The organism is Pseudoduganella flava, assembly GCF_007830495.1.
Taxonomy (GTDB): domain Bacteria; phylum Pseudomonadota; class Gammaproteobacteria; order Burkholderiales; family Burkholderiaceae_D; genus Rugamonas; species Rugamonas flava.
This window is the reverse complement of the sequence record NZ_VLKW01000017.1, coordinates 1-57,079: the sequence shown is the minus strand read 5'-3', so window position 1 is coordinate 57,079 and position 57,079 is coordinate 1. Positions and strand designations below refer to the sequence as shown.

The window sequence follows — 57,079 nt, the reverse complement described above, 5'->3', positions numbered from 1 at the left end:
CGCTGCTGCAGTCCGGTGACGCGGATGCGGTGCTGTGCGGCGTGCGCGGCAATTTCGACCGCCACCTGGAGCAGGTGCGCGACATCATTGGCCTGGCGCCGGATGCCGAGGTGATGGCGACGATGAACGCGCTGGTGCTGGAAAAGCACACGCTGTTCGTCGCCGACACGCACGTCAACGACGAGCCGGACGCCCGCCAGCTGGCCGCGATCGCGCAACTGGCGGCCCGCGAAGTGCGCAACTTCGGTCTCGAGCCGAAAGTGGCGTTGCTGTCGCATTCGACGGCCGGCGCATCCGAACGCCCGTCCGCCCGCAAGATGCGCGAGGCGCATGCGCTGCTCACGCAGGCGGCGCCGGACCTTCCGGTGCTCGGCGAGGTGCAGGGCGACGTGGCGCTGATGGGCGACCCGCGTGGCCTTGCGGCCGGCGGCTTCGCAGGTGAAGCGAACGTGCTGGTGATGCCGTCGCTGGACGCGGCCAATATCGCGTTCAACCTGTTGAAGGTCACCGGCGGCAAGGGCGTAACGGTCGGCCCCGTGCTGCTGGGTGCCGCGAAGCCCGTGCACGTGCTGGGCCCGGGCGCGACGGTACGCCGCATCGTCAACATGACGGCGGTGGCCGTCGCCGAAGCGATCCGCTGATCAGGGCGGCGGGGTGTCGTCCCCGCCGAGCGCCAGGTCCGCCGGCCGCGTATCCCAGCGCAGCCGGCGGTGCCGCACGGCATCCGCATCCACCTCGCGCACGACCTGCTCGATCTGCCGGCCCAGGTCCGATTGGGGCCGGCCGTGCAGCTCCTCGAACACGTTGAGGGCCTTGGCCAGCCCATAGCCATACTTCTCGACGAGCAGCGCCGCCAGCGCACGCGTCTCGGCGCCCCGCGCCACATCCTTCAAGCGGCTGCCCGCATAGCGCCGTAGCTCGGCCAGCAGGCGTTCGTTCAGCTCATCCATCAGCGCTCCTTCAACGTGTGTGCAACCCAGATGCAAACCCTGGGGTCAGACCCGCCGGGTCTGACCCCTGCCTTTGCCGTTGGGGTGAAAGCAATACGCCAGGCTGAGTAATTAACCCGGTGTCGGACTCCATTGTAGAAAATGGTGTCTGACACCGGTTTCCTGTTCACGTTCAGCGGTGCTGCATCGGCTCGCCGTCCATGCTACCTTGCGCGTTTTGGCGACGAGGAGTTTCCAGTGCGGGCATGCCTGTTTCTCGCGGCGGCTGTGTTCTGTGCCGCCGCTGCGCAAGCGCAATCGACCTCCACTTATCGCAATCCGCTGCCGGTGCGCCTGCCCGGCGGCGCGCCGGCGCAGAACTGTGCCGATCCTGCCGTGCTGCGCGATCCGCGGGCGGCCACGCCCACCTGGTACCTCTACTGCACCACCGATCCCGTCAGCCATGCCGAGCGCGAGCCGGGCGAGCAGGGCGGCTGGAAGTTCCGGCTGATGCCGATCTACCGCTCGCAAGACCTGGTGCACTGGGACTACGTCGCCGACGCTTTTGCCGACCGCCCGCCGCCGGCCGCGCCGAAGGCCGGCCTGTGGGCACCCGAACCGCACTACCACGACGGCCGCTACTGGCTGTACTACACGATCACGGACGTCGTCGACGTGGCCAGCCCGGAACCCGGCTGCGACAACGACAGCGCGATCGGCGTCGCGGTGGCCGACAGCCCGGCCGGCCCGTGGCGCGCCAGCCCGAAACCGGTCGTGCCGCCGCGCCGGGTCGACGGCGCGACGAGCGGCTGCAAGTTCGACTGGACGTTCGACCCGGACGTCGTCACCGATACCGACGGCACCCGCTACCTGTACTACGGCAGCTATGGCGGCGGCATCTTCGTGCAACGGCTGGCGGCCGACGGCCTGTCCGTCGAAGGAGAGCCGCGCCAGGTCGGCACCAGCTGGCGCTACGAGGGCGCCGAGGTCGTGCGGCATGACGGCATGTGGTACCTGTTCGCTTCCGCCACCGACTGCTGCGCCGGCCCGCTGACGGGTTACGCGCTGCACGTCGGCCGTGCGGTCTCGCCGCTGGGCCCTTTCCTCGACCGGCACGGCGAAGACATGGCGGCTGTGCGGGCCGGTGGCACGCCCGTGCTGCCGCAGAACGGCAACCGCTGGACGGGGCCGGGCCACAACACGGTGTTCCAGGACGCGGCCGGCCAGTGGTGGACCATGTACCACGCCATCGACCTGAACGAACCGTTCTTCGCGCCGGGCCTGACGCGCCGCGTCGCGCTGCTGGACCGCGTCGACTGGGTGGGCGGCTGGCCCATCGTGGCGGGCGGCGGCGGCCCGTCGGACGAGCTGCTGCCCGCGCCCGCCGCCACCGCCGATGCGCCGGCGCGCCCGCCCGTGCGCGTGCACGGCAGCGGCGCGGACCTGCACCTGCTCTGGCGCGACGACTTCGCCAAGCCGCCGGCCCCGCCGTGGCGCTGGATCCGCGACCCCGGCACGTGGCAGGCGGGGGCACGCGGTCTGGCCTGGAGCACCCAGCCGGGCGACCTGCACGTCGACACCAACAGCGCGCCGCTGCTGGCCCGGCCGCTGCCGGCCGGCGACGTGCGCATCGAAACGCGCGTGCGGCTGGACGCGCCGGACGACTGCTGCGCCAGCAATGCGCAGGCCGGCCTCGTCGCGCTGGGCGACGACGACAACTACGTGAAGCTCGTCGTGCTGGCCGGGCGTGGGCTGCACCAGGTGGAGTTCGCGAAGGAGCAGAAGCCCGTCCCCGCCGGCTATCCCCGCTACGGCAACACGGTGGCGGGCACGCCGGCCGGGGCGGACGGCTGGACGTGGCTGCGGCTGGACGTGCGCCGCGCCGGCGGCCTCGAACGGTGGACTGCCTGGTCCAGCCAGGACGGCCGCGACTGGGTCGGCGGCGGCACGTGGACGCACCAGCTGGGCGCTGGCGCGCGGCTGGCGCTGGCGGCGATGGGCGGCGGCGGCCGCGCCGCCACGTTCGGGCCCGTGACCGTGAGCCGGCTGGGGCCGGCCTTCGGCGCCGCCCCGGGGCTCCAGGCCGGCGCCAGGCGTGCCCGCGATGCGACATCGGCGCGGCCGTAAGCTCAACCGTGGCGCGTGCCGGCGCCCAAACACCTTATGATATGGAGAGAGGTTATGAGAGCGCTTCCCAAGGAGGACGAAACCGTGGATCACCCCCGGCCGCAGCTGCGGCGCCCACAATGGCTGAACCTGGACGGACCGTGGCAGGCGATGTTGGACGACAAGGCCGTCCATCACGACCCCGCGTCCGTGCCGTTCGACCGGACGATCATCGTGCCGTTCCCGCCCGAGGCGGCGGCGAGCGGCTTGCATGACACGGGCTTTCGCCGGCGCGTGTGGTACCGCCGGGTGGTGGGGCTGGACGACAACCTGCTGCCGTCGTCGGACGAGCGGCTGTTCCTGCACTTCGGCGCCGTCAACCACCGCGCCCGCGTGTGGATCAACGGCCACTTCGCGATCGAGCACAAGGGCGGCCACGGGCCGTTCTCGATCGACGTCACGCGCTACCTCGTCGGCCGCAGCATGGAAATCATCGTGCAGGCCGAGGACGATCCGCACGACATGCACAAGGTGCGCGGCAAGATGGACTGGGAACTGGAGCCCCATTCGATCTGGTACCCGCGCACCACCGGCATCTGGCGCACCGTATGGATGGAGAAGGTGGCGCGCGCCCACGTGTCGCGGCTGCGCTGGACGGCCGACGTGTTCACGTGGCAGATCCGGCTCGACGCGGACGTGTCGCATGCGCCGCCCGGCAGCACCGTCAACGTCGTGATGCGCCTGGGCGAGCAAGTGCTCGTCAACGACCGCTGCATGCTGACGGGCGAGCGGCTGTCGCGCCTGTTCCAGCTGCCCGACCCCGGTATCGACGACGCGCGGGCGCACTGGATGTGGAGCCCGGAAAGCCCGCAACTGATCGATGCCGAGATCACGCTGCACGCGGGGGATGGCCTCGTGATGGACCACGTCGTCAGCTATACGGCGCTGCGCACGGTGTCGGTGGACGGCGACCGCTTCCTGCTGAACAGCCGGCCGTATTACCTGCGCATGGTGCTGGACCAGGGCTACTGGCCGGACAGCCTGATGGTGGCGTCGGCCGAGCAGCTGCGCCAGGACGTGCTGCTGATCAAACGGCTGGGCTTCAACGGCGTGCGCAAGCACCAGAAGTCGGAAGACCCGCGCTGGCTGTACTGGTGCGACGTGCTGGGCCTGTGCGTGTGGGCCGAGATGCCGTCCGCCTACGGCTTCTCCAGCGAGACGGTGCATGGCGTGATGGAGGAGTGGAAGGAACTGGTCGAGCGCGACATCTCGCACCCGTCCATCGTCGCATGGGTGCCCACCAACGAATCGTGGGGCGTGCCGGAGCTGATGCACGACCGCCGCCAGGTCGACTTCGTGCGCGCGATGTACCACATGACGCGGGCGCTGGACGGCACGCGGCCCGTCGTCGGCAACGACGGCTGGGAGATGCCGTGCGGCGACTTCGTCAACATCCACGACTACCACGCCGACCCGGAAGAGCTGTATGCCCGCTACGGTACCCGCGAAGGCTTGAAGTACACGTTCGAGCACGTGCGCCCGGCGCGCCGGCGGCTCGTCATCGACGGCTTCGACGGCATGGGCAAGCCGCTGTTCCTGTCCGAGTTCGGCGGCATCGCCTGCATGGACGAGAAGGACCCGAAAGGCTGGGGCTACTCGGTGGCGCGTGACGGCGAGGAGCTGCTGGAACGCTACCGCAAGCTGATGGCGGCGATCCACCGCTGCCGGCCGCTGTCCGGCTTTTGCTACACGCAGCTGACGGACACGTTCCACGAACGGAATGGCCTGTTGACGGAAGACCGCGTGCCGAAGGCGCCGATCGCCGCGCTGGCCGAGGCCACGCGCGGGCCGGACGCCCGGCTGCACGACTGGTACACCGACCCGCTGGGTCACAGCGAACTATGGCGCGGCAAGCGGGCCCCGGAACTGGCGCCGGCCGCACCCGGTACGGACCTGGCCCCGGCCAATGCGGAAACGGCCCACGTGGCAGCCGGCCCCGAGGACCAGCCGGGCCAGGCCGCGCCGGAGCCCGGCATGCGGCTGCCAACCGAAGCCACCTGACCCGATGCCGCGCGCGCTGGCCCCGTCCCTGCGCCTGTGCCTGTGCACCGCGCTGCTGTGCTGCCTGGCCGGCGCGGCGTGGGCGGACGTGCAGGTGGTGCGCATGTGGACCCTGCTGTCCGGCGGCGACGGCGCCCGCATGCGCGCGCTGATCGACGAGTTCAACGCGTCGCAGAACGAGGTGCGCGTCGAGAGCACGACCTTGCGCTGGGGCGAACCGTTCTACACGAAGCTGATCACTGCCACCGTCGTCGGCGCCGGCCCGGACCTGGCGACGATCCACCTGTCCCGCTTGCCGAACCTGGCCGGCGGCGGCGTGCTGCGGCCCTTGAGCACAGACGAGCTGCGTGCAGTCGGCCTGGCCGGCGCCGACTTCCTGCCGCGCCAATGGGCCAAGTCGCAGTACGGCGGCCACGCCTACGCGGTGCCGCTCGACCTGCACCCGCTGGTCCTGTACTACAACAAGGACCTCGTCGGCCGGGCCGGGCTGCTCAATGGCGATGGAAAGCTGAAGCCGATCGAGGGTATCGATGCGCTGACGGCCGCGTTCCGCGCCGTCAAGGAACACACCGGCAAGACGGGGTTGGCGATGGAGGCGGCGCAGAGCACGTATGCGATCTGGCGCCTGTGGCTGTCGCTGCTGGCGCAGCAGGGCTATCCCGTCGTGGCCAACGGCCAGTTCGCGTATGGCCCCGCGGGTGCCCGCACCCTGGACGCGATCGCGCAGTGGTTCCGCGCCGGCTATGCGACGACCGGCATGGACTACCCGGCATCGACGAGCCAGTTCATGGGCGGCAATGCGGGGTTCATGATCAACGGCGTGTGGGAAGTGCCGGAACTGGTGCGCGGCACCAAGGCCGGCACGATCGGCTTCCGCTACGGCATCGTGCCGCTGCCCCGGCTGTACGGCAATGCCAGCGCGTGGGCCGATTCGCACGGCTTCGCACTGCCGGCCAATGCGGGCAAGCCGGCATCGCCCGACAAGGCGCGCGCCGTGCTGCGTTTCGTCGCGTATGTGAGCCGTCATTCGCTCGGCTGGGCCGAAGGCGGCCATATCCCGGCGTATCGCCCCGTCGCCGAATCGGCCGAAGCGAAAGCGCTGATGCCGAACGCCGAATATGCGGAAGCGGCGCAGCACGTCGTCTACGATCCGGACGGCTGGTACATGGGCGCGGCCGGGCCGCTGGAAGCGATCGCGTCAAAATTCCTGCCGGCGCCGCTGTCCGGCCAGCTGACGGCCGACGACGCGGTGCGCCGCTTCGAGACGGAGGCGCGCCGGCTGCTGAAGAAACGTCCGCCGCGCTACTAGGGGAACCACGATGCGCCGCCGTTCCGAAGCCCTGCCTGCCATCTTGCTGCTGCTGCCGTTCACGGCCGCGTTCCTGCTGTTCTTCGTCGTCCCCACGCTGCAGACCTTCTACCTGTCGCTGACGGAGAGCAGCCTGACGCGCACCAGCGCCTTTGTCGGCCTGGCGAACTACGCGACCCTGGTGCAAGACCCGTCGTACTGGTCTTCGCTCGGCAACACGTTTTATTTCGCGCTGCTGACAGTGGTGCCGCTGACTGTGCTGGGCCTCGTGATGGCGCTGCTGGTCGACCACTTCAGCCGCGCCGGCGCGTGGCTGCAAGGTGCGTTCTTCCTTCCGTACGTGCTGCCGATTTCCGTGATGACGTTGATCGCCGAATGGACGATGAACCCGTCCGCGGGCCTCGTCAAACACCTGCTGGGCTTCTCGCGCGCGTGGTTCGCCGACCTGCACTGGGCGATGCCGACGGTGGCGATCTTCACCGTCTGGTGGACCGTGGGCTTCAACATGCTGATGTTCCTGGCCGGCCTGCGCAACATCCCCCGCGAGCTGTACGAGGCGGCCGCGCTGGACGGCGCACGCGGCTTCGCCACGTTCCGCCACATTACATGGCCGGCCCTGAAGCCCGTGACGGTGACGGCGCTCGTGCTGCAGCTGATCGCGTCGCTGAAGGTGTTCGGGCAAACCTACCTGCTGACCACCGGCGGGCCGTTCAATACGACGCGCGTCACGCTGCATTACATGTACGAGACGGCGTTTACGCAGAGCGATGCGGGGTATGCGGCGGCCGTGGCGATGGCGTTCATGGCGGTTGTCGTGGCGTTGTCGCTGGTCCAGGCGTGGCTGGTGAAGGCATTCAAGGTGGGGGCAAAGTGAGCGAGCAGATGCGCATGCTTGAAACCCAAAAACAAACCCTGGGGTCAGACCCGGCGGGTCTGACCCCGGCATTTGCTGTGGGGTTAATAGCTTGAGCGGCGCTTTCGAAAAACACCATGAAAACCACCACCCCCATCCACTGGACCATCATCGCCATCCTTAGTGCGCTGGCCCTGGCCGCGCTGTGGATCACCCCGCTGCTGTGGGCACTGTCCACGTCGCTGCGGCCGGAGTACGAAACGATCTCGCCCGTCCTGCACTACCTGCCGCAAACGTGGACCGTCGAGGCCTTCACGAAGGTGCTCGGGGCGGGCAATGTGCCGCGCTGGCTGTTCAACAGCGCGCTGGTGGCGCTGCTGGTCACCTGCGTCACGATGACGATCAGCCTGATGGCCGCGTACGCGTTCTCGCAGCTGCGCTTCAAGGGCCGCGACCTGCTGTTCGGCGTGGCGATGCTGGCGCTGCTGCTGCCGTTCGAAGCGCTGCTGGTGCCGCTGTTTCGCACGATGCACCACCTGGGCCTTGTCAACACGTATGCGGGCATCGTGCTGCCGCAGGTCGTGTCGCCCGTCGTCATCTATGTGTTCCGCCAGTTCTTCGACGCGGTGCCGGCCGACTTTCGCGAAGCGGCGGTGCTGGATGGCGCGTCGCCGCTGCGTGTGCTGTGGAGCGTGTACCTGCCCATGTCCGGCAATATCGTGTGGGCGATGGCGATCGTCACGTTCATCGCCGCGTGGAACAACTTCCTGTGGCCGTTCATCATCATCACGTCGAACGAGATGATGACGATCACGCTGGGCCTGACGCAAACCTACGACGCGTTCGGCGTGCGCTATGCGCAGCTGATGGCGGCCGCGCTGCTGGGCGCGTTCCCCGTCGCGCTGGCGTACATCGTGTTCCAGCGTCGCGTCACGCAGGGGCTGCTGGCCGCCACCGGCTTGAAAGGCTAGGGGCCCACGCACAGGCCGTCGATGTAGAAATCCAGGTGGCGATGGGCCAGCGCCCGCTCTTCCTTGGGCGGCAGCCCCACCGCCAGCGGCCGGGCAAAGCGGATCAGCGCGAACACGATGTCGCGCTCGGAGAGGTCGCTGCGCACATGGCCTTCCCGCACCGCCCGTTGCACCATGCTGGTCAATAGCGCACCCGCGCGCGCCCGCAAGTCGTGCCAATCACGGTTCTCCAGCAGCGGGTGGACGATGTTCACGACGCCGATGCCATTGTCCAGCGCCGCATGCATGTACCGGCGCAGCGCCCCCGCCGCATCCGGCACGGTGTCCAGCAGCGTCTCGCCGGCGGCGATGCTGCGCTCCAGCACGTGTCGCGCAGCCGCGTGCAGCAGCGACTGCTGATCTGGAAAGTGGCGATACAGCGTGCCGATGCCGACGCCGGCCCGTGCCGCGATCGTGTCGCGCGCGGGCTCGCCGCCCACTTCGAGGATCAGGTCGATCGCGACCTCGATCAGCCGCTGCCGGTTTTTCAGTGCATCCGCGCGCATGGTTTCGCCAGGTTGACATGTGGACTAAACGGAGTATATTCCTCCGCTTAGCAAAGTCAATAGCGGGGGCTCCATGCACACCATCATTCCTCTCGGCGAACTCGATCACAGCCACGTCGCGCTGGCGGGCGGCAAGGCGGCCAACCTTGGCGAGCTGGCCAGGATTTCCGGGATTGCCGTGCCGCCGGGATTCTGCGTCACCACCGCTGCGTTCACTGCGCATGTCGTCAGTGCGCCCGCCATCGCGGCCGCCGTGGACGAGCTGGCGCGGGGCACGCAGGGCAGGGCCGAGGTGGATGCCGCACTGTGCGCGCGCATCCGTTCGCTCATCGATGAGGTGCCAATATTGGATGAACTCTCGGGTGCCATTGCACAATGCGTGGCCGAAGCCGGGGAGGGCGCAGCCTGGGCGGTGCGCTCCAGCGCGAACGCGGAGGACATGCCGGCGGCGTCGTTCGCCGGCCAGCACGACTCGTACCTCGATCTGCGCGGCCCTGCCGCCGTGCTCGCGGCGCTACGCAGTTGCTGGGCATCGCTGTTCACGGACCGCGCTGTCGCCTACCGCCAGCGCAACGGCATCGATCACCGCGCCACGCGCATGGCCGTGATCGTGCAGCGCATGGTGCCGGCCGAGGTATCGGGCGTACTGTTCACGGCCGATCCGGTGACAGGGGACCGGACGGTCGTCGCGATCGAAGCGTGTGCGGGGACCGGCGAGGCACTGGCCGCCGGTACGGTGGTGCCGGAAAGCGTCACGTTGAAGGATGGCCGGGTCGCCGCCAGGACGGGGGGCGAGCGCCCGCTGCTGGACGACGAACAGGCACGTACGCTGGCCGCGCTCGGGCGGACCATCCAAGCCCACTTCGGCGGCCCGCAGGACGTCGAATGGTGCCTGGCGGGCGGCCGCTTCCAGATCGTGCAGAGCCGTCCGATCACCACGCTATTCCCCGTCCCGCGGCGGGACGACGGGCAGCGCCATATCTACCTGTCGGTCGGGCACCAGCAGATGATGACCGATGCGATGAAGCCGCTGGGCCTGTCGTTCTGGCAGCTGCTGGCGGCCCGGCCGATGTTCGAGGCGGGCAGCCGGCTGTTCGTCGACATCACCGCCCAGCTGGCGTCGCCGGCCAGCCGGACGGCGCTGCTCCGCATGCTCAGCCGCGATCCATTGATCGCCAGCGCCGTGCAGACGCTGCTCGAACGGGGCTTCATCGCAACGCTGCCTGAGACGGGGGCAGGGGCAGGGGCCGCCGTGCCCGCGCCAAGCGCCGCCGCGCCCGCGGACGCGCCCGACCCGGCGATTGTCCATGACCTCATCAGGGAAAGCGAGGAAGCGCTGGCCCAAACGCGGCAAGGGCTCGCCGGCAAGTCCGGCACTGCACTCTTCGATTTCGTCGCCGGCGACATGGCGGCACTGAAGCGGCAGCTGACCGACCCCGCCAGCACGCGTGCGCTGATGACCGGCATCGAAGCGCTGTGGTGGCTGGACGATCGCCTCACCGCGTGGCTCGGCGAACCCGGTGTCGCCGGCATCCTGTCGCAATCGGTCGAGCACAACATCACGTCGCAAATGGGGCTGGACCTGCTCAACGTGGCCGATGCGATCCGGCCGCATCCGGCCGTGGTGGCGTTCCTGCGGCGGCGGGACGACGGCGTGCCCCTCGCGGAGCTCGTCCACGTCGAAGGCGGCGCCGCGGCGCTGGCTGCGCTCGACGGCTACCTGTGCAAGTACGGCATGCGCTGCGCCGGCGAGATCGACGTGACGCGGCCCCGCTGGCGCGAACGGCCGGCCACGCTCGTGCCGGTGATCCTGGACTATGTGGACCGCTTTGAGCCGGGCGAAGCGGCACGGCGCTTCCAGGCGGGGCTGGCGCGGGCCAGGGCTGCCGAGCGGGATGTGCTGGCACGGCTGCGTGCGCGCCCCGACGGCGCGGCCACGGCGGCGCAGGCCGGCGCGGCGATCGGGCGGCTGCGCGCCTTCATCGGTTATCGCGAATACCCGAAGTACGCATGGATGTGCCGCATCGACCTGCACAAACAGGCGCTGCGGGCCGAGGCGGAAGGGCTGGTCCGCGCCGGTGTCATCGACCGGCTCGACGATATCGATTTCCTGCGCTTCGACGAGCTGCGCGAGGTCGTGCGCACGGGGCAGGCCGACCGGGGCGTCATCGCCGCGCGGCGTGCCGGGTTCGCGGCGCACGAGCGGCTGGTGCCGCCCCGCGTGCTGACGTCCGATGGCGAATGCCTGTTCGGTGCGCTGGAGCGCCCCGGTCTGCCGGCCGATGCGCTGGCCGGGGTGGCGGTGTCGGCCGGCGTCGTCGAAGGCCGCGCCCGGGTCGTCACGGACATCGCGACGGCGGATCTCGCGCCCGGCGACATCCTCGTGACGGCCTATACGGACCCGAGCTGGACGCCGCTGTTCCTGGCGGTGGCCGGGCTCGTCACGGAGGCGGGCGGCCAGATGAGCCATGGCGCCGTCGTCGCCCGCGAATACGGCCTGCCCGCCATCGTCGCCGTGCGGGATGCGACCCGGCTGATCCAGGACGGCCAGCGCATCCGGGTCGACGGCACGCATGGCGTCGTCACACTGCTCGCCGCGGCGCCGCCCACTCACTGACCTATCCCCCGACATGGTGGGCCAGCGACGCCGCGCCGGCCGCTCCGCCCGCCATCGTACCTGCGCCAGCGTGGCATCGAAGCAACCGGGCGGGCGTATCGCGTTGGCGTCCGCTCCCGCTTGTGTCTATTATCGCAACAGCTCTCCAGGCGGAGCCGCACGCCTGGCCTAACAATGACTCACATCGCTCACATCGGAGACGAACCATGAGTTCAACGCAGATCAGGCCCGCGGTCGCCGCGGCCTTGTGCCTGCTGGCCGCAGGGTCGGCGCAGGCACAGCAAGCCACGCCACCGGCCAGCACCGAGCAACCGCCGCAAGGCAGCGCCACCGAGGCATCCGTGCAGGGCGGGCCGATCGCCACCGTCGAAGTGACGGGCATCCGGCGCAGCATCCGTTCCGCCGAACAGATCAAGCGCGACGCCGCCCAGGTCGTCGATTCGATCAATGCCGAGGACATCGGCAAATTCCCCGACCGCGCGGCAGGCGACGCGCTGCAGCGGATCGCCGGCGTGCAGGTGGGCCGCGACCGCGGCGAGACGTCGACCGTGACGATCCGCGGCCTGCCCGATGTCGTCACGACGTTCGAGGGCAACGAGATCTTCACCGGCCGCGGCCGCAGGCTGCAGTACCAGGACCTGCCGGTGCAATCCGTGTCCGGCCTCGACGTGTACAAGTCCGCGACGGCGAACCAGATGGAAGGCGGCATCGCCGGCGCCGTCAACATCCGCCTGCGCGCACCGTTCGACACGAAGGGCCGCACGATCTCCGGCTACCTGGAAGACCGCCGCCCGAAAATCAACGGCAGCGACGCGGCCAGGAGCCGCAACAATCCCGGCGGCGGCATCCTGCTGTCGGACCGCTGGAACACGAGTGCCGGCGAGATGGGCCTGCTGTTCGACGCCGCCTACCAGAAGGATCACTGGGGCTATCCGGTGCAGTGGGTGGACCGGCCCGACCGGCTTTTCTCGGTGGGCCAGGACGGCACGGCGATCCGCCTGAACGACGACCAGCCGGTGGCGCCGCTGCGCCCCGGCGACCGGCTCGGCAGCCTGCCGCACGTGGGCGGCATCTACAACGGCGGCGACCGCGAACGCTTTTCCGCGCACGGCGCTTACCAGTGGAAGATCAATCCGAAGCTGGAGTTCTCGACCCAGTACGTGGGCACCGGCTACCGCGACCGGCACGAGGTCGACTACATCCTGGCGATCGTCGGCTGGACGCCGCGGCTGAACAACGTGACGCTGGGCGACCGCGGCTGCGACACGCCGGAAGGGCAGATCTGCCCGATCCTGTCGGCCAATGCGCCGGCTGCGCAATTCGGCGGGCCGTATGACTGGGACCCGTACATGGCCACCAGCGCATGGGGCGTGAAGGAGCACACCAATACGCACTACCTGAACTTCGGCCTGGCGTATCGCGACGGGCCGTGGAACGTGACGTCGAACCTCGCGTTCACGCGCTCGAAGTTCGTCAACGACACGGTGATCGTCGACCAGCAGGTCCCCGGCGCATCCGTGAACGTGTACACGTACGGCGCGGACGGCCACGGCGGCTATAACTCCGTGACGACGCCCGGCAATGCGACGCCGCTGCGCGATCCGCGGGCCTTCGTGCTGCGCGGGCTCGTGCAGAACTGGGAAGAATCGGAAGGCAAGCAGGCGCAGTGGCGCACGGATGCGACGTACAAGCTGGGGCAGGGCTTCCTGCGCGCCGTGAACGTGGGCCTGCGGCTGTCGTCGCGCGACACCAGTTACCACTCGGCCGAAGGGCACAGCGACGTCGACCCGGCGGCGCGGCCGAACCCCGTCGATGCATTCGGTCCCGGCTTCGAAAGCCTGAGCCCCGGCGTCGACCGGCTCGGCGGCCAGTACCTGGTGCCGTCGCGCGACTTCCTGATCGACCAGGCCGACCGCGTGCGCGCCGTGTATGGCGCCGCGCCCGGACGCGTGCCGGACGATCCGCTGCGTCGCTTCGACCAGCGTGAAAAGTCCGCGACCGTGTACCTGAACGGGCGCTGGCAGACGACGCTGGGCGGCATCGACGTTTCCGGCGATGCGGGCGTGCGCGTCATCCACGTCAAGCGCAAGCTGGAAGGTACCAGCCGGATCGGCGACACGCTGACGCCGATCGACATCTCCACGTCCGAGAACAACTACCTGCCGAACCTGTCGGCGCTGGTGGCCTGGCGCGACAACCTGCAGTCGCACCTGTCGGTCGGCAAGACGCTGACGCGGCCGGAGTTCAACCGCCTCAATCCCGCGCTGTCGCTGATCCCGCCGACGGTGAACGCGCCGGGCACGGGCAGCGCCGGCAACCCGAACCTGGCCCCGACCAGGTCGGTGAACAAGGATGCGACGCTGGAGTACTACTTCCCCGGCAACGGCTATGCGCAGGTCGCGCTGTTCCACCGCGATATCAGCGGCTACCTGCAGAACTTCACGCAGGACGAGATCATCGGCGGCCAGCGCTACCGCGTGACGCGGCCGCAGAATTCCGGCGACGGCACGTTGAAGGGAGCGGAATTCAGCATCCAGAAATTCTTCGACTTCCTGCCCGGCTTGTGGAGCGGCTTCGGCGCGCAGTTCAACTACACGTGGATCAGCGGCGACAACGAAACGCGGCTCGACCCGAACTCGCCCGTGCTGACGAAGACGCGGCTGATCGACGTGGCGAAGAAAAGCCACAATATCGCGCTGCTGTACGAGAAATACGGCGTGACGGGCCGCCTGGCCGCCACGCGGCGTGGCGACTACGTCGAACAGATCGCCGAGCTGCGCTTCCTGCAGGACCGCTTCGTCAAGGCCAGCACGTATGTGGACCTGTCGCTGTCGTACGAGCTGACGAAGAACCTGACCGTGCAGTTCGATGCGATCAACCTGACGAAGGAAAAGTACGAGAGCTACCTGTCCGACCCGTCGCGGCCGCGGGATATCCGGTATACGCCGACCACGTATGGGGTGGCGTTGCGGTTCAAGTTGTGAATAGCTTAGCGCCAAGCGTTATTAGCGGGCCGGCGGCGCAAAAGACTAACCCCAACCGCAAACCCTGGGGTCAGACCCGGCGGGTCTGACCCCGGCATCTGCCTCGGGTTTTGTTCGAATGCCCGACCGAATTCCGCCCGCGATATCGAGGAACCGCATGACCAGCACCCATCACAGCACCTACACCAACCCCGTCCACCCGCAAACCTTCGCCGACCCGTTCGTGCTGCGCCACCAAGGCTTCTACTACGCCTACGGCACCGCACCCGGCAACGCCGACGGCCGCGCCTTCCCCGTGCTGCGCTCTCCCGACCTCGTGCAGTGGGAACCGCTGGGCCACGCGCTGGTGCCGTCCGGCGGCCATGACTTCTGGGCGCCGGAAGTCGCGTACAAGGACGGCACGTTCCACATGTACTACTCGGCGCAGGGCATCGAAGGGCGCGACCACCAGCTGCGCGTGGCGACGAGCACGGACCCGGCTGGCCCGTTCGTCGACGTCACGCCCGGCGTGGCCGGCGCGCTCGTGCCCGACCAGCCGTTCTCGATCGACGCGCACCCGTTCTGCGACGACGACGGCCAGTGGTACCTGTTCTATTGCGTGGATTTCCTGGAGCTGGAAGACGATCACCGGGTCGGTACCGGCATCGTTGTCGACCGCCTGCTGGAGATGAAGCGGCTGGAAGGCAAGCCGCGCATGGTACACCGGCCGCACGAGGACTGGCACCTGTTCCTGAAGTCGCGCACGATGTACGGCAATGTGTACGACTGGCATACGGTGGAGGGTGCGGCCGTGCTCAAACACGATGGCCTCTATTACTGCTTCTACAGCGGCGGGGCGTGGGAACGGGAGAACTATGGCGTCAGCTGGGTCGTCGCCGACCATCCGCTGGGGCCATACCGCCGGCCCGAAGAAGGCGGCAGGGCGCTGTTGATGCATACGCTGGAAGGACAGCTGATCGGTCCCGGCCACAATTCGTTCGTACAGTCGCCAAGCGGCGACGAGACGTGGATCGTGTACCACGCATGGGGGCCAGACCGGGCCGGGCGGCGCATGTGCATTGACCGGCTGCGCTGGGAAGGCGGCAAGCCGGTCACGGATGGGCCGACGTGCACGCCGCAGGCAGCGCCGGCATGATCATCTGCCGGCGCGAGGTTCGCGCGGCGCTCAGAAGTCCCGGCGTTCGCCCGGGCACGCCAGCACGCGCTTGATCGTCGCCTGCTTGATGCGCTTACGGGTCAGGAACATGTGGGCATCCTTCAGGCCCGTCGACTGCTGCAGCATCAGCGCGCGGTTGATGATCAGCTCGGTCTCGATATCGGTGCGGGAATAGGCGCGGCGGACTTTGTACATCTTGTCTCTCCTTCGGTGGTGGCGTGTTGCCGAGTTTCCTTGGTGACTCTTGCTCTGACGCCTCCATCGTATGCGGGCAAGGGGGGCGCTACCGTGCGCCAGTTCACGCAGCGCGCTAGCCGATGAGCCAAAAAGCAACATCAGGTTTTGATCTCGCGCATGTCGCAACCCAGAAGCGACTGTGATAATGGTTTCAATTTGATATCGCACAAAGCGCTGGAGGTTGGAATGGATTTGGAAAACAAGGCAGCGATACTGGTTCGCCGTACCGCGGCCACGGGGCTGGACGACGTGCCGCAGGTGGCGGCCGGCATCCGGGCACCGGCGGCATGACGCGCATCGCCGTGATGACGGGCGGCGGCGATGCGCCCGGCCTGAACGCCGCGCTGCGCGCCGTCGCACTGGCCGCCTACGGGCGAGGCTGGGAATGCGTGGGCCTGCGCGCGTCGTTCAACGGCCTGCTCGAGCGCGCCGGCACGGACGGCCTGCTGCCGCTGCCGCCGGACGCCGTGCAGGGCATCCTCGACACGGGCGGCACGATGCTCGGCACGACGAACCACGGCGACCCGTTCCGCTGGCCCGGCCCGGACGGTACCGTGGACCGCTCCGACGACGTGCTGGCCGCCTGCGCACGCCTGGGCATCGCCGCGCTAGTGATGATCGGCGGCGACGGCACGATGCGCATTGCCGCCGGCCTGTCACGCAAGGGCCTGCGCGTCGTCGGCGTGCCGAAGACGATCGACGGCGACGTGCAGGGTGCCGGCAGCACGTTGGGATTCGCGTCGGCGGTGGCGTATGCGACGGAAGCGATCGACCGGCTGCACTGCAGCGCGCAAAGCCACGAGCGGGCGATGGTCGTCGAAGTGATGGGCCGTTACGCCGGCTGGATCGCGCTGCACGCGGGGCTGGCCGGTGGCGCCCATGCGATCCTGCTGCCCGAGATTCCGTTCGACCTGGAGGCCGTAGCGCGGCTGCTGGCCGAGCGCGACGCCCGCAACCGCCCGCACGACGTGGTGGTGGTGGCCGAAGGCGCGCATGCGCTGCGCGGCTCAGTATTCGTCGCCGACCCGGTCGTACCGGGCCGCAGCGAGCGTCTCGGCGGCGTCGGCGCGCACGTCGCGCGGCAGCTGGAACTCCTGACGGGCAAGGAAAGCCGCGCCGTCGTGCTGGGCCACCTGCTGCGCGGCGGCAGCCCGGTGGCGGCGGACCGGATCGCCGCGCTGCGGATGGGCGAAGCGGCCGTGCGTGCGCTGGCCGAGGGGCGGCATGGCGTGATGATGACGTTACACGGCGATGTGCCGGGCGAGATGCCGCTGGTGGAGGTCAGGACGTGGCAGGTGCCGGCGGATCATCCGCTATTGGCGACCGCGCGGGCGTTGGGAGTATGTTTGGGGGAATAGGGGCAGACCCGGCGGGTCTGACCCTAGCCTTTGCCCTTTGGGTTTACAACGCCGCCGTGCGGATCATCTGAAAGCACCCCCAAAAATCTACTGCTAGGGTCAGACCCGCCGGGTCTGACCCTTTACTACGCCGCCCGCGGCAACGCCGGCCCGAACAACGCCTCGACCATCGGATCGCGCTTGATCGTCGGCGGTTTCTGCCGCAGCGGGCCCGGTGCGTCGTCGCACAGGCGGTGGATGCGGTGGCCGTCGGGGCTGATCAGCACGGCGATGCGGCCGCCGGGGAGGGGAACGAAGGCGGGCTTCCTGAGACGTAGCATTTTCATCGTGTGACTCCATGGGTAAGGGGGGCGGATGCGTGGACGGCGCGCGGGCGGCCGGCGCGGCCGACCCGAAGGCCGCGCACCAGGTTCGCGAACCATGCCAGGCACGACACGCACAACAGCGCGCCGGCCGGGCGGGCCAGCAGTGCCGGCCACGCACACGCCGCAACCAGCAGCAGCAAGGCGCCGGCGTGCAGCAGGTATTGGGCGCGCGCCTGCGCGTCCGGGATGATGCGGTGGATCGGCGGCAGGTCCTTGGGCGCCGGCAGCGTGCCGTCCACGGTGCCGTGGCGCAGGTGGTACCAGGACAGGAACGGCACGATCTTGTACAGCATGCCGTTGATCGTCGACAGCGCGAAGCCGGCCACCAGCAGCACGCCGCGGGCCACGTCCACGCGCGGGTCGGGCGGCAGCAGGCCAAGCAGCAGGGCGCCCAGCAGCGACGCCATCGCGGTGCGCCAGAACAGTGTCGGCGCATCGGCCTTCGGGCGCTTGCGGCGCGCCAGCAGGCGCAAGGTGACGAGCGCGAAGGCGGCATAGCCCGCACCCAGCAGGCCCAGGGCGGCGAGGCGGAACGGCTCGGCGACGCCGGCCGACAGCGATGCAGCGACCAGCAGCAGGAACAGCGCGGTGGCGAAGCCGCCCGTCAGCCAGCGCGGATACGGCTCCGTGACGAGGAACATCGGCACGACCTGGAACGCCACCCCGATCACCAACAGCGCGACCCAGCCAAGCAAACCCCAGGACGCATGCAGGTCCGTCACGCGCAAGAGCGGCAGCGTGACAGCCTGCGGCCACGCATAGCCGGCGGCCAGCAGCACGCCCAGCACGACGGTGACGACGAGCGCCGCGAGGGCAAGCCGGATCGCGGCCAGCGATGCATCCGCACCGCTCGGGTACTGCTGCCACAGGCCCACGGTGCAGCAGCCGACCAGCACGAGGAAGGCGCAGGCGAGCGGCATGACGGCGGCGGCGAACAGCCACGGCTGGCCGGCGACGAATGCGCCCGCCAGCAGCAGCGTGCCGGCGCACAGCGCCGCATGCATCGCGCGGCCGGCATACAGGCCGCCCGGCACGGCGATGCCCGCCATCACGGGCAGGATCTGCAGCAGCGCGCCGATCATCGCCATCGACAGGCAGCCCAATGTCAGCAGGTGCGTCAGCGCGAGCGTGACGGGCGACCAGCGGGTGACCAGTGCCGCGTCGCCTTGCCACAGCAGCAGGGCCGCGGCCAGCGCCGCAAACACGGGAACGGTCAGGAAGAACCGCATCGGCAGCGCGAGCGGCGGATTCTGGTCGAAGGACAGCGCGCGTTGCATGACGATCCTTCAGGCGGCCGTCACCGGCACTTGCCAGATCAGCAGTTCGTAGCGGCCGTCGCCGGTGGGCGCCGTGCGGTGCAGGAATTCGTAGCGCTCCAGCACGCGGTACAGCGGGTGCGGCTCGCGGTCGATCAGCACGCGCAGGCAGCCCCGTTCGGGCAGCGCGTCCAGCGCGTCGAGGATGCGCACCATCGGTTCGGGGGCTTCCAGGCCGCCCACGTCCAGCAGCGTGGCGGGCCAGTTCAACGGATCGTCTTTCATGCTGCCTCCTGCGCGGCGTTTTCGTTGTGGATCGCGGCCAGCACCGCACCGGCGCCGTCGCCCAACAGGCGTTCGGCCATCGGATACAGGATGCTTTCCTCTTTCAGGTTATGTTGATGCATCAGCATGCGCAGGCTGTCCGCATACTCGAAGAATTCGGTGGCGTCGCGCGCGTCGATCGCCTCCATCATCGTGCGGACGATGGCGCGCATGTGGTCGTGCTCCGAACGCATCACGGCGGTCGGGCCCATCGTGCTGCCGGTGGCGCGTTCGATGGCGGGGAACAGGATGCGTTCTTCCTGCTCCAGGTGGTGTTCGAGGTGGCGGACAAAGCCGCCGAAGGCCTGTTTCGCATTGGGCCAGTCGCCGCAGACGACGCGCGATTCGGCCCAGCCATACTCCTCGTCGCAGGCGCGGTGGTCGCCGGCCAGGTAGGCGTGCAGGGTGCTCATGATGCTCTCTCTTCACAGTCGTTTTGATCTGTGACCATTCTCACACTTGGGTATCGCCTGTTTCCTTGATCCTAGTCAAGGATTCAATGGAAGGCGGGGCGGTACAGTGCCGGCACGTCAACAATGGAACGATGCATGAACAAGATGGACAGCGCGCCCGCGGCGCAAGCGTTCGAACTCGTGTGCCCGGCCGGCAGCCTGCCGGCCCTGAAAGGGGCGGTCGACAACGGCGCCGACTGCGTCTACCTGGGCTTCAAGGACGCCTCCAATGCCCGCAACTTCGCCGGGCTCAATTTCGACGAGCAGCAGATCGCCCAGGGCATCGCCTACGCGCACGAGCGCGGGCGCAAGGTGCTGCTGGCGTTGAACACCTACCCACAGGCCGGTGCCGAGGCGCTGTGGCGCAGCGCGATCGACCGCGCCGCCGACGCGGGCGTCGATGCCGTGATCCTGGCCGACCCGGGCCTGATGCGCTATGCGGCCGAACGCCACCCTGACCTGCGCCTGCACCTTTCCGTGCAGGGGTCGGCGACCAACGTCGAAGCGATCGGCTTCTACCGCAAGCACTTCGGCATCGCCCGCGCCGTGCTGCCGCGCGTGCTGTCGCTGGCCCAGGTCGAGCACGTGGTGAACAACACTGACGTCGAGATCGAGGTGTTCGGTTTCGGCAGCCTGTGCGTGATGGTCGAGGGGCGCTGCGCGCTGTCGTCGTATGCGACGGGCGAATCGCCGAACACGCACGGCGTCTGCTCGCCTGCCAAGGCGGTGCGCTGGCAGCAGGCCCCGAAAGGGCTGGAAGCGCGGCTGAACGGCGTGCTGATCGACCGCTACGACGAGCACGAACACGCCAGCTACCCCACGCTGTGCAAGGGCCGCTTCGACGTGGCCGACGAAACGTATTACGCGATCGAGGAACCGGCCAGCCTGAACACGCTGGAGCTGCTGCCGAAGCTGATCGGCATGGGGGTGGCGGCCGTGAAGATCGAGGGCCGCCAGCGCAGCCCCGCCTACGTGGCGCAGGTGACGCGCGTGTGGCGCGATGCGATCGACCAGGCCAGGAGCGGCCGCTTCGCCGTCAAGCCGGGCTGGATGGCGCAGCTGGACACGCTGGCCGAAGGCCGCCAGCACACGCTGGGCGCCTACCACCGCGCGTGGAAATGAAGCCCGGCCCAAGAACCGAGAAGGAGAAACAATGATGAAAATCGCACTGGGGCCGCTGCTGTACTACTGGCCCCGCGAAACAGTGATGGCGTTCTACGACGAGGTGGCGGACAGCGCCGCCGACATCGTCTACCTGGGCGAAGCCGTGTGCTCGCGCCGCCACGAACTGCGCGCCGCCGACTGGCTGGCCGTGGCCGTGCAGCTGCGCGCGGCCGGCAAGGAAGTCGTGTTGTCCAGCATGGCGCTGATCGAATCGAGTTCCGATCTCGCCGCGCTGCGCAAGCTGGCCGACAACGGCGAATTCGAGCTGGAAGCGAACGACATGGGCGCCGTCAACCTGGTGTCCGGCCGCCCCTTCGTGGCGGGGCCGCACCTGAACGTGTACAACGCCAGCACCCTGCAGCTGCTGCACGGCCTGGGCGCGCGGCGCTGGGTGATCCCGCTGGAGATGAGCCGCGCCGCGCTGGATGAGCTGCAGGCGGCACGCCCGGCCGGCATGGAAACGGAGGTGTTCGCACTGGGCCGCATGCCGCTGGCGTTTTCCGCGCGCTGCTTCACCGCGCGCCACCAGAACCTGCCGAAGGACGATTGCCGCTTCAGCTGCATCGCCCACCCGGACGGCCTGACGATGGCCACCCGCGAAGACCAGCCGTTCCTCGTGTTGAACGGCATCCAGACGCAGTCGGCCGCCGTGTACAACCTGGCCGGCGACTTCGATGAACTGCGCGCCAGCGGCGTCGACGTCGTGCGCGTCAGCCCGCAGGCACGCTACACGATGCAGGTGCTGGAAACGTTCGACGACCTGCGCCATGGCCGCACATCGGCCGACGCGGCGGCGCACGCGCTGCAACCGCTGCTGCCCGCCGCCGCCTGCAACGGCTACTGGCACGGCCAGCCGGGCCTGGACTGGCGCGAAGGGAGGGCGGCATGAACGTTCCCCGCATTCCCCGTCCCGCCGGTCCCGCCGCGCTGACCGACCTGCCGCCGTTCGTCGCGGCGCTGGGCGGCAAGCTGCCGCCGTTCCCCGGCTCCGTGCTGTTCGCGGCGGGCCTGAACGTGGCGCTGCGCCCGCACCTGCCGGAAGACGTGCGTGCCCAGCTGCACGGGCGCCACCTGCGCATCCGCGTGCGCGATGCCGGCGTCGCGTTCGACGTGGCATGGAACGGCGCCCGCTTCACGCCGCGCACGGCGGCCGGCGAGCCGGACCTGGAAATCGCCGCCGGCGCCGCCGACATGGTGGCGCTGATGCGCCGCGAGACGGACCCGGACACGCTGTTCTTCGGCCGTCGCCTGTCGATGCAGGGCGATACCGAATTGGGCCTGCTGGTGAAGAACACACTGGACGCGCTGGAGATCGCGCTGCCGGACCCCACTCCTGCCGGCGTGCTGCGCTGGCTGCGGCAGCAGCGCGGGCGCTGACATGGCTGCGTTGCCGCTCGTGTATGCCTGTTCCGGCTGCTCCAGCGCGGCGCAGACTGCCAACGCAGCCGCGCTGCGGCTGGACCGGCGCGGCATCGCCGAGATGTCGTGCATCGCCGGCGTCGGCGGCAACGTGGCGCCGCTGGTGCGCCTCGCACGCGGCGGCCGGACTATCGTCGCGCTGGACGGCTGCGCGCTGGCCTGCGTGCGCGCATGCCTGGCGCAGCACGGCATCACGGCCGACCATTACGTGCCATTGCAAGGCCTGGGCGTACGCAAGCGCTTCCATGCCGATTACGACGACGCCGAGGTCGAACGCGTCGTCCAGCACGTCGCGCAGCAGTTGCGCGGCGCCGGGCACGGCGCCCAACCGCCGGAGCCGGCCGCCGTCACCGCGCGCGGCGGACCCTGAACCTGACGAAACCCATCATGAACCTGTCCTACTCCCTGCTGACCGCGTTGCGCGCGGCCGGCGCCCGCGAACTCTTCGGCCTGCCGGGCGACTTCATCCTGCCGTTCCTGATGCAGGCTGAGGAATCCGGCATCCTCCCCCTCTACACATTGAGCCACGAACCGTCGATCGGCTTCGCGGCCGACGCCGCGGCCCGCTTCGGCGGCGGCATCGGCGTGGCCGTTGTCACGTATGGTGCCGGTGCGCTGAACCTCGTCAACGCGGTGGCCGCCGCGTATGCGGAGAAGGTGCCGCTCGTCGTGATCTCGGGGGCGCCCGGCGCGCACGAACGCAACGGCGGCCTGCTGCTGCACCATCAGGTGCGCACGCTGGACTCGCAGCTGACCGTGTTTGCCGAGATCACGTGCGCGCAGGCGGTGCTGAACGACGCGGCGACGGCACCGGACCAGATCGCCCGCGCGCTGCGCCGCTGCGTGGCCGAATCGCGGCCCGTCTACATCGAACTGCCGCGCGACATGGCCGACGTGCCGTGCGCCGGCGTGCCGCTGCTGCCGGCGCCGCCCGTCAATCCTGACGCCGTCGCGCCTTGCGTGGCCGACGTCGCCGCGCGGCTGGAAGCGGCGCGCCGTCCGGTGCTGATGGTCGGCATCGAGGTGCGCCGCTTCGGCATCGAGGAACAGGTCGCGGCGCTGGCGCGCCACCTGCGCGTGCCGGTCGTGACGACGGTGATGGGCCGCGGTGTGCTGACGGGCCACGACGTGCCGCTGCTGGGGCCCTACCTGGGCAGTGCCGGCGATCCGGCGGTGGCGGACGCGGTCGAGGAGTCGGACCTGCTGCTGATGCTGGGCGTGCTGCACTCCGACACGAACTTCGCCGTCGCCGACGGCAAGCTCGATGCGGAGCGGATCGTGCTGGCCGTCGACCAGGGCGTCGTGACACCGCTGCGCGGCTACCCGGACGTGCCGCTGCGCGCGCTCGTGGACGGCTTGCTGGCACAGGTGCCGGCGCCGCGCCGCGACGCGCCGGCAGCCACGTTCCGCCGCGCCGTGCGCGAGCTGCACCCGGACGGCGCGCCGATCTGGCCGCTGGACGTGGCACGGGGCATCAACGACATCCTGGCCCGCGTGGGCCCGATGCCGATCGTGTCCGACATGGGCGACTGCTTCTTCACGGCGCTGGACATCGAGGATGCGCCGCTGCTGGCCCCCGGCTATTACGCAACGATGGGCTACGGCGTGCCGGCCGCGCTGGGCCTGCAGGCGCGCAGCGGCCAGCGGCCGATCGTGCTGGTGGGCGACGGCGCGTTCCAGATGACGGGCTGGGAACTGGGCCACTGCCGCCGCCGCGGCTGGGACCCGATCGTCATCCTGTTCAACAACGCCGGATGGGGCATGCTGCGCAGCTTCGAGCCGGACGCCTGCTTCAACGAGCTGGGCGACTGGCACTTCGCCGCGCTGGCCGAGGGACTGGGCGGGCACGGCGTGCGGGTGGGCACACGTGCCGAACTGGCTGCCGCGCTGGAGCAGGCTGTCGCGACACGGGGACGGTTCCAGATGATCGAGGTGATGCTGCCGATGGGGGCGCAGTCCGATACGCTGGCCAGGTTCGTGATGGGGGCGAGGAGAAGGACGGCAAGGCCGATTTGCTGAGATGTCAAAGGGCCGATGGGCTGGCTACACCCCCACTGCAACCCCTGGGGTCAGACCCGGCGGGGCTTTGCCAGGATCGGAGAGCATGCTCTCCGCCGGCAAAGCGGTACCGGCCTGCAGGCAGGTACTCCTCCCTGACCCCGGCATTTGCCTTGGGTTGGATTCCAGCGTCGCCGAGTCACATCAGCTCGATGTGAAAATGCCTGAGCACCAGCGCAAACAGCGCAAAGCACCCAGCTGTCAGCACGACGCTGGCCGCCAGTGCCGGCCAGAAGCCGAAGCGCGTCAGCAGGGCGGGGAAGGCAAGGAACATCGGCAGCGTCGGCACCACGTACCAGAACGTGTACCACGCATGGTTTGCCACCTTGGCCTCCGGCTGCTTCTCGACGTGCAGCCAGATCAAGGTCAGCACCGTCACCAGCGGCAGCGCCGCGACGAGGGCGCCCAGCTTGTCGCTGCGCTTGGCGAACTCTGAAACGAGGACGACGACACCCGCCGTGATCAGGTATTTTGCGATTATCCAGGCCAAAGCGGTCTCCTTGAAGGCGGATTGGCGGGATGATAGCGCAGCCGGGTGCTGCGCGGGCAATGGTGGCGCCGGGGCCGCACTCGGCCGCCGGCGTGCAAGGGACAACGTAGCCTGCTACGCGCGGCGCACCAGCACGTCGTCGAAACGGGTGCGGATCTCGGCCAGCAGCTCATCGGTCGGATACGGCGTGCCGGTGGCGAGGCGCAGCTTGCCGTCGCCGCAGCCCTGCGGGCGGAACTGCTGTACGACCCAGCGCCGCACGCCCAACGCGGACAGCTCGTCGGCCATCGTCAGCAGCGCGGCTGGCGACAGCAGCGCCGGGTGCACCGTCGTGCGGCATTCGTAATCGACGCCGGAGGCGAGGATCGCCGCGACGCAGGCGCGGGCCGGGGTGCCGCTGCCGGGCACGCCGGTAACGGCCTCGTAGTCGGCAAAGGGCGCCTTCACATCGAAGCCGACCCAGTCCGCGTACGGCAGCGCGGCCTGCAGGCGGTCGGGGTAGATGCAGGCCGTGTGCAGGCCCACCTTGAAGCCCAGTTCACGTACCTGCAGCATCGCGTCGGGCAGCGCGGCATCGGTCGTCGGTTCGCCGCCGCTGAAGACGACGGCGTCGAGCAGGCCCTTGCGGCGTTCCAGCAGCGCGAGCAGCGCGCGCCAATCCAGCGCGCTGTCGGCGGGGCGCGGTTGCAGATGGGGGTTGTGGCAGTAGCCGCAGCGCCAGGCGCAGCCCTGCACGAAAACGACGGCCGACAGCTGGCCGGGATAATCGGTGGCCGTGAACGGCGTGAAGCCGCCCACGTTCAGCAGGCGGCCCATCATCAAGCTGCTTGCGCCACGGCGTTGGCCGTGCAGATGGCGTCTTCGCGGAACCAGCGGCGTTCGTGGAACTCGCCCTGCTTGCCGATGTTGAAGGACGACACGGGGCGATGGTAGCCCATCACGCGCGTCCAGATTTCACACGGCTGGCGTTCCGGATCGTCGGCGGACAATTCAATGACGATGTTGCTGTTGCGGGTGTCGGTCATGGTGACTCCTTGGTGTGGATGACTCATTGGGGTTGAAGAACCTTGCGCTGCCGGCGTTCCACGAGCTCGGCGTCGCACTTGGGGCAGAACTTATGGCTGCCGGACAGGTAACCATGTTTCGGGCAGATCGAGAACGTCGGCGTGACCGTGATGTACGGCAGGCCGAAGCGCGACAGCGCGCGCTGCACCAGCATCCGGCACGCTTCCGGGCTGGAGATCGCTTCCGTCATGTACAGGTGCAGCACCGTGCCACCCGTGTACTTGCGCTGCAGCGCATCCTGCCGTTCCAGGGCTTCGAACGGATCGTCCGTGTAGCCGACCGGCAGTTGCGACGAATTGGTGTAGTACGGCATCGCGTCAGTGCCCGCCTGCAGGATGCCAGGGAAGCGCTTGCGGTCTTCGCGGGCGAAGCGGTACGTGGTGCCTTCGGCCGGCGTCGCTTCCAGGTTGTACATATGGCCCGTCTCTTCCTGGAACTGCAGCATGCGCGCGCGCACGTGGTCCAGCAGGCGCAGCGCCAGCGCATGGCCGCGCGGGCTCGTGATGTCGTACTCGTCGCCCGAGTAATTGCGGATCATCTCGTTGATGCCGTTCACGCCCAACGTCGAGAAGTGGTTGCGCAAGGTGCCGAGATAGCGCTTCGTGTACGGGAACAGGCCGTTGTCCATGTGCCGCTGGATCACCTTGCGCTTGATCTCCAGGCTCTGGCGGCCCAACTCCAGCAGGCGGTCCAGCGCGGCCAGCAGGCCCGCTTCATCGTCCTGGTGCAGGTAGCCGAGGCGCGCGCAGTTCACGGTGACGACGCCCAGCGAACCCGTTTGCTCCGCGGAGCCGAACAGGCCGTTGCCGCGCTTCAGGAGCTCGCGCAGGTCCAGCTGCAGGCGGCAGCACATCGAGCGGATCATGTTCGGCTTCAGCTCGGAGTTGATGAAGTTCTGGAAGTAGGGCAGGCCGTAGCGGGCCGTCATCGCGAACAGGCGGTTCGAGTTCTCGCTCTCCCAGTCGAAGTCCTCGGTGATGTTGTAGGTCGGGATCGGGAACGTGAACGCGCGGCCCTTCGCGTCGCCCGCCATCATCACCTCGATGTAGGCGCGGTTGATCATGTCCATCTCGGCCTGCAGGTCGCCGTATGCGAACGGCTGCTCGACACCGGCGATGACGGGGATCTGCTCGCGCAGGTCTTCCGGGCAGATCCAGTCGAACGTCAGGTTCGTGAACGGCGTCTGGGTACCCCAGCGCGACGGCACGTTCAGGTTGTAGATCAGCTCCTGCATGCACTGGCGCACGTCGTCGTAGGACAGGTTGTCCTTGCGGATGTACGGCGCCAGGTAGGTGTCGAAGGAGCTGAACGCCTGCGCGCCGGCCCATTCGTTCTGCAGGGTGCCGAGGAAGTTGACGATCTGGCCGCAGGCCGAGGACAGGTGTTTCGGGGGCCCCGATTCGACCTTGCCCGGCACGCCGTTCAGGCCTTCGGCCAGCAGTACGCGCAGCGACCAGCCGGCGCAATAGCCGGACAGCATGTCGAGGTCGTGGATGTGGATGTCGGCATCGCGGTGCGCCTGGCCGACTTCCGGCGGATAGACGTGGTTCAGCCAGTAGTTGGCGATCATCTTGCCCGATACGTTCAGGATCAGGCCACCGAGCGAATAGCCCTGGTTGGCGTTGGCGTTGACGCGCCAGTCCTGCCGCTGCAGGTATTCGTTGATCGACGTTTCGACGTCCACCAGCGACTTGCGGTCCTGGCGCAGGCTGCGGTGCTGCTCGCGGTAGACGACGTAGCGGCGCAACGTGCGGCGGTAGCCGGCGTCGTACAGCACGCTCTCGACGTGGTCCTGCACTTCCTCGACGCACAGCGGCAGTTCGCGCGCCGCCTGCAGGCGGCACACGGTGTTGTAGGCGAGGCGCTCGGCGGCTTCCAGGCCGTACTCGCCGGACGCCTCGCCGGCGCGGCGCAGCGCGGACAGGATCTTGGCGGCGTCGAACGGCTGCGTGGACCCGTCGCGCTTGACGATCCGGCCCAGCTGCCGCGTGTTCAGTTCAGTCATGTCATCACTTCCTTCCTCGTTATGATCGGACCAGCTTAGCGACAGGTCGGTTCCGGCGCCAAATGGTGCCTGCGCGCGCATTGCAAATCCATGATCCAGATTAAATTTGGCCGCCTCGGCGGCCGGAGCGGGGCGTCAACGGGGCATCAGCGCGGCATCAACGCGGCGTCGACGCAGCATCAGCGCGACGCCAGCGCAGCGCGTACCTGCTCCAGCAGCACGGGATCGGGTTCGGCTTCCAGCCGGGTGCTCATTGCCCGCACGGTGCCGTCCGCGTCGAGTAGCACGATGCGCGCCGTGTGGCCGATCTCGCCGCCCGTCAGCGCGCGGTAGCGGATGCCCAGCGCCGCGGCGATCATCCGCGTGTCCGCATCGTTCTTCGCAACGGCCAGGCGGAACTGCGGCGGATCGAGGTGCTGCTTCGCGGCCAGCTGCTCGAGCTGGGCCGGCGTATCGCGCAGCGGATCGAGGCTGATCAACAGCACGCGCAGCCGGCGCCCGTCCGGGCCCAGCGCGGCCACCGTGCGCTTCAGCGTCTCGATGACGATCGGGCACGCGCTGCCGCAATCGCCGTAGAACATCGTCACCAACGCCGGGCTGCCGGCCAGGTCGCGCAATGTCATGCGCGTGGCGCGGCTGTCCGTCAGCACGGTATCCAGGCGGTGCAGCGACGTGGCGGGGACCGGTTGTGGCGCGGCCGCGCTCGCGCTGGCGGCCAGCAGCAGCGCCGCCAGCAAGGTGGTCAGTTTCTTCATGGTGCTACTCCTTCATCGCGGGCGCAGCGAAAGCCCAGCAGCGGGCCGTCGTGGTTCGCTTCCAGCGCAGCCAGCAAGGCGACGCGGATCAGGATCGCGTAGTTGCGCCGGTCCGACAGCGATGCCGCGGCGGCGCCGCAGAATTCCAGCGTCTTGCGGGCGCCCGAGCGGCTGTCCGCATCGACGAACAGCCCGTTGTAATCCTCGACCCATTCCCAGATCAGGCCATGCAGGTCGTACACGCCGTGCGCGCTGGGGGTGCCGCGGGCCACGGCGGCGGGCGTCGTGGCAGGCGTCGCGTACCACGACAGAATGCCGGACAGCCAGGCGGGATCGTCGCGTGCATCTAACCGGGTGGCATCGGCGGCGGCCGCCATTTCCCACTCGTGCCAGCGCGGCAGGCGGGCGCCCTCGCTGGCGCAGTAGGCTTGCGCGGCGTACCAGCTGACGTGGGTGACGGGGGCGTCGTCGGCCGCCTTGTCCAGTGTGGCCAGGTATTCGGTACCGGCAAACAGGGCCGGCGCCTGGGCCCGCGACCATTCCGGGTTACGCACCGTGAAGGCGCGGAACTCGCTGTTGGTCACGGGCCGGTCGCGCAGCCGGAACGGCGCGACCTGGACCGGAGCACCCGCCTGATCCGCCGGCACCACGCTGCGCAGCGGGCCGCCGGGCAGCGGCACATACTCGGCCGCGGCGGCGTCGGTTGCCAGCGTGGCGGCCATCACGACGGCGGCGGCAGCGGCGGTACCGACTGCGACGGCTGCCGCGAGGGCGGGACGGATCAGCGGGTTCATGGTGCGCTCCGTGGTTTGACGCTTGCTTACTTGTTGCGGTTTGCGCGCATTTCACGCACGTGCTTGCCCTCGATGACCGGCTTGCCCTTGTTCATCTCCACGTTGACGTAGTTGATGACGGCGGCAATGTCGTCGTCCGACAGGTCCTGCGGGGGCATCACGCCGTTGTAATGCTCGCCGTTGACGACGATCTCGCCGCTGCGGCCATTGAGCACAATGTGCGCCATCTCGTACGGACGCTCCTTGAAGAAGTCGGAGTTCGCCAGCGGCGGGAACACGCCTGCCACGCCCTTGCCGTCGGCCTGGTGGCAGGCGGCGCAGTTGGCGTCGTAGACGGCCTTGCCGCGCACGTGCTGGGCCGGCGTCGTGGCGACGACCGGATTCGGGGCGGCGGCAGCGGAGGTAGCCGGCGCTGCGCCAGGCAGCGCGCGTTTGATGCCTTCGCTGTAGATCGCCGGATCGGGCTTGCCGGAGACGCTCAACAGGCCAATCGCACCCTTGTTGAACGCGCGGGTCAGCGAGTGGTCGACGAGCGTCAGGTTGCCCGGCACGCGGGGCGTGAACTCGAGGATTGCCGAGCCGCCGGCCGGCACCATCGTCGTCTGCACGTTTTCCTGCGTCCGCTTGCCGCCTTCGAAGTAGACCTTGTCGAAGATCGTGCCGATCACGTGGAAGCTCGACGTGATGTTCGGACCGCCGACGCCGAAGAACATGCGCACGGATTCGCCCGTCTTCGCGGTCAGCGCGTTCTTGCCCGTCAGCGCGCCGTCGGCGCCGTTGAACAGCACGTAGGTGGGCTTCTCGTCGATGGCCTTGTTCATGTCGAACTTCTGCAGGCCGGACGCGCGGTAGGTGCCTTCGGTGTAGAAGTCGCCCTGCATCACGTAGTACTCGTGGTCGACGGCGGCCATGCCTTCGGGCGGCTCGACGAGGATCATGCCGTACATGCCGTTGGCGATGTGCATGCCGACGGGCGCGGTGGCGCAGTGGTACACGTACAGGCCCGATTGCAGCGCCTTGAACGTGAAGACGGCTTCGTTCCCCGGCGCGATCAGCGTCTGGCTGGCACCGCCGCCAGGACCCGTGACGGCGTGCAGGTCGATATTGTGCGGCAGCTTGTTGCCGTTCAGGTTCTTCAGGTGCAGCTCCACCGTGTCGCCTTCGCGGACGCGGATCATCTTGCCCGGCACGGTGCCGCCGAAGGTCCAGAACATGTAGCGCGTGCCCGGCGCGATTTCGCGCTCGACTTCCTCGACGGTCAGATTCACGACCACCTTGGCCGGCGTCTTGCGCGTGATGCGCGGCGGGACGGCCGGCGGTGCGACCAGTTCCTGCTCGATCACAGGCAGTTTCTCGACCGCGTTGGCGGGGACGGTCGCCGGCAGGGCGGCGGCGAGGGCCAGCAATGCACCCAGTGTGATCTTCTTGTTCATACTCTCACCTTTTATTGGTTTGGTTGTGCCGCCTGGTGGGCGACAAGTTCATCCTAGGCCTCGGATATGCCGAAATCCATGATTTAGGTTCTGGATTCGGGGTACCTGTGCGTGAGGCTGAGGGGGAAGTGTTGCGGGGTAGGCCGGGGGGACTAGGCCGCGGGGAGAGAGGGCGTGTAGGGGAGTGCAGGGGAAGGACGCGTTCAGCAAGAATTGCGGACAGTCCCTGATGCCGTCAGTCAGAACGACCCGGCGTGCCGGCATCGCATGCTTTCACCCCAAAAGGCAACGGCTGGGGTCAGACCCGCCGGGTCTGACCCCGGGGTTCGGGCCTTGGGTTTGTCTGAGCTGAACGGCGCCAGGACTGGCGCCGGTTTCCATCGGGGTGGGGAATTCGGCGGCCAGGCTGGCTGTCCGCCGCATGCATACGTTGGTGGGAGTTACTGCGCAATCAGAAAATCAATGACCACTTCGCCCGGCTCGCGCGCCACGTAGCGCGCCTGCACGCGGTCGCCGAAGTACTGCTCGATCTGCCGCAGCAGCGGCAGCGGGTCGTGGTCGTTACAGAAGCGCATGACTTCGCCCTGCTGCAGCGCGTCCAGCGCGCCGAAGATCGCCGCGTGGCGGAAGCGCTTGGCGACGCCGCGGGCGTCGAACGGGTAGATGCCGGCGGGGGCCGTCGGTTGGGAACAATCGTGGGGCATGATGACTCCTTGGATGGATGAACAGTAAAAAAGCCGGGCGCGGGGCCCGGCTTCGAGACGACGATCAGGCGGCGCGGTCGACGACGGCCGTCGCGGCTTCCGGCGCGGCACGGCGGTGCGTCAGCAGGCGCCAGCCGAACACGGCGAGGCACAGCGTGCCGACGGCGAACACGATGTCGCCCGGGACGCGCAGCCACACCAACGTTTCCATCAGCGGCGAGTGCACCACTTCCGGCGAACGGGCGTACCACATGCCTTCGCTGACGCTGGCCACCGCTTGCACGATGCCGGCCGGGGCGAGCGAGATGAAGACCATCATCGCCAGGCCGATGTTCAGGGTCCAGAACATCGGTTTCAGCACAGCGTCGGACCACGCTGCACGCTCGTACAGGCCGCGCAGGCAGAACAGCATCAGGCCGATGCCCAGCATGCCGTACACACCGAACAGCGCGGCGTGGCCGTGCGCTGCCGTCATGTTCAGGCCCTGCATGTAGTACAGCGCGAGCGGCGTGTTGATCGAGAAGCCCAGCAGGCCCGCGCCGACCAGGTTCCAGAAGCCAACGGCGATGAAGCACAGGATCGGCCAGCGGTATGCGGCGATCCACGGCGCCGACTGCGAACGGCGGTAGTTGTTGTAGGCTTCGATGCCGATCATCGACAGCGGCACCACTTCCAGCGCGGAGAACATGCCGCCCAGTGCGATCACGAACGTCGGCGTGCCGGTGAAGTACAGGTGGTGCAGGGTGCCCAGGATGCCGCCGAACAGGAACACGATGGTTTCCAGCACGATGGCGCTGTTGGCGGCGCTGGCGCGGATCAGGCCCAGGCGGGTGAACAGCAGGGCGATGACGGCCGTGGCGAACACTTCGAAGAAGCCTTCGACCCACAGGTGCACCAGCCACCAGCGCCAGTACTCGATCATCGAGTAGTGGGTGTGACGGCCCCACGTCAGCGACGTGGCGTAGAACGCGCCGATGCACATGGCGGACAGGAACACCATCGCGATCAGGCCGCGGCTTTCCGATGCCTTCTTCAGTGCGGGCATCAGCGCGCGGCCCAGCAGGAACACCCAGAACAGAAGGCCGACGAACAGCAGCACCTGCCACACGCGGCCCATGCTGGTGAACTCCAGGCCCTGGTTACCGAGCCAGAAGGCGAAGTCGCTGCCCTTGTGCTGCAGGGAGCCGATCCAGCCCATCGCGGTCGAGCCGACGACGATGAACAGCAGCGCGTAGAACAGCACGTCCACGCCCAGCTTCTGGAACTTCGGCTCGTGGCCGGAGATCGCGGGAGCGATGTACAGGCCCGTGGCAAGCCAGGCGGTGGCGATCCACAGCACGGCGAACTGCGTATGGATCGTGCGGCTGACGGAGAACGGCAGCACGTCGGCGAGCGGAATGCCGAAGAAGCTGTGGCCTTCGACGGCGTAGTGCGCGGTGATGACGCCCATGCCCACCTGGGCCAGGATCAGGCCGATGACGACGAAGAAGTACTTGCGGGTGGCGCGCATCGACGGCGTGGCTTTCAGGCCCAAGAGCGGGTCGGCCTTCGGCGGTGCCGGATCGTCAGCCTCCTTGTGGCGGGCGTGGAACCAGATCATGCCGGCGATCGCGCCGATCATCAGGATCACGCTGGCGATCGACCAGATGCCGGTGCCGGCCGTCGGGTGGTTGCCCACCAGCGGCTCATGCGGCCAGTTGCTGGTGTACGACAGGCCGGCCTGGCCCGGACGATCGGTGGCGGCGGCCCACGACGACCAGAACACGAACGCGGGCAGCGCGTTCAGGTCGGCCGGATCGGGCAGCACGCCGCGGCTCATCGCGTATTGTTCGCGCAGCTCGTCCAGCGCCGGATCGGCGCCGAACAGCGAGCGGTAGTGCTTGGCCACTTCGCGCACGGCGGCGGCGCGGTCGGTGGACAGCGTGATGGTGCCGGTCGCCGCGTCGTAGGTGTTACGGCGCAGTTCTTCCTTCACCTTCGCGTCCAGCGCGGCCTTGGCGGCCGTCGGCAGCACGTCGTAGTCGGCGCCGTAGCTGCGGGTGGCCCAGATCTGGCGCAGTGCCAGCGCCTCGCGGTGCAGCCAGTCGGCCGACCAGTCAGGCGCGACATAGCTGCCGTGGCCCCAGACGGTGCCGACCTGCTGGCCGCCTGCCGCCAGCCAGGCTTGCTGGCCTTGTTCGACCTGGCCTTCGGAGTAAAGCGTGGCGCCATCGGCGCTGACGATATGTTTCGGTATCGGTGGCGCGGCAAGCCAGATCTCCGATCCCACCCAGCCGAGGACGGCAAAGGAGAGAGCGCAGATGACGCCGAGCCAGGTCCATAGTTTGCGGGTCGCATTCATGGCGTGGTTCCTCTTCGTGGTTGATACGTGGTTGAAAACTGAACCGATTGTAGGAAGGTGGATTTAAAGATGCATATCGAATGCTGGTTTTCTTGACTTAGGTTATGAACGGTCGGCAGGCGCGCGTTGAATAATGGCGCCGACATCAGAATGACGACATGAAGAGGACCGCCATGCGACTGACCGCCTATACCGACTACGCGCTGCGTACGCTGCTCTACCTGGCCGACCGCCGCGACAGGCTCGTGACGATCGCCGAGATCGCCGAGTACCACGGCATACCGAAGAACCATCTGACGAAGGTCGTGCACCAGCTGGGGCAGGCCGGCGTGCTGCGCACGGTGCGCGGGCGGCAGGGCGGCATCGCGCTGGGCGCGGCGCCGGAAGATATCCGGATCGGCACCGTGGTGCGCGGGACCGAGGAAGTGTGCATGGCGCCTTGCTTTTCGGCGCATGCGCCGGCGTGCCCGGAAGCGGGGCGGTGCGGACTGCAGGGGGTGTTGGGAAGGGCGACCAGGGCCTGGATGGCCGAGCTGGATGGGGTGACGCTGGCGGAGGTGATGGGGAAGGAAAACGTTCGAGTCCGCGCCGGCGACGCGGCGACTGCAAAAACCGGGGACAGTCCCCGTGCGGGGACAGTCCCCAGTGACGCGGACGCTCTATGCGAGATCGCGCAGCAGCCGCTCGCGAGTGCCGGTCGTGGTGACTAGTCCTTTCGTACGAATACGCTCACCTGATTGCACCGCGCCGTGCCCCCGTGCGGTCGATTGGCGCGCTTGACCTCGACGCGTACGCTGGTGGCATCGTGTAAAAGCGTCGGGAGGATGCAGTGAGTAACGACAAAAGAGCAATAAAAGTACTGGTATCGAGCACTTTCTCGTTCACGGTGTGCTTCGCCGTGTGGATGATGTTCGCGGTGCTGGGCATACCGGTCAAGAAAATGCTGGGCCTGAACGAAACGGAATTCGGCCTGCTGGCGGCGATGCCGGTGCTGTCCGGGTCGCTGGTGCGCGTGCCGCTGGGGATCTGGACCGACCGCTTCGGCGGACGCATCGTGTTCTTCGGCGTGATGCTGGCCACCGTGATCCCCGTGTGGCTGATCGGCCGCGCCACCGAGTACTGGCAGTTTCTGGCACTGGGCCTGCTGCTCGGTCTTGCGGGCGGCTCGTTCGCCGTCGGCACGCCGTACGTGGCGCGCTGGTTCCCGAAAGCGCGCCGCGGGCTCGCGATGGGCATCTTCGGTGCCGGTAACTCCGGTTCCGCGCTGACCAAGTTCGTCGCCCCGGCCATCATCGCGGCGTGGGGCTGGCAGGCGCTGCCCACCGTGTACGCCATCGCGATGCTCGTCACCGCGCTGCTGTTCTGGGTGTTCTCCGATACGAACCCGGCGCACAACGTGCCGACGACGACCGGCTTCATGGACCAGCTGCGCGTGCTGAAGGACCGCCGCGTATGGCGTTACTGCCAGTACTACTCGGTGGTCTTTGGCGGCTATGTCGGCCTGGCGCTGTGGATGACTAAGTACTACGTCGGCGAGTACGGCTTCGACCTGGGCCTGGCCGCGCTGCTGGCCGCGTGCTTCTCGCTGCCGGGCGGCGTGCTGCGCGCGCTGGGCGGCTGGGTGTCCGACAAATACGGCGCCTACAAGGTCACGTGGTGGGTGATGTGGGTGTGCTGGGTGTGCTTCTTCCTGCTGTCGTATCCGCCGACCAGCATGCAGGTGAAGACGGTCGATGGCGCGCTGTCCGTCAACCTGGCGCTGTCGCCCTGGATCTTCACGGCGCTGCTGTTCGTCGCCGGCACCGCGATGGCGATCGGTAAAGCCTCCGTGTTCAAGTTCATCGGCGACGAGTTCCCCGACAACATCGGTGCCGTCTCCGGCGTCGTCGGCCTGGCCGGCGGCCTCGGTGGCTTCGTGCTGCCGATCATGTTCGGCGCGCTGCTGGACCTGACGGGCGTGCGCTCGTCCGCCTTCATGCTCCTGTACGGCACCGTGTGCGTGTCGCTGGTCTGGATGCATTTCTCGTTCCGCCCCACGGGCGCCGCGCCGGCACAGCTGCCGGCCGCCGTGCCCGCCGCTTAATTCGCAAGAACCGCAAGGAGTACAACCATGAGCAAATACCTCATCAGCACGTGGGAGCCGGAAGTGCCCACGTTCTGGCAAAACGCCGGCAAGACGACGGCGAACCGCAACCTGTGGATCTCGATCCCGGCCCTGGCGCTGGCGTTCGCGATCTGGATGGTGTGGAGCGTCGTCGTCGTGAACCTGCCGGTGATCGGCTTCACCTACAGCACCAACCAGCTGTTCTGGCTGGCCGCCGTGCCGGGCCTGTCCGGCGCGACGCTGCGCATCTTCTATTCGTTCATGGTGCCCGTGTTCGGCGGCCGCAAGTGGACCGCGCTGTCCACCGCCTCGCTGCTGGTGCCGGCCGTCGGCATCGGCTTCGCCGTGCAGGACCCGGGCACCAGCTACCCGACGATGCTGCTGCTTGCGCTGCTGTGCGGCTTCGGCGGCGGCAACTTCGCTTCGTCGATGGCCAACATCAGCTTCTTCTATCCGAAAGCGCAGAAGGGCTATGCGCTGGGCATGAACGCGGGCCTGGGCAACCTGGGCGTGTCGGCCGTGCAGTTCGTCGTGCCGCTGGTGATCACGGCCGGCGTGTTCGGCACGCTCGGCGGCCCGTCGCAACTCCCCGTGCAGCCGGGTCATGGCGACGCGCTGTGGCTGCAGAACGCGGGCTTCATCTGGGTGCCGTTCATCGTCATCGCCACGCTGGCCGCCTGGTTCGGCATGAACGACCTGGCGTCCGCCAAGGCATCGTTCGCCGAGCAGGCCGTGATCTTCACGCGCAAGCACAACTGGCTGATGTGCTGGCTGTACACGGGCACGTTCGGCTCGTTCATCGGTTACTCGGCCGCGTTCCCGCTGCTGATCAAGACGCTGTACCCGGAAGTGGATCCGCTGCGCTATGCCTTCCTCGGCCCGCTCGTCGGCGCATTGGCGCGCGTCGTCGGCGGGATCATGGCCGACAAGCTTGGCGGCGCCCGCGTCACGTTCTGGACGTTCTGCGGCATGATCGTCGCCGTGTTCGGCGTGATCAACTTCCTGCCGCAGGCCGGCTCGCCTGGTAACTTCACGCTGTTCTTCTGGATGTTCATGCTGCTGTTCGCCGGCACCGGCATCGGCAACGCCTCGACGTTCAAGATGATCCCCGTGATCTTCATGACGCAGCACCAGCGCGCCGCCGCCGGAAAATCGAAGGCGGAGCAGGACCAGGCCATCGTCACGGCCAACAAGGAAAGCGCCGCCGTGCTGGGCTTCACGTCCGCCTTCGCCGCTTATGGCGCGTTCTTCATCCCGAAGAGCTACGGCACGTCGATCGCGCTGACGGGCCGGCCGGATGCGGCGCTGTACTGCTTCATCGTGTTCTACGCCAGCTGCATCGCGATCACGTGGTGGTGCTATTCGCGCAAGAACGCGCCGATGCCTTGCTGAAGGCGCGGTTGAAGCAGTAGCAAGACAGCAGCAACGTATATCGCAGGACCAGAAAGGGCAACATCATGGACAAGAGCCGGATCAAAGTACAAGCCTTCCTGTCGAAGGTGCCGCTGTTCGCGCGGCTGCGGCCGGACGAACTGGATCGCATCGCACTGGGCACGACGAAGGTGCGCGTCGAGCGCGGCGAGCTGGTGTTCCAGCGCGGCGAACCGTGCGTCGGCTTCCACATCGTCATGTACGGGCAGGTGAAGCTGTCGTTCACGTCCGCGTCCGGCGCGGAGAAGGTCGTCGAACTGATCGGCCCCGGCCACAGCTTCGGCGAGGCGCTGATGTTCATGAACAAGCCCTACATCGTGACGGCCCAGGCGATGGAGGACACGATGCTGCTGCACGTGGCCAAGCCGGCCATCTTCCGCGAGATCCAGGGCGACCCCGAATTCGCCTGCGCGATGCTGGCCGGCCTGTCGATGCGGATGCACAGCCTGATGTGCGACATGGAGTCGTACACGCTGCGCTCGGGCACCCAGCGCGTCGTCGGCTACCTGCTGAAGGATTGCGAGGAGGGCGGCAGCAGCGAGCTGACGTTGCCGGCCACGAAGGCCGTGCTGGCCTCGCGCCTGAACCTGACGCCGGAGCACTTCTCGCGGATCATGGCCGACCTGTCGGCCCGCGAGCTGATCGCGTTCAAGGGCCGCAAGATCACGATACCGGATGTGGAAAAGCTGAAGACCTGCGCCGGCTAGCATCGCGGCCAACCTGACAAGCCCCGGGCACGCCGGCCGGCGTCGTGGTTTTCGCTTCACCTGGCAGGGATGGAGTGCGCCGACCGATGTGCCATTTTACAGGCACGCTAAGGAGTGATTCTTGGTGTGCCTTTTTTTGGTGCTTCTCGGATTGATGCGCGACCTCCCACACGGCGCCGTTGGCCGGCGGTCGGCTTCACGGACTGGTGTGAAGCACAATCTTCTCACGGCACTTGCGTCACGTATGTTCCAAGCGTTTGCGCAGCGCTGCCGTGCATAGCGGTCAGGAAGGAGACACGCGTGCCGGAGCCTGGCCGCCGCTGTTTCGGCCGCGTGGAAACATTGCGGATCGCACGCGGCAAAGGCGGCCGTCGTGCGATCGTCGGAGGGCCGTCCCCCGCGCGGCCGCATGGGGCCGCGATCGCATCGCGCACCCCGACGGACTGGCAGCAATTTCGGAAGGGCCGCCGGCCGAGTCACCCAGAACCGCTGCGGATGTGATCGGACGATGCGTGACGATCTCCACCGCGGTGCGGCCCCACCCGGCAGTCGTCGGCGCGCACCCAGCGCTCGTTGCCGGGAAAGCGCAGCCAGACGAAGCGCCACGCATTGCGTCCCTTCGCACGCTGGTTGGCAAATTGCGATGGCGTCAGCGTCGCGCCATCATCGGACAGGATGCGGTCGCCGCGCACCTTGGCGAACACGACTTCATCGCCATAGCTCGTCCGTAGATTGGTACCTTCCGGCAGGAAGAGACTTTTCCATTGGAAGCCGCGCAGGGCTGGCCCGTCCCGCCGCAGTGCCAGGCGCTCATTCTCGACAGCCAGCCATCGTTTTACCAGTTCAGCCACGAACAGCTCAGGCTTGACACCTGGCCGGTTGTCCATCAAATAGAATTCCAGCGCCATGAACTCGGCGAGGGGAAGATTCACGGGTTTCGTCGGTATGTATTCCATGGTCGGCTCCGATTTAAACGATCTAATACATTGGACCGGGCCTCTGGAATAAGGTTGGTTTAGATTCTCGTGAATTAGAAATAGATCAAATAAGGTCGAGACGATATTTTTATAGTGCGAATCAGGCGCGTCATCCTTGAGAATAGAGCGGGCCAGACTCGTTCGGCTTGTATTGGCATCGTTTAGATTTTCGCACTTCGGGAGGCACTCCCTCCTCTGAAGAGGTGACGGGGCGCCGGATCGGTACGTTGGGCGGCGTGAGCTTCGAGGTGCGGATTAGTCGGGGAGTTACGGTGAATTGATCGGCGGAATTTGCCCGTAGTCGTGCGCCCCCCCCGGCATATTGTTCGCGCACCGCTCCGCCCACGATTTCACCCAGTGGGGTACCGTCGGAGCATCAATGTCCAAATTGCTCCAATATGCCCCAGCAGCGTCTAATCCACTCTACCCTGCGGGACGGGGAACCTAATAAGGTCTATAAAAAACCGGCATTAATCCGCTTTGATCTAATTCCAAAGCCAAAAAGTCTAAAACAGCCGCATCTTCAGCGCGTGGTGCTCTCTTTTAGATGGGTTTGATGTGAGACCTCGCGATACGCCGCCCACCGGCGGGCGGCGCCATGTCACCGCATTCCGGTCGGAGTTGCCTCTACGCGGCCGCACAAGCAGCGTTCAGCCGCCGTCACGCGTGTCTCCTTCCTGCCGGCCATGCACGTTGGCGCGCCCCCAGGCGCTTGCAACAATGGCGGACGGTGCGGACCATCGGGAAGGAAACAGGTCCTCCATAAATCCGTGGAGCACTTTTTTAGGCCCGGCTTATGACGCAAATTCGTCAGACTGCCACTACACTTATGAAGCGTCATCATAAGCTCAAGCAAAATTCGCCCCGTTGGCTTGCCGGATACGCCGTTATCATTCGCGCCATTCCCAATTCGGAACGCCGTCGTCGCACCGCGCGAAGGTGCGAAGGTGGACCGATCTACCTCCCAATGGATTCGACATGACTGATCAAGTACATCACCACACCCACGTCCGCGCCTATGGCGCCAACTCCGCCGACAAGCCTCTCGAAGCGATGGACATCCCGCGCCGCGCGCCGGGCCACCACGACGTGCAGATCGACATCGCCTTCTGCGGCGTCTGCCATTCCGACCTGCACACAGTGCGCGGCGAATGGGCGGGTACGCTCTATCCGTGCGTGCCGGGCCACGAGATCGTCGGGCGTGTGTCCGCCGTTGGCGCGCACGTGAGCGGCTTCCAGGTCGGTGACCTGGTGGGCGTCGGCTGCATGGTCGACAGCTGCGGCCATTGCCATGATTGCGAGGCGGGCCTGGAAAACTACTGCGACGGCATGGTCGGCACCTACAACGGCAAGACCGCTGACGCGCCGGGCCACACGCTGGGCGGCTACTCGGAGCGGATCGTCGTCAACGAGCGTTATGTGCTGCGCGTGCGCCACCAGCCGGACCAGCTGGCCGCCGTCGCGCCGCTGCTGTGCGCCGGCATCACCACGTGGTCGCCGCTGCGGCACTGGCAGGCCGGCCCGGGCAAGAAGGTCGGCATCGTCGGCATCGGTGGCCTGGGCCACATGGGCATCAAGCTGGCCCGCGCGCTGGGCGCACATGTCGTTGCGTTCACGACGTCGGAATCGAAGCGTGCGGACGCCGAAGCGCTGGGCGCGCACGAAGTGGTGGTGTCGCGCGATGCGGCGGCGATGGCGGCGCAGGCCCGCTCGCTCGACCTGATCGTCAACACCGTCGCGGCGCCGCACGATCTCGACGCTTTCCTCACGCTGCTCAAGCGCGACGGCACGATGGTGCTGGTGGGGGCACCCGCGTCGCCGCACCCGTCGCCGCAGGTGTTCAACCTGATCATGAAGCGCCGTGCGCTGGCCGGTTCGATGATCGGCGGGATCCCGGAAACCCAGGAAATGCTGGACTTCTGTGCACAGCACGGCATCGTCGCGGACATCGAAATGATCCGCGCCGACGAGATCAACGCCGCCTACGAGCGCATGCTGCAGGGCGACGTGAAGTACCGCTTCGTGATCGACAGCGCGACGCTGGCTGGCGGCGCCGGCACCACCCGATGAGCGATCGCACGGCCACCGTCCGCGCGCCGGCGGAGAGCCGGCACGCGGTTGATGCGGGTGCGGCCGCCGCGCCTGCCGCATGGGGCGGCGTGTTCGCCCTGGCGCTGGCCGCGTTCGCGCTGGTCGCGTCCGAGTTCATGCCCGTCAGCCTGCTGACACCCGTCGCGGCCGACCTGGGCGCCAGCGAAGGGCAGGCGGGCCTGGCGATCACGGTGTCCGGCGCGTTTGCGCTGGTCACGAGCCTGTCCATCGCGTCGCTGGCGGGACGGCTCGATCGCAAGTTGCTGCTCGCGGGCCTGACGTTCCTGATGATCGTGTCCGGCTCGATCGCCGCCTTCGCCCCGACCTATGCGGGGTTCATGGCCGGGCGGGCGTTCATCGGTGTCGCGATTGGAGGATTCTGGTCGCTGTCGGCGGCGACGGCCATGCGCCTCGTCTCAGCCGACAGGGTGCCGACGGCGCTTGCGATCGTCAACGGCGGCAACGCGCTGGCGACGGTGGTTGCGGCGCCGCTGGGCAGTTACCTCGGCACGCTGGTCGGCTGGCGCGGCGCGTTCTTTTGCGTCGTGCCGGTTGCCGCCGCGGCGCTGGTGTGGCAACTCGTCAGCCTGCCGTCGCTGCCGGCCCGGCACGGGCAGCGGGGCGCCGGTGCACTGGCATTGCTCAAGCGGTTGCCGGTCGCGCTGGGCATGACGGCCGCCAGCCTGTTCTTCATGGGCCAGTTCGCGCTGTTCACCTACCTGCGGCCGTTCCTCGAAGCCGTGACGGGCGTCGCGCCGTCGGCGCTGTCGCTGATGCTGCTGGTCGTCGGCCTGTGCGGCGTGGTCGGCACCTTCGCGATCGGCCGGTTTCTCGGCGACGGGCTCGCACGTACGCTGGCCGTCATCCCGCTGGCGATGGCGGGCATTGCCGTCGCCTTGACGGTGCTCGGCACGTCCGCCGGCGCCACGGCCGTCCTGCTGGGCGCATGGGGCCTGCTCGGCACGTCGGCGCCCGTCGCCTGGTGGACGTGGCTGGCCCGCACGTTACCGGACGATGCGGAGGCTGGCGGCGGCCTGCTCGTTGCCGTCGTCCAGCTGGCGATCGCCGCCGGCGCCGCTGCCGGGGGCATGCTGTTCGATGCGTACGGCTACCAGGCCACGTTCGGCGGCAGCGCCGCGATCCTGCTGCTGGCGGCGCTGTTCGCCGTGAGTGCGGGCCGGGCCGCACGCCTTCCTGCATAATCGCGTCATCCGGGTGGCCGCCGTGCCACCCGTCCCGCGCCGGAGAACCGGCGATACGGCAACCCGGCATTCAGTGATTCAGGTTCTCCCACATGGCACGCGACAACATCAACGACATCCTGGTCTTCCTGGCCGTGGCGCGCGAGCGCAGCTTCACGCGCGCCGCCGGCAAGCTGGGGATGACGCAATCGGCCCTCAGCCACATCATCCGCGGCCTGGAAGCACGCATGGGCGTGCGCCTGCTGACGCGCACGACCCGCAGCGTGTCGCCGACCGAGGCGGGCGAGCGGCTGTTGCAGAACGTGGCGCCGCGGCTCGAGGAGATCGAGGCGGAGATCGCCGCGGTGAGCGAACTGGGAGACAAGCCGGCCGGCACGGTGCGCATCACGGCCACCGACCACGTGATTAACAACGTGCTGTGGCCCCGCCTGTCGCCCGTGCTGCTGGCCTACCCGGACATCCACGTCGAGCTGAGCGCGGACTACCGGATGGTCGACATCGCGGCCGAGCGCTTCGACATCGGCGTGCGCTGGGGCGACCAGGTCGAGAAGGACATGATCGCCGTGCGCATCACACCCGATACGCGGGTGCTGATCGTCGGCGCGCCCGGGTATTTCGCGCACCGGCCCGTGCCGACGTCGGCCAAGGATCTGCAGAAGCACAACTGCATCGGCCTGCGCCTGGCGACCGTCGGCGGCGTCTATGCTTGGGAGCTGCGGCACGACGGTGCGAACATCGACATGCGGCCGCGCGGCCAGATCGTCTGCAGCGGCGTGTACCAGATGCTCGGGGCGGCCCTCAGCGGCAACGGCCTGGCGTTCCTGTCCGAGGACCTGGTGGCCCAGCACGTGCGCGCGGGGCGCCTCGTCAGTGTGATGGAGGACTGGTGCCCGCATTTCCCCGGCCTGCATGCCTACTACCCGAGCCGGCGCCACCCATCGCGTGCGCTGGCGCTCGTGCTGGACGCGTTGCGGCACAAGGGCTGATCGGCGCCACGGCCGGGATGGCGGCCGTGAAAGAATGCGGTATGCTGCGGGCGGATCCACACGCGGAGTACCAACATTTCGATGAAGTACGTTGCCATCGCTATTCTCGCCATCGCGCTCGGAACCTTGTTCGGCCGCGCGAGCGTGCCCGACACGTGGGCCTCCTGGGCCACAGCCTGCGCGGGTACGAGCGCATTGCTGTGCGGCGTATTGGCTTACCCGCGCAGGAAGCTGGCCGCGTTGCGAGGGGAGGCGCACACCGCCCGCACGCAGCTGGCCGACGCTCTCGGCGGGTACCGGGCCAAGCACGGGCGCACCCCACGTGCGCTCAAGCCGCGCCGGGGATGGGGTGAACCGCAGCTGACCGATATCGGCGAAGGGGTGGGCGGGGCTGTCGGCGGCACGGCAGGCAGCGTGATCGGCGTCGCACTGGAGGTGGCGGTGCAGGCGGCCGGCAAGGCCGTGGGGGAAGCCTTCTACAAGATGTCCGCGTCCGCCGCGCGGCAAGCCGACGATCGCGCGATCGCACAATTGGTGGCGCGGCGCGAAGTAGCCAATGCGCGGCTACGCTTGGCGATCGTTGCCTGGGCAGCCGCAGTATTCAGCGCCACAATCGTTGCAGTACTTGCTTTTTTGGCCACCAGGGGCTATCCCGGGTAAGCCGAGGAGGCCGCTGGCGGACTGCTGACGGCTGTGATCCGGCTGTCCATCGCTGACGCCAGCAATGGAACCAATCCCGCCACCCGCTCCACAGACGCCTGTCGCGTTTGCAGATGGATGGCGTCACCATGACGATAGGCAGGCTTCCCCCGATCCCGGCATTGGACTGGCAACCGGCCCGCACGCCGGATGGCCGTGACGATCGGGTCGTGCCCGTCACGCAGGAACCGCTGCGCAGTGCGCTGGAGGGCGCGCCTGCACCCAGCGGTGTCAGGTCGCTGGTGCGTTTCCTGAATCGCCACGACCTGCCGCACGTCGACGTCAGCCCCCGCACTTTTGAGCTGCTGAAGGACTACGAAGGCGTGCAGCAGCGCGTGTCGCAGATGGTCGGCGACAAGGCCAATTCAGTCGTCGGCATCACGGCGTCGGGCGGCGGGGCGATCAAGCGCATGCAGCTGGCCGATGCCGAGACGCTGCACGAGGGCCAGTATTCGCTGGCGCGTGCGCACGGCACGGTCCGATACGGCAGCGGCGTGTGCGTCACCGTCAACAACGTGCTGTTCCGCGTCACCGCCGACCTGACGTCGCGGCGCGCGCTCGGCCTGCGGCCGCAGCCCGGCACGCCGATGTTCCGCGACCGTGCCAGTCAGCCGATGCCCGTTTATTTCCAGGTGTATGCGGGCCACGGCTATGTGCGCATCGGCGATACGCGCGTGCCGGACCAAGCGCGCGATGCCGTCGTCGGCGATGTGTGGGACACGCTGCCGATCGTGAAGACGTGGAACAATTTTGCCAGGTCCGACATTCCCGCGTCCACCAGGCTGGAAGCGCTGCCCGGCCGCGTGCTGGACGAGCGTAATTCACTGGCCAGCTTCGCGGACAGCGAAGCGCGGCGCGTCGGCGCGCAGGCGATCGACACGGCACTGGCCGAGGATGGCGAGGAGCCGGTCGGCGCCGGATTGCTGGACCAGGTCTACGACAGGCTGCAGGCCAAGCCGTTCAGCCGGCGCGGCCTGTACCATCGGCCGTCGCTGGCGCGCGAGCCGACGCTCAGCTACCGTAACGCCGCCACCGGTGAGATCTTCACGCCGTCGATCGGCATCCACGATTACCAGAAGGCGCGTCTGGGCATGGAGCACCCGACCTTCCAGCGGTTCCTGGCGCTGACCGAGGAGCAGGGCACCGCTGCGTAAGCTCGCGGCCCGTGGCCTGCCCCGCGCCATTCCCGACAAAATCGGTAGTGTATTCCCCCGCGACTCCCCCACCGGAAGTGCTGGCCCCTAATCACATCTGCCTATCCGCCTAATCCGAATCACATCCCCCGGCGGCACTTCCTGCCAATATTCACCGCCTGCCACCGTCAGTAGACTGATTCCATCGACAGCTCCACGCATGTCGCGCGGAGAGGCGCCCTCGGGGCGCACGGAATCAAGGAGGCAGCATGAGTCACTTTCTGGATCGGCTGAAGTTCTTCAGCAAGCCCAAATCCACGTTCTCGAACGGCCACGGCGCCGTCGTGCACGAAGACCGCACCTGGGAAAACGCCTACCGCCAGCGCTGGCAGCACGACAAGATCGTGCGCTCCACGCACGGCGTCAACTGCACGGGTTCGTGCAGCTGGAAGGTGTATGTGAAGAATGGCCTGATCACGTGGGAAACGCAGCAGACGGACTATCCGCGCACGCGGCCGGACCTGCCGAACCACGAGCCGCGCGGCTGCCCGCGCGGCGCCAGCTATTCCTGGTACGTGTACTCCGCCCAGCGCGTCAAATACCCGATGGTGCGCGGCCGCCTGATGGAAATGTGGCGTGAAGCCCGCAAGACGATGGACCCCGTCACCGCCTGGGAATACGTGAGCCAGGACCCGGAACGCGCGAAGAAATACAAATCCGTGCGCGGCCTTGGCGGCTTCGTGCGCGCAAACTGGGACGAATGCAACGAGATGATCGCCGCCGCGAATGCGCTGACGATCAAGAAGTATGGCCCGGACCGCATCGTCGGCTTCTCGCCGATCCCGGCGATGTCGATGGTCAGCTACGCCGCCGGCACGCGTTACCTGTCGCTGATCGGCGGCGTGGCGCTGTCGTTCTACGACTGGTACTGCGACCTGCCGCCTTCGAGCCCGCAGGTGTGGGGCGAGCAGACCGACGTTCCCGAGTCCGCCGACTGGTATAACTCGACGTACCTGATGGTGTGGGGCTCGAACGTGCCGATGACCCGCACGCCGGATGCCCACTTCTACACGGAGGTGCGCTACAAGGGCACGAAGACGGTCGCCGTGTCGTCCGACTTCGGCGAGATGGCCAAGTTTGGCGATATCTGGCTGGCACCGCGCCAGGGCACCGATGCGGCGCTGGCGATGGCGATGGGCCACGTGATCCTGAAGGAGTTCCACGCCGAAGGCCAGTCGAAGTACTTCCGCGACTACGCGAAGCAGTACACCGACTTCCCGATGCTCGTGCTGCTGAAGGAACACGAGGGCAAGCTGATCCCCGACTACTTCCTGCGTGCGTCGCACCTGGCCAACAACCTCGACGAAGCCAACAACCCGGAATGGAAGACGCTCGTCATCGACGATACCACCGGCCGCATCGTCGCGCCGGCTGGCTCGATCGGCTTCCGCTGGGGCGAGGACGGCAAATGGAACCTGGAGATGAAGGAGGGCGGCAACAACGCCCCGATCGACCCGCGCCTGTCGCTGAAGGACTGCGCGGACGACATCGTGCCCGTCGGCTTCGCCTACTTCGGCGGCCGCGATGCGCAGGATCTGCTGCTGCGAAACGTGCCGGTCAAGCGCGTGACCTTGGCCGACGGCACGACGGCGCTGGTCGCCACCGTGTTCGACCTGTCGCTGGCCAACTACGGCATCGACCGCGGCTTCGGCGGCGGCAACGTGGCGACGAGCTACGACGACGACGTGCCGTACACCCCGGCATGGCAGGAAAAGCACACCGGTGTGAAGCCGGCCGACGTGATCACCGTCGCGCGCCAGTTCGCCGACAACGCCGATAAAACCCGCGGCAAGAGCATGGTCATCGTCGGCGCCGCGCTGAATCACTGGTACCACATGGACATGACGTACCGCGGCATCATCAACATGCTGATGATGTGCGGTTGCGTCGGTCAATCCGGCGGCGGCTGGGCGCACTACGTGGGCCAAGAAAAGCTGCGCCCGCAAACGGGCTGGACGCCGCTGGCGTTCGCGCTGGACTGGAACCGCCCGATGCGCCAGATGAACGGCACGTCGTTCTTCTATGCCCACACGAGCCAGTGGCGCCACGAGAAGCTGCATACCAGCGATATCGCATCGCCGACGGCCGGCCCGGATGTCGCGCCGATGTCGCTGCTGGACTTCAATGCGAAGGCCGAGCGCCTGGGCTGGCTGCCGTCCGCGCCGCAGCTGCAGACCAACCCGCTCGACGTCGTCGACCAGGCCAACGCCGCCGGTGAAGATCCCGCGAAGTTCGCCGTGCGCCAGCTGAAGGAAGGCAAGCTGCAGATGTCCTGCGACGATCCGGACAATCCCGCCAACTTCCCCCGCAATATGTTCGTGTGGCGTTCGAACATCCTGGGCAGCTCGGGCAAGGGTCACGAATACTTCCTGAAGTACCTGCTCGGCACGCAGAACGCGCTGATGAGCGAGGAAGAGCACTGCATCAAGCCGCGCGACGTGAAGGTGCGCCCGGCCGTCGAAGGCAAGCTCGATCTGCTGGTCGTGCTGGACTTCCGCATGTCGACCACCTGCCTGTACGGCGACATCGTGCTGCCGACGGCCACGTGGTACGAGAAGGACGACCTGAACACGTCCGACATGCACCCGTTCATCCACCCGCTGTCCGAAGCCGTGCAGCCGCTGTGGCAATCGAAGTCGGACTGGGAAATCTACAAGGGCCTGGCCAAGAAATTCTCGGAAATCGGCGGCGAGTACCTGGGTACCCGCAAGGACATCATCCTGACGCCGCTGATGCACGACACCCCGGGCGAACTGGGTCAACCGTTCGATCCGAAGGACTGGCGCGCCGGCGAGTGCGAGCCGATCCCGGGCAAGACGATGCCGAACATGACGATCGTCGAACGCGACTTCAAGCAGATCTACAAGAAGTTCACGTCCGTCGGTCCGCTGCTGGAAAAGGCCGGCAATGGCGGCAAGGGCATCGGCTGGAACACGAAGCATGAAGTGGACGTCCTGCGCGGCATCAACCGCACCGTGCTAGAAGAGGGCGTGTCGCAAGGCCAGCCGCGCCTGAACACGGCGATCGATGCGGCCGAGATGATCCTGTCGCTGGCGCCGGAAACCAACGGTCACGTGGCGGTGAAGGCGTGGGAAGCGCTGTCGAAAATCACGGGCCGCGACCACACGCATCTCGCGTTGCCGCGCGAGCACGACAGCATCCGCTTCCGCGACGTGCAGGCGCAGCCCCGCAAGATCATCTCGTCGCCGACGTGGTCGGGCCTCGAGTCGGAGGAAGTCAGCTACAACGCCGGCTACACCAACGTGCATGAACTGATCCCATGGCGCACGATCACGGGCCGCCAGCAGTTCTACCAGGATCACCGCTGGATGCGCGACTTCGGCGAGGGCTTCTGTGTGTACAAGCCGGCGATCGACACTCGTACGACGGGCGCCGCGATGGGCGCGAGCCCGAACGGCAACAGGGAAATCGCGCTGAACTGGATCACGCCGCACCAGAAGTGGGGCATCCACTCGACGTATTCGGACAACCTGCGGATGTTGACCTTGTCCCGCGGCGGGCCGCACGTGTGGCTGTCCGAGACGGATGCGAAGGCGGCCGGCATCGTCGACAACGACTGGATCGAGGTGTTCAACGTGAACGGCACGTTGACGGCGCGGGCGGTGGTCAGCCAGCGCGTCCCGGCCGGCATGACCTTGATGTATCACGCCCAGGAAAAGATCGTCAACGTGCCGGGCGGCGAAATGTCCGGCAAGCGCGGCGGCATCCACAACTCGGTGACGCGCGCCGTGACGAAGCCGACGCACATGATCGGCGGCTATGCGCAGCTGTCGTGGGGCTTCAACTACTACGGCACGGTGGGCTCGAACCGCGACGAATTCGTGGTGGTGCGCAAGATGAACAAGGTCGAGTGGCTCGAAGGCCCGCTGGCCGAGACGGTCTGAGTGACGGAAAGGTAAGGAGTACAACATGAAAATCAGAGCACAAATCGGCATGGTGCTGAACCTCGACAAATGCATCGGCTGCCACACCTGTTCCGTCACCTGCAAGAACGTGTGGACGAGCCGTGATGGCGTCGAATACGCGTGGTTCAACAACGTGGAAACGAAGCCCGGCATCGGCTATCCGAAGGAATGGGAAAACCAGGACAAGTGGAACGGCGGCTGGCGCCGCACCGACGCGGGCACGATCGAGCCGCGCCAGGGCAGCCGTTTGAAAATCCTCGCGAACATCTTCGCGAACCCGAACCTGCCGCAGATCGACGAATACTACGAGCCGTTCACCTACGACTACGAGCGGCTGCAGAACGCACCGCTGTCGCAGACGCCGCCGACGGCGCGCCCGGTCTCCGTCCTGACCGGCAAGAAGATGGACAAGATCGAGTGGGGCCCGAACTGGGAGGATGACCTGGGTGGCGAGTTCGCCCAGCGCAGCAAGGATAAGCTGTTCGACAACATGCAGAAGGAGATGTACGGCACGTTCGAGAACACGTTCATGATGTACCTGCCGCGCCTGTGCGAGCACTGCCTGAACCCGGCCTGCGTGGCATCGTGCCCGTCCGGCTCCGTGTACAAGCGCGAGGACGACGGCATCGTGCTGATCGACCAGGACAAGTGCCGCGGCTGGCGCATGTGCATCTCCGGTTGCCCGTACAAGAAGATCTACTACAACTGGTCTTCCGGCAAAGCCGAGAAGTGCACGTTCTGCTTCCCCCGCATCGAAGCGGGCCAGCCGACCGTGTGCTCGGAAACCTGCGTGGGCCGCATCCGCTACCTGGGCGTGATGCTGTACGACGCCGACAAGATCGAAGCGGCGGCATCGGTGGCCGACGAGCGCGACCTGTACCAGTCGCAGCTGGACTTGTTCCTGGACCCGCACGATCCGAAGGTGATCGAGGAAGCGCGCCGCCAGGGCATTCCGGAAGCGTGGCTGGAAGCGGCCGTCCGTTCGCCGGTTTACAAGATGGCGATGGAGTGGAAGATCGCGTTCCCGCTGCACCCGGAATACCGCACGCTGCCGATGGTGTGGTACATCCCGCCGCTGTCGCCGATCCAGGCCGCGGCCGAATCGGGCAAGCTGGGTACCAACGGCGTGCTGCCGGATACGTCCAGCCTGCGCATCCCCGTGCAATACCTCGCGAATCTGCTGACGGCGGGCGACCAGGTACCGGTGATCAAGGCGCTGGACCGGATGCTGGCGATGCGTGCCTACATGCGCGGCAAGAGCGTCGAAGGTGTCGAGAACCTGGAGCCTTTACGTCAAGTTGGTCTCGACAAGGCCACCGTCGAGGACATGTACCACATCATGGCCATCGCGAATTACGAGGACCGCTTCGTGATCCCGTCCAGCCACAAGGAGATGGTGGAGGACAGCTTCAACGAGAAGGGCAGCTGCGGCTTCAGTTTCGGCAATGGCTGTTCGGACGGTGTGTCCGATGCGAGCCTGTTCGGCAAGAAGAAGCAGGGTTCGACGATCTTCATGTCGATGCCGAAGTCGCGCAAGAAGAAAGAGCCGGAATCGGCGTAAGGAGCAGGCCATGAACCAACAATATCAAGTGCTGTCGCTGCTGCTGCAGTACCCGGACGAGGAGCTGATCGCCGACCTGCGCGAGCTGGAAGCCGTGCTCGAAGAACGCCCGGCGTGGCGCGAGCGCCTGCAGCCGCTGCTTGCGTATCTCGGCACGACGCCGCTGATCGAGCTGCAGCAGGAATACGTCGCCACGTTCGACCGCAACCCGTCGCACTCGCTGCACCTGTTCGAACACGTGCACGGCGAATCGCGCGACCGCGGCCAGGCGATGGTCGACCTGATCGAGGAGTACCGCAAGCACGGCCTGGAGATGAGCGGCGACGAGCTGCCCGACTACGTGCCGCTGTTCCTGGAGTTCCTCGGCCAGCTGCCGGCCGACGACGCCGAGCGGATGCTGGGCGAAGCCGTCGACGTGCTGGCCCACGTGGGCCGCAAACTGTGCAGCTCGAACAGCCCGTACGGCGTGCTGTTCACGCTGCTGGTCGATGCCAGCCCCGTCGAGGCGTCGCCGCTGACCGAACCGCCGATCCGCGACATGGACGAGGCACTGGAAACGTTCGGCCCGGGTGCCGATGGCGTCGAGCCGCTGCTGCAGACCGCACTGCCGGGTGGCGTCCAGCCGATCAACTTCTATCCGAAGAAGCCGGCCGCGGTGCAAGCCACCGCGCCGCAAGCATGAAGGAGGCAATATGAACTACATCCATCAATTCGTATTCGGGATCTACCCGTATATCGCGCTGGCGATCTTCCTGCTGGGGAGCCTGGTGCGGTTCGACCGTGAGCAGTACAGCTGGCGCTCCGAGTCCAGCCAGGTGCTGCATCGCGGCGCGCTGCGGCTGGCCAGCCCGCTGTTCCACGTCGGCGTGCTGGGCCTGTTCTTCGGCCATGCCGTGGGCCTGCTGACGCCCGTGGCCGTGTGGGATGCGCTGGGCGTGCCGCACGGCGCCAAGCAGCTGTTCGCGATGGTGGCCGGCGGCGTGATGGGCACCCTGGCGCTGATCGGCCTCGTGCTGCTGCTGGCGCGCCGCTTCCAGAGCGACCGCCTGCGCCACGTGACGACGTTCAAGGACAAGATCGTGCTGCTGTGGATCCTCGCGACCCTGCTGCTCGGCCTGTGCTCGATCTTCGTGTCGGCCGGCCACATGGACGGCCACATGATGGTGCTGCTGATGGGCTGGGCCCAGCACATCGTGACGTTCCGCGCCGATGCCGCCGCGCTGATCATCGACGCGCCGCTGGTGTTCAAGCTGCACCTGTTCATGGGCATGTCGCTGTTCATCATCTTCCCGTTCACCCGCCTGGTGCACGTGTGGAGCGGCTTCGGCGCCGTCGGTTACCTGGGCCGCGCGTTCCAGCTGGTGCGCAGCCGCTGACCGAAAAGCCCCGGCGCCCGTTGGGCAGTGCCGGGGCATCGTTTGAATCGAATCTGGAGTACATCATGGGTATCGCAGTCAATGGCATCGACGTCACGGACGCCGAAATCGCGGCGGAGATGGCACACCACGCCAATGCCGCCAATCCGCTGAAGCAGGCTGTCCACGAGGTGGTGCTGCGCCGCGTATTGCTGGACGAAGCCGACCGCCTCGGCATCGTGTCGGGCGACGCTTCCGACGACGAGCGCATCGAGACGCTGTTCGCCTGCGAAGTGCAGGTGCCGGAAGTGGACGACCTGGCATGCCGCCGCTACTACGACGCGCACAAGGCCGCGTTCACGCGCGGCGAGCTGGTCGAAGCGCGCCACATCCTGTTCCAGGTGACGCCCGAGGCGCCGCTGGAACTGCTGCGCGAGACCGCCACGTTGATCCTCGAGGAACTGCGCCACCGCCCCGAGCGTTTCGAGGAACTGGCGAAGCGCTACTCGAACTGCCCGTCCGGCGCCGTCGGTGGCAGCCTCGGTCAATTAAAGCGGGGCGACTGCGTGCCGGAATTCGACGCCGTGCTGTTCCGCCTCGCCGCCGGCGAGCTGGCCGGCCGCCTGGTGGAGACCCGCTTCGGCCTGCACATCGTGCAAGTGCAGCGCCGGCTGGAAGGCACCTTGCTGCCGTTCGACTCGGTGCGTGAGCAGGTGGCCGACACGCTGCGCCGCGAATCGTGGCAGCGCGCGCTGCACCAGTACCTGCACGTGCTGGTGGGCCGCGCGAAGATCGAGGGGGTGGAGCTGGAGGGGGCGGAGAGTCCGTTGGTGCAGTGAGGCCAGGGTCAGACCCGGCGGGGCGAAGCAGGGGTTTCGGAGAGCACAGCTCTCCGCCTGCGTAGCGGCGCTGGCCTGCAGGCCAGCGCTCCTCCCTGACCCCAGGGTTTGGCCTCTGGGTTTCTTCCGGCGTTCTGACTCGCAAACTTATCCGCCCGGCTAGTCACAAAGCACTACTTCTCCTCCCCAAACGGCCCATCAACAGGCCCGCACCACCCCGTTACAATCCTTCCAACACACCAAAGGAGCCGCCGATGCTGACCGACCGCTTCGGCCGTACCATCGATTACCTGCGCGTCTCGGTCACCGACCGTTGCGACCTGCGCTGCACGTATTGCCTGCCGCAAGATTTCAAGGGGTTCGAGGAGCCGCCGCACTGGCTCACGCAAGACGAGATCGTTCGCGTCGTGCGCGCGTTCACGCGCATGGGCACGCGCCGCGTGCGCCTGACGGGCGGCGAGCCGCTGACGCGCGGTCACCTGCCGGAGCTGGCGGCGCGGCTGGCGGCGTTGCCCGGCCTGCGCGACCTGTCGCTGTCGACCAACGGCACGCGGCTGGCGCGCCATGCGGCCGCGTTGAAGGCGGCGGGGATCAGCCGGATCAACGTCAGCCTCGATTCGCTGGACCGCTCTTGCATGAAAGGCATCACGGGGCGCGACTGCCTGCCGGCGATCCTGGCGGGACTGGAGGCGGCGCGCGCCGAAGGGCTGGCGCCCATCAAGATCAATATGGTCGCGATGCGCGGTGTGAACGAGCATGAGATCGAGGAGATGGCCGCGTTCTGCATCGCGCGCGGCTTCCTGCTGCGGTTGATCGAGGCGATGCCGATGGGCGATACGGGCCGCGCCACCGAATGGCTCGACCTGGGCCCCGTGCGCGACCGGCTCGTACAGCGCTTCGGCCTCGTGCCGCAGGCGCGCGAGCTGGGCGGCGGGCCGGCGCGCTATTACAGCACGGCGGATGGCGGCGCGAGCGTCGGCTTTATCACGCCGATGTCGCAGCACTTCTGCGCCACGTGCAACCGCGTGCGGATGTCCGTCGACGGCACGCTGTACCTGTGCCTCGGCCAGGAAGAAAAGTTCGAACTGCGCCCGCTGCTGCGTGGCGGCGCGGACGATGTGGAGCTGGAGCGGGCGATCCGCGCGGCGATCGAGTTGAAGCCGCGCGAGCACGATTTCACGCGGCAGCCGGAGAAAATCGTCCGATTCATGTCACAGACGGGCGGCTGAGATGGGGTCAGGGACAGGTAAATGAGCGCGAGCGGCAAGCAGGGCGGTATACTTCCCCCGATGAGAGGACAAACATGGAACAACGCAACAGCATGGCTGAATCGGCAAGCCCGCACGCAACCCCGCCCGAACGCGAGGGGGGCTGACATGCTGCGCGCATCGCCCCATGCCGCGTGGAGCCGGCTGTCGACGAAGGTGGTCGGCAGCCTGTTCGGCTTTCTGGCCGTCGCGCTGTCCGTCATCGGCGCCACGCTGTACCTGTCGTGGCAGCTGGAGGGCAGCGGCGCCGCGATCAACGTGACCGGCAGCCTGCGGATGAATACCTACCGGCTCAGCGTCACGCTGGCCGGCATGACGGATGCGGAGCGGCGCGACGCGGCCCGCTCCGAAGGCATGCGCCAGCTGGCCGTCGTCGACGGCACGCTCGAGCAGCTGCGCCACGGCGATCCGCAGCGGCCCCTGTTCCTGCCGCCTTCCAGCGTGATCCGCGGCGGCTTCGGCAGGCTGGCGGACCGCTGGCAGAACGAATTGCGGCCGCGCGCCGCGACGCTGCTGGCGCAGCAGGCGGTGGCACCGGCCGAGGTGTGGGCATTCCAGCAACAGGCCGACACGTTCGTGCGCGACGTGTCCGGCCTGGTCCAAGCGATCGAACACGACAGCGAAAATCGCACGTTCTGGCTGCGCGGCTCGCAGCTGATGCTGCTGACGTTCGCCGTCGGCGGCACCGTGTCGATCGTCTACCTGCTGTTCAACCTGATCATCGCCCCCGTCTCCGAGCTGCAGGCCGGCATGGAGCGGATGCGCGAGCGCGACTTCGAAGTGCGGCTGCAGGAAGACCGGCACGATGAATTCGGCCAGCTGGCGCAGGGCTTCAACCAGATGGCGGACCGGCTGCAGGGCGTGTATGCGAACCTCGAGCAGCTGATCGGCATGAAGACGGCCGCGCTGGAGGCGCAGAACCGCGAGCTCGCGCTGCTGTACGACAGCGCCGCGTTCCTGCAAAAACCGCAACAGGCGGAAGCCATGTGCGAAGGCTTCCTGCAGCGGATCACCGAGTATTTCGGCGCCGACGGCGGTTCCGTGCGCGTGCTCGACCCGGCCAAGGGCAATCTGCACATGCTGGTGCAGCAAGGGCTGCCGGCGGAGCTGGTCGAGGACGAGCGCTGCATGAAAGTCGGCGATTGCCTGTGCGGCGAGGCCGTCGAGAAGAAGATCGCCGTGGTGCACGACATGCGCCGCATCGATCCCGCCATGCAGCTGCAGTGCCACCGCGAGGGCTTCTCGACGGTCTCCGTGTTCCACATCTACGCGCATCGCCAGCACCTGGGCATGTTCAACCTGCACTTCAAGCGGGTCCGCGCGCTGTCGGCGGCGGACGAGGCGCTGCTGCAGACCTTGGGTCAGCTGCTGGGCACCGCGATCGAGAACCTGCGCCTGGGCGCGCGCGAACGCGAGATGGCGATCTCGGAAGAGCGCAACCTGGTGGCCCAGGGCCTGCACGACAGCATCGCGCAAGGCCTGAACTTCCTGAACCTGCAGGTGCAGATGCTGGAGGATTCGGTACGTCACCAGCAGTATGGCGACGTCGACGCGATCGTGCCGCAGTTGCGCGCCGGCGTGCAGGAAAGCTACGAGGACGTGCGCGAGCTGCTGCTGAATTTCCGCACCCGGCTGGCCGAGGAAAGCCTGGTGCACGCGCTGCAGTCGGCGCTCAACAAGTTCGAGCGCCAGACGGGCATCGAAGCGGTGCTGGACGCCGACCCGGACGGCGCACCGTTCCCCCGCGAGCAGCAGCTGCAACTGCTGTTCATCGTGCAGGAAGCGCTGTCGAACGTGCGCAAGCACGCCAGCGCCAACAAGGTCGAGGTGGTGCTGCGCGACCGCGAAGACTTCACGCTGGCCGTCACTGACGACGGCGCCGGTTTCGACCCGGCGGAACTGGCAGGCAAGGGCGAGACCCACGTGGGCGTCCACATCATGCGCGAGCGCGCCCAGCGGATCGGCGCGACGCTCGACGTGCGCTCGGCACCGGGCGCCGGCGCGACCGTATCGCTGCACCTGGCGCGCGCCCAGCGCCGGGCGGCCTGAGAACAAGGAGAACCACATGACCGACAACCGACCGATCAGCGTACTGCTGATCGACGACCACACGCTGTTCCGCAGCGGCATCCGCTCGCTGTTGCAGCGTAACCCCGATTTCGACGTCGTCGGCGAAGCAGCCGACGGTGTCGAAGGCATCAAGCGCGCCAAGCAGCTGAAACCCCAGGTCGTGCTGCTGGACCTGAACATGCCCGGCATGTCCGGCCTCGAGACGCTGCAGCTGCTGCTGCAGGACTGCCCGGACAGCGCGGTGGTGATGCTGACCGTGTCCGAAGACGCGCTGGACCTGTCGGCCGCGCTGAAGGCCGGCGCCTCCGGCTACCTGCTGAAGAACATCGACACGGACTACCTGACGCGCGCCGTGCGCCGCGCCGCGGCCGGCGAAACGGTGGTCGCCGAAGCGATGACGGGCAAGCTGGTCGCCCAGCTGCAAGCGGGCACGCGCACGCAGGAACCGGCGTCCGAACTGGACCGCCTGACCCCGCGCGAAAAGGAGATCCTCGACTTCCTCGCGCGTGGCGAAAGCAACAAGATGATCGCCCGCGCGCTGGACCTGTCCGAGAGCACTGTGAAGATTCACGTGCAGAACGTGTTGAAGAAATTGAATTTGTCGAGCCGTGTGCAGGCTGCCGTGTTTGCGGTGGAGCATCGGCATGCGCAGGCGAGGTAGGGTCAGTTTTGCATCTTGGGGCCTGGCGGCGCTGAACACAAACCACAAGGCAAATGCCGGGGTCAGACCCGCCGGGTCTGACCCCAGGGGTTGCACTTGGGTTCAAGGACACGGGTCGGCCTGCTAACAAAAGTCGCCCGTCCCGGACCCCTGAAGCTCAGTCCCAGGGCTGGCCTTGCAAGGCCAGCCCGTTCGGCCGGCGCGAGGCATGCCTCGCGAAAAAACTGTCCCATCTGCGCAAGCACCCAGGGCTGGCCC

Annotated in this window: 49 protein-coding genes (1 of these 49 cut by a window edge); 32 read left to right on the top strand and 17 right to left on the bottom strand. The window is 67.6% G+C overall.

Features of this window, described 5'->3' with window-relative positions:
- A protein-coding gene (locus IP92_RS28475) for an NADP-dependent malic enzyme (protein WP_145881820.1) crosses the window boundary here: on the top strand, positions 1-641 show its 3' end. The gene continues 1,573 nt to the left of window position 1, outside the view; 641 of the gene's 2,214 nt are visible here — the last part of the coding sequence; its start codon lies off the left edge, out of view; its stop codon occupies positions 639-641.
- Here the strand turns inward: IP92_RS28475 and IP92_RS28470 are convergent, their stop codons facing one another.
- Positions 642-950 (bottom strand): hypothetical protein, encoded by a 309-nt coding sequence (locus tag IP92_RS28470; protein ID WP_145881818.1) that lies wholly within the window; start codon positions 948-950, stop codon positions 642-644.
- 237 nt (positions 951-1,187) lie between these two features.
- Here IP92_RS28470 and IP92_RS28465 point away from each other — a divergent pair, with 237 nt between their 5' ends.
- The 5 genes from IP92_RS28465 to IP92_RS28445 all read left to right on the top strand — a co-directional run bounded on the left by IP92_RS28465 (position 1,188) and on the right by IP92_RS28445 (position 8,229).
- Complete coding sequence (locus IP92_RS28465) at positions 1,188-3,056, top strand: glycoside hydrolase family 43 protein (RefSeq protein ID WP_158206659.1); 1,869 nt, start codon at positions 1,188-1,190, stop codon at positions 3,054-3,056.
- A gap of 54 nt (positions 3,057-3,110) precedes the next feature.
- Positions 3,111-5,096, top strand: coding sequence for a glycoside hydrolase family 2 protein (locus IP92_RS28460; protein ID WP_145881813.1), 1,986 nt, complete (start codon positions 3,111-3,113; stop codon positions 5,094-5,096).
- A gap of 4 nt (positions 5,097-5,100) precedes the next feature.
- Positions 5,101-6,405 (top strand): extracellular solute-binding protein, encoded by a 1,305-nt coding sequence (locus IP92_RS28455; RefSeq protein ID WP_145881811.1) that lies wholly within the window; start codon positions 5,101-5,103, stop codon positions 6,403-6,405.
- Between the two features lie 10 nt (positions 6,406-6,415).
- Entirely contained in the window at positions 6,416-7,279 is an 864-nt protein-coding gene (locus IP92_RS28450; protein ID WP_145881809.1) for a carbohydrate ABC transporter permease, read from the top strand.
- Between the two features lie 116 nt (positions 7,280-7,395).
- Positions 7,396-8,229, top strand: coding sequence for a carbohydrate ABC transporter permease (locus IP92_RS28445; protein ID WP_145881807.1), 834 nt, complete (start codon positions 7,396-7,398; stop codon positions 8,227-8,229).
- Here IP92_RS28445 and IP92_RS28440 read toward each other — a convergent pair.
- Positions 8,226-8,774: a TetR/AcrR family transcriptional regulator gene (locus tag IP92_RS28440; protein WP_145881805.1), complete on the bottom strand. Its 549-nt coding sequence runs from the start codon at positions 8,772-8,774 to the stop codon at positions 8,226-8,228. The two genes, IP92_RS28445 and IP92_RS28440, sit on opposite strands and share 4 nt — an antisense overlap.
- A 73-nt stretch (positions 8,775-8,847) precedes the next feature.
- On the opposite strand from IP92_RS28440, the gene IP92_RS28435 reads away from it, so the two are divergent.
- The 3 genes from IP92_RS28435 to IP92_RS28425 all read left to right on the top strand — a co-directional run bounded on the left by IP92_RS28435 (position 8,848) and on the right by IP92_RS28425 (position 15,510).
- Complete coding sequence (locus tag IP92_RS28435) at positions 8,848-11,391, top strand: phosphoenolpyruvate synthase (RefSeq protein ID WP_145881803.1); 2,544 nt, start codon at positions 8,848-8,850, stop codon at positions 11,389-11,391.
- 206 nt (positions 11,392-11,597) lie between these two features.
- The gene (locus IP92_RS28430; protein ID WP_145881801.1) at positions 11,598-14,375 is read left to right on the top strand and encodes a TonB-dependent receptor; all 2,778 of its coding nucleotides are present in this window, start codon (positions 11,598-11,600) and stop codon (positions 14,373-14,375) included.
- Between the two features lie 157 nt (positions 14,376-14,532).
- Positions 14,533-15,510: a glycoside hydrolase family 43 protein gene (locus IP92_RS28425; protein ID WP_145881799.1), complete on the top strand. Its 978-nt coding sequence runs from the start codon at positions 14,533-14,535 to the stop codon at positions 15,508-15,510.
- A 30-nt stretch (positions 15,511-15,540) separates the two neighbouring features.
- Here IP92_RS28425 and IP92_RS28420 read toward each other — a convergent pair whose 3' ends face one another.
- Positions 15,541-15,726: a hypothetical protein gene (locus IP92_RS28420; RefSeq protein ID WP_145881797.1), complete on the bottom strand. Its 186-nt coding sequence runs from the start codon at positions 15,724-15,726 to the stop codon at positions 15,541-15,543.
- Positions 15,727-16,055: 329 nt separating this feature from the next.
- Between IP92_RS28420 and IP92_RS28415 the strand changes: the two genes are divergently transcribed.
- Positions 16,056-17,126, top strand: coding sequence for a 6-phosphofructokinase (locus tag IP92_RS28415; RefSeq protein ID WP_145881795.1), 1,071 nt, complete (start codon positions 16,056-16,058; stop codon positions 17,124-17,126).
- Positions 17,127-17,251: 125 nt separating this feature from the next.
- On the opposite strand, the gene IP92_RS28410 is transcribed toward IP92_RS28415, so the two are convergent.
- Genes IP92_RS28410 through IP92_RS28395 form a run of 4 tightly spaced genes read right to left on the bottom strand, consistent with a single transcriptional unit; the run spans position 17,252 to position 19,484 of the window.
- A complete protein-coding gene (locus tag IP92_RS28410; RefSeq protein WP_229419016.1) occupies positions 17,252-17,452 on the bottom strand; it encodes a hypothetical protein in 201 nt (66 codons plus the stop codon).
- Positions 17,449-18,768, bottom strand: coding sequence for a permease (locus tag IP92_RS28405; RefSeq protein WP_145881793.1), 1,320 nt, complete (start codon positions 18,766-18,768; stop codon positions 17,449-17,451). The genes IP92_RS28410 and IP92_RS28405 overlap by 4 nt, the downstream gene beginning before the upstream one ends.
- 9 nt (positions 18,769-18,777) lie before the next feature.
- On the bottom strand, positions 18,778-19,032 hold the full coding sequence (locus tag IP92_RS28400; RefSeq protein WP_145881791.1) for a DUF2249 domain-containing protein: 255 nt from the start codon (positions 19,030-19,032) through the stop codon (positions 18,778-18,780).
- Complete coding sequence (locus IP92_RS28395) at positions 19,029-19,484, bottom strand: hemerythrin domain-containing protein (protein ID WP_145881789.1); 456 nt, start codon at positions 19,482-19,484, stop codon at positions 19,029-19,031. The genes IP92_RS28400 and IP92_RS28395 overlap by 4 nt, the downstream gene beginning before the upstream one ends.
- Before the next feature lie 135 nt (positions 19,485-19,619).
- Here IP92_RS28395 and ubiU point away from each other — a divergent pair, with 135 nt between their 5' ends.
- The 5 genes from ubiU to ipdC are packed head-to-tail and all read left to right on the top strand — an operon-like array spanning position 19,620 to position 24,125.
- Positions 19,620-20,645, top strand: a complete 1,026-nt coding sequence (gene ubiU / locus IP92_RS28390) for a ubiquinone anaerobic biosynthesis protein UbiU (RefSeq protein ID WP_145881787.1) — start codon at positions 19,620-19,622, stop codon at positions 20,643-20,645.
- A gap of 34 nt (positions 20,646-20,679) precedes the next feature.
- On the top strand, positions 20,680-21,576 hold the full coding sequence (locus tag IP92_RS28385; RefSeq protein WP_145881850.1) for a U32 family peptidase: 897 nt from the start codon (positions 20,680-20,682) through the stop codon (positions 21,574-21,576).
- Positions 21,573-22,064 (top strand): ubiquinone anaerobic biosynthesis accessory factor UbiT, encoded by a 492-nt coding sequence (gene ubiT, locus IP92_RS28380; RefSeq protein WP_145881785.1) that lies wholly within the window; start codon positions 21,573-21,575, stop codon positions 22,062-22,064. Before IP92_RS28385 ends, ubiT begins: the two co-directional genes overlap by 4 nt.
- A 1-nt stretch (position 22,065) precedes the next feature.
- Positions 22,066-22,476 (top strand): putative zinc-binding protein, encoded by a 411-nt coding sequence (locus tag IP92_RS28375; protein WP_145881783.1) that lies wholly within the window; start codon positions 22,066-22,068, stop codon positions 22,474-22,476.
- A gap of 17 nt (positions 22,477-22,493) precedes the next feature.
- Positions 22,494-24,125: an indolepyruvate/phenylpyruvate decarboxylase gene (gene ipdC / locus IP92_RS28370; protein WP_145881781.1), complete on the top strand. Its 1,632-nt coding sequence runs from the start codon at positions 22,494-22,496 to the stop codon at positions 24,123-24,125.
- A gap of 178 nt (positions 24,126-24,303) precedes the next feature.
- Here ipdC and IP92_RS28365 read toward each other — a convergent pair whose 3' ends face one another.
- The 9 genes from IP92_RS28365 to IP92_RS28325 form a co-directional block, all read right to left on the bottom strand.
- Entirely contained in the window at positions 24,304-24,654 is a 351-nt protein-coding gene (locus IP92_RS28365; RefSeq protein WP_145881779.1) for a DUF3147 family protein, read from the bottom strand.
- 114 nt (positions 24,655-24,768) lie between these two features.
- Positions 24,769-25,473, bottom strand: a complete 705-nt coding sequence (locus IP92_RS28360) for an anaerobic ribonucleoside-triphosphate reductase activating protein (RefSeq protein ID WP_145881777.1) — start codon at positions 25,471-25,473, stop codon at positions 24,769-24,771.
- Positions 25,473-25,679 carry an anaerobic ribonucleoside-triphosphate reductase gene (nrdD, locus tag IP92_RS28355; RefSeq protein ID WP_145881775.1) on the bottom strand — a complete coding sequence of 69 codons (207 nt, stop codon included), beginning with the start codon at positions 25,677-25,679 and terminating at the stop codon, positions 25,473-25,475. Before nrdD ends, IP92_RS28360 begins: the two co-directional genes overlap by 1 nt.
- Before the next feature lie 23 nt (positions 25,680-25,702).
- Positions 25,703-27,724, bottom strand: a complete 2,022-nt coding sequence (locus IP92_RS28350) for a ribonucleoside triphosphate reductase (protein ID WP_145881773.1) — start codon at positions 27,722-27,724, stop codon at positions 25,703-25,705.
- A gap of 179 nt (positions 27,725-27,903) precedes the next feature.
- Positions 27,904-28,479, bottom strand: a complete 576-nt coding sequence (locus IP92_RS28345; RefSeq protein ID WP_145881771.1) for an SCO family protein — start codon at positions 28,477-28,479, stop codon at positions 27,904-27,906.
- Positions 28,476-29,273 (bottom strand): formylglycine-generating enzyme family protein, encoded by a 798-nt coding sequence (locus IP92_RS28340; RefSeq protein ID WP_145881769.1) that lies wholly within the window; start codon positions 29,271-29,273, stop codon positions 28,476-28,478. Before IP92_RS28340 ends, IP92_RS28345 begins: the two co-directional genes overlap by 4 nt.
- Positions 29,274-29,299: 26 nt before the next feature.
- Positions 29,300-30,706, bottom strand: coding sequence for a copper-containing nitrite reductase (gene nirK, locus IP92_RS28335; protein WP_145881768.1), 1,407 nt, complete (start codon positions 30,704-30,706; stop codon positions 29,300-29,302).
- A 440-nt stretch (positions 30,707-31,146) separates the two neighbouring features.
- Positions 31,147-31,410, bottom strand: coding sequence for a DUF2249 domain-containing protein (locus IP92_RS28330; protein WP_145881766.1), 264 nt, complete (start codon positions 31,408-31,410; stop codon positions 31,147-31,149).
- Positions 31,411-31,474: 64 nt separating this feature from the next.
- Positions 31,475-33,751: a nitric-oxide reductase large subunit gene (locus IP92_RS28325; protein ID WP_145881764.1), complete on the bottom strand. Its 2,277-nt coding sequence runs from the start codon at positions 33,749-33,751 to the stop codon at positions 31,475-31,477.
- 173 nt (positions 33,752-33,924) lie between these two features.
- Between IP92_RS28325 and IP92_RS28320 the strand changes: the two genes are divergently transcribed.
- The 4 genes from IP92_RS28320 (at position 33,925) to IP92_RS28305 (ending at position 37,993) form a co-directional block, all read left to right on the top strand.
- Complete coding sequence (locus IP92_RS28320; protein WP_145881762.1) at positions 33,925-34,461, top strand: RrF2 family transcriptional regulator; 537 nt, start codon at positions 33,925-33,927, stop codon at positions 34,459-34,461.
- Between the two features lie 119 nt (positions 34,462-34,580).
- Positions 34,581-35,834, top strand: coding sequence for an MFS transporter (locus IP92_RS28315; protein WP_260071959.1), 1,254 nt, complete (start codon positions 34,581-34,583; stop codon positions 35,832-35,834).
- 27 nt (positions 35,835-35,861) lie between these two features.
- Complete coding sequence (locus tag IP92_RS28310; protein ID WP_145881760.1) at positions 35,862-37,247, top strand: NarK family nitrate/nitrite MFS transporter; 1,386 nt, start codon at positions 35,862-35,864, stop codon at positions 37,245-37,247.
- Between the two features lie 65 nt (positions 37,248-37,312).
- A complete protein-coding gene (locus IP92_RS28305) occupies positions 37,313-37,993 on the top strand; it encodes a Crp/Fnr family transcriptional regulator (RefSeq protein ID WP_145881758.1) in 681 nt (226 codons plus the stop codon).
- 476 nt (positions 37,994-38,469) lie between these two features.
- On the opposite strand, the gene IP92_RS28300 is transcribed toward IP92_RS28305, so the two are convergent.
- Positions 38,470-38,949 carry a hypothetical protein gene (locus IP92_RS28300; RefSeq protein WP_145881757.1) on the bottom strand — a complete coding sequence of 160 codons (480 nt, stop codon included), beginning with the start codon at positions 38,947-38,949 and terminating at the stop codon, positions 38,470-38,472.
- Positions 38,950-39,948: 999 nt separating this feature from the next.
- Between IP92_RS28300 and IP92_RS28295 the strand changes: the two genes are divergently transcribed.
- The 13 genes from IP92_RS28295 (at position 39,949) to IP92_RS28235 (ending at position 56,821) form a co-directional block, all read left to right on the top strand.
- Positions 39,949-41,040, top strand: a complete 1,092-nt coding sequence (locus IP92_RS28295) for an NAD(P)-dependent alcohol dehydrogenase (RefSeq protein WP_145881755.1) — start codon at positions 39,949-39,951, stop codon at positions 41,038-41,040.
- A complete protein-coding gene (locus IP92_RS28290) occupies positions 41,037-42,263 on the top strand; it encodes an MFS transporter (protein ID WP_145881753.1) in 1,227 nt (408 codons plus the stop codon). Before IP92_RS28295 ends, IP92_RS28290 begins: the two co-directional genes overlap by 4 nt.
- A 92-nt stretch (positions 42,264-42,355) precedes the next feature.
- Positions 42,356-43,249 carry a LysR family transcriptional regulator gene (locus tag IP92_RS28285; RefSeq protein ID WP_145881751.1) on the top strand — a complete coding sequence of 298 codons (894 nt, stop codon included), beginning with the start codon at positions 42,356-42,358 and terminating at the stop codon, positions 43,247-43,249.
- An 81-nt stretch (positions 43,250-43,330) separates the two neighbouring features.
- A complete protein-coding gene (locus IP92_RS28280; protein ID WP_145881749.1) occupies positions 43,331-43,909 on the top strand; it encodes a hypothetical protein in 579 nt (192 codons plus the stop codon).
- Positions 43,910-44,037: 128 nt separating this feature from the next.
- Positions 44,038-45,102, top strand: a complete 1,065-nt coding sequence (locus tag IP92_RS28275; protein ID WP_145881747.1) for a hypothetical protein — start codon at positions 44,038-44,040, stop codon at positions 45,100-45,102.
- Between the two features lie 248 nt (positions 45,103-45,350).
- On the top strand, positions 45,351-49,046 hold the full coding sequence (locus IP92_RS28270) for a nitrate reductase subunit alpha (protein ID WP_145881745.1): 3,696 nt from the start codon (positions 45,351-45,353) through the stop codon (positions 49,044-49,046).
- Positions 49,047-49,071: 25 nt separating this feature from the next.
- The gene (gene narH / locus IP92_RS28265; RefSeq protein ID WP_145881743.1) at positions 49,072-50,628 is read left to right on the top strand and encodes a nitrate reductase subunit beta; all 1,557 of its coding nucleotides are present in this window, start codon (positions 49,072-49,074) and stop codon (positions 50,626-50,628) included.
- 10 nt (positions 50,629-50,638) lie between these two features.
- On the top strand, positions 50,639-51,310 hold the full coding sequence (gene narJ / locus IP92_RS28260) for a nitrate reductase molybdenum cofactor assembly chaperone (RefSeq protein WP_145881741.1): 672 nt from the start codon (positions 50,639-50,641) through the stop codon (positions 51,308-51,310).
- Positions 51,311-51,320: 10 nt separating this feature from the next.
- Positions 51,321-52,004, top strand: a complete 684-nt coding sequence (gene narI, locus IP92_RS28255) for a respiratory nitrate reductase subunit gamma (RefSeq protein WP_145881738.1) — start codon at positions 51,321-51,323, stop codon at positions 52,002-52,004.
- Positions 52,005-52,069: 65 nt separating this feature from the next.
- Entirely contained in the window at positions 52,070-52,822 is a 753-nt protein-coding gene (locus tag IP92_RS28250; protein ID WP_145881736.1) for a peptidylprolyl isomerase, read from the top strand.
- A 254-nt stretch (positions 52,823-53,076) separates the two neighbouring features.
- Entirely contained in the window at positions 53,077-54,051 is a 975-nt protein-coding gene (gene moaA / locus IP92_RS28245; protein WP_145881734.1) for a GTP 3',8-cyclase MoaA, read from the top strand.
- Between the two features lie 147 nt (positions 54,052-54,198).
- A complete protein-coding gene (locus IP92_RS28240) occupies positions 54,199-56,139 on the top strand; it encodes a type IV pili methyl-accepting chemotaxis transducer N-terminal domain-containing protein (protein ID WP_145881732.1) in 1,941 nt (646 codons plus the stop codon).
- Between the two features lie 16 nt (positions 56,140-56,155).
- Positions 56,156-56,821, top strand: a complete 666-nt coding sequence (locus tag IP92_RS28235) for a response regulator (protein WP_145881730.1) — start codon at positions 56,156-56,158, stop codon at positions 56,819-56,821.
- Positions 56,822-57,079 lie beyond the last annotated feature (258 nt).

Excerpts from the sequence above, each read along its gene's own strand:
- ubiU (WP_145881787.1), top strand. The coding sequence starts at position 19,620 with ATGAACAAGATGGACAGCGCGCCCGCGGCGCAAGCGTTCGAACTCGTG.
- narJ (WP_145881741.1), top strand. The coding sequence starts at position 50,639 with ATGAACCAACAATATCAAGTGCTGTCGCTGCTGCTGCAGTACCCGGAC.
- IP92_RS28400 (WP_145881791.1), bottom strand. The coding sequence starts at position 19,032 with ATGAAAGACGATCCGTTGAACTGGCCCGCCACGCTGCTGGACGTGGGC.
- IP92_RS28310 (WP_145881760.1), top strand. The coding sequence starts at position 35,862 with ATGAGCAAATACCTCATCAGCACGTGGGAGCCGGAAGTGCCCACGTTC.
- IP92_RS28470 (WP_145881818.1), bottom strand. The coding sequence starts at position 950 with ATGGATGAGCTGAACGAACGCCTGCTGGCCGAGCTACGGCGCTATGCG.
- IP92_RS28445 (WP_145881807.1), top strand. The coding sequence starts at position 7,396 with ATGAAAACCACCACCCCCATCCACTGGACCATCATCGCCATCCTTAGT.
- IP92_RS28430 (WP_145881801.1), top strand. The coding sequence starts at position 11,598 with ATGAGTTCAACGCAGATCAGGCCCGCGGTCGCCGCGGCCTTGTGCCTG.
- IP92_RS28235 (WP_145881730.1), top strand. The coding sequence starts at position 56,156 with ATGACCGACAACCGACCGATCAGCGTACTGCTGATCGACGACCACACG.
- ipdC (WP_145881781.1), top strand. The coding sequence starts at position 22,494 with ATGAACCTGTCCTACTCCCTGCTGACCGCGTTGCGCGCGGCCGGCGCC.
- ubiT (WP_145881785.1), top strand. The coding sequence starts at position 21,573 with ATGAACGTTCCCCGCATTCCCCGTCCCGCCGGTCCCGCCGCGCTGACC.
- IP92_RS28325 (WP_145881764.1), bottom strand. The coding sequence starts at position 33,751 with ATGAATGCGACCCGCAAACTATGGACCTGGCTCGGCGTCATCTGCGCT.
- IP92_RS28395 (WP_145881789.1), bottom strand. The coding sequence starts at position 19,484 with ATGAGCACCCTGCACGCCTACCTGGCCGGCGACCACCGCGCCTGCGAC.
- IP92_RS28320 (WP_145881762.1), top strand. The coding sequence starts at position 33,925 with ATGCGACTGACCGCCTATACCGACTACGCGCTGCGTACGCTGCTCTAC.
- IP92_RS28280 (WP_145881749.1), top strand. The coding sequence starts at position 43,331 with ATGAAGTACGTTGCCATCGCTATTCTCGCCATCGCGCTCGGAACCTTG.
- IP92_RS28435 (WP_145881803.1), top strand. The coding sequence starts at position 8,848 with ATGCACACCATCATTCCTCTCGGCGAACTCGATCACAGCCACGTCGCG.
- narH (WP_145881743.1), top strand. The coding sequence starts at position 49,072 with ATGAAAATCAGAGCACAAATCGGCATGGTGCTGAACCTCGACAAATGC.
- IP92_RS28330 (WP_145881766.1), bottom strand. The coding sequence starts at position 31,410 with ATGCCCCACGATTGTTCCCAACCGACGGCCCCCGCCGGCATCTACCCG.
- IP92_RS28290 (WP_145881753.1), top strand. The coding sequence starts at position 41,037 with ATGAGCGATCGCACGGCCACCGTCCGCGCGCCGGCGGAGAGCCGGCAC.
- nirK (WP_145881768.1), bottom strand. The coding sequence starts at position 30,706 with ATGAACAAGAAGATCACACTGGGTGCATTGCTGGCCCTCGCCGCCGCC.
- IP92_RS28350 (WP_145881773.1), bottom strand. The coding sequence starts at position 27,724 with ATGACTGAACTGAACACGCGGCAGCTGGGCCGGATCGTCAAGCGCGAC.
- IP92_RS28305 (WP_145881758.1), top strand. The coding sequence starts at position 37,313 with ATGGACAAGAGCCGGATCAAAGTACAAGCCTTCCTGTCGAAGGTGCCG.
- IP92_RS28240 (WP_145881732.1), top strand. The coding sequence starts at position 54,199 with ATGCTGCGCGCATCGCCCCATGCCGCGTGGAGCCGGCTGTCGACGAAG.
- IP92_RS28455 (WP_145881811.1), top strand. The coding sequence starts at position 5,101 with ATGCCGCGCGCGCTGGCCCCGTCCCTGCGCCTGTGCCTGTGCACCGCG.
- IP92_RS28300 (WP_145881757.1), bottom strand. The coding sequence starts at position 38,949 with ATGGAATACATACCGACGAAACCCGTGAATCTTCCCCTCGCCGAGTTC.
- IP92_RS28285 (WP_145881751.1), top strand. The coding sequence starts at position 42,356 with ATGGCACGCGACAACATCAACGACATCCTGGTCTTCCTGGCCGTGGCG.
- moaA (WP_145881734.1), top strand. The coding sequence starts at position 53,077 with ATGCTGACCGACCGCTTCGGCCGTACCATCGATTACCTGCGCGTCTCG.
- IP92_RS28375 (WP_145881783.1), top strand. The coding sequence starts at position 22,066 with ATGGCTGCGTTGCCGCTCGTGTATGCCTGTTCCGGCTGCTCCAGCGCG.
- IP92_RS28415 (WP_145881795.1), top strand. The coding sequence starts at position 16,056 with ATGACGCGCATCGCCGTGATGACGGGCGGCGGCGATGCGCCCGGCCTG.
- IP92_RS28340 (WP_145881769.1), bottom strand. The coding sequence starts at position 29,273 with ATGAACCCGCTGATCCGTCCCGCCCTCGCGGCAGCCGTCGCAGTCGGT.
- narI (WP_145881738.1), top strand. The coding sequence starts at position 51,321 with ATGAACTACATCCATCAATTCGTATTCGGGATCTACCCGTATATCGCG.
- IP92_RS28440 (WP_145881805.1), bottom strand. The coding sequence starts at position 8,774 with ATGCGCGCGGATGCACTGAAAAACCGGCAGCGGCTGATCGAGGTCGCG.
- IP92_RS28405 (WP_145881793.1), bottom strand. The coding sequence starts at position 18,768 with ATGCAACGCGCGCTGTCCTTCGACCAGAATCCGCCGCTCGCGCTGCCG.
- IP92_RS28420 (WP_145881797.1), bottom strand. The coding sequence starts at position 15,726 with ATGTACAAAGTCCGCCGCGCCTATTCCCGCACCGATATCGAGACCGAG.
- IP92_RS28385 (WP_145881850.1), top strand. The coding sequence starts at position 20,680 with ATGAAAATCGCACTGGGGCCGCTGCTGTACTACTGGCCCCGCGAAACA.
- IP92_RS28410 (WP_229419016.1), bottom strand. The coding sequence starts at position 17,452 with ATGAAAATGCTACGTCTCAGGAAGCCCGCCTTCGTTCCCCTCCCCGGC.
- IP92_RS28360 (WP_145881777.1), bottom strand. The coding sequence starts at position 25,473 with ATGATGGGCCGCCTGCTGAACGTGGGCGGCTTCACGCCGTTCACGGCC.
- IP92_RS28425 (WP_145881799.1), top strand. The coding sequence starts at position 14,533 with ATGACCAGCACCCATCACAGCACCTACACCAACCCCGTCCACCCGCAA.
- IP92_RS28250 (WP_145881736.1), top strand. The coding sequence starts at position 52,070 with ATGGGTATCGCAGTCAATGGCATCGACGTCACGGACGCCGAAATCGCG.
- IP92_RS28275 (WP_145881747.1), top strand. The coding sequence starts at position 44,038 with ATGACGATAGGCAGGCTTCCCCCGATCCCGGCATTGGACTGGCAACCG.
- nrdD (WP_145881775.1), bottom strand. The coding sequence starts at position 25,679 with ATGACCGACACCCGCAACAGCAACATCGTCATTGAATTGTCCGCCGAC.
- IP92_RS28295 (WP_145881755.1), top strand. The coding sequence starts at position 39,949 with ATGACTGATCAAGTACATCACCACACCCACGTCCGCGCCTATGGCGCC.
- IP92_RS28270 (WP_145881745.1), top strand. The coding sequence starts at position 45,351 with ATGAGTCACTTTCTGGATCGGCTGAAGTTCTTCAGCAAGCCCAAATCC.
- IP92_RS28460 (WP_145881813.1), top strand. The coding sequence starts at position 3,111 with ATGAGAGCGCTTCCCAAGGAGGACGAAACCGTGGATCACCCCCGGCCG.
- IP92_RS28345 (WP_145881771.1), bottom strand. The coding sequence starts at position 28,479 with ATGAAGAAACTGACCACCTTGCTGGCGGCGCTGCTGCTGGCCGCCAGC.
- IP92_RS28450 (WP_145881809.1), top strand. The coding sequence starts at position 6,416 with ATGCGCCGCCGTTCCGAAGCCCTGCCTGCCATCTTGCTGCTGCTGCCG.